General features: G+C 56.9%; 45 protein-coding genes and 1 riboswitch (2 of these 46 cut by a window edge). Of the genes, 22 read left to right on the forward strand and 23 right to left on the reverse strand.

The features are described from left to right. On the reverse strand, positions 1–455 hold the 5' portion of the coding sequence (gene mlrA / locus IM291_RS08360) for an HTH-type transcriptional regulator MlrA (protein WP_028013838.1). 286 nt of this gene lie to the left of the window's left edge; only the first 455 of its 741 coding nucleotides appear in the window; the start codon lies at positions 453–455; its stop codon lies beyond the left edge, outside the window. Between the two features lie 218 nt (positions 456–673). Here mlrA and IM291_RS08365 point away from each other — a divergent pair, with 218 nt between their 5' ends. The 3 genes from IM291_RS08365 to IM291_RS08375 are packed head-to-tail and all read left to right on the forward strand — an operon-like array spanning position 674 to position 3,589. Next, positions 674–2,359 carry a sensor histidine kinase gene (locus IM291_RS08365; protein WP_041909056.1) on the forward strand — a complete coding sequence of 562 codons (1,686 nt, stop codon included), beginning with the start codon at positions 674–676 and terminating at the stop codon, positions 2,357–2,359. Next, positions 2,353–3,072: a two-component system response regulator BtsR gene (gene btsR / locus IM291_RS08370; RefSeq protein WP_063943461.1), complete on the forward strand. Its 720-nt coding sequence runs from the start codon at positions 2,353–2,355 to the stop codon at positions 3,070–3,072. Before IM291_RS08365 ends, btsR begins: the two co-directional genes overlap by 7 nt. Positions 3,073–3,118: 46 nt before the next feature. Then, the gene (locus IM291_RS08375; protein ID WP_045259745.1) at positions 3,119–3,589 is read left to right on the forward strand and encodes a DUF1456 family protein; all 471 of its coding nucleotides are present in this window, start codon (positions 3,119–3,121) and stop codon (positions 3,587–3,589) included. Between the two features lie 31 nt (positions 3,590–3,620). Here the strand turns inward: IM291_RS08375 and metG are convergent, their stop codons facing one another. Beyond that, a complete protein-coding gene (metG, locus tag IM291_RS08380; protein WP_049137331.1) occupies positions 3,621–5,654 on the reverse strand; it encodes a methionine--tRNA ligase in 2,034 nt (677 codons plus the stop codon). Between the two features lie 137 nt (positions 5,655–5,791). Between metG and apbC the strand changes: the two genes are divergently transcribed. Then, positions 5,792–6,901, forward strand: a complete 1,110-nt coding sequence (apbC, locus tag IM291_RS08385) for an iron-sulfur cluster carrier protein ApbC (protein ID WP_028013834.1) — start codon at positions 5,792–5,794, stop codon at positions 6,899–6,901. A 92-nt stretch (positions 6,902–6,993) separates the two neighbouring features. Here the strand turns inward: apbC and IM291_RS08390 are convergent, their stop codons facing one another. Then, on the reverse strand, positions 6,994–7,473 hold the full coding sequence (locus IM291_RS08390) for a GNAT family N-acetyltransferase (protein WP_045259769.1): 480 nt from the start codon (positions 7,471–7,473) through the stop codon (positions 6,994–6,996). After that, positions 7,424–7,756, reverse strand: a complete 333-nt coding sequence (locus tag IM291_RS08395) for an RcnB family protein (protein WP_192986598.1) — start codon at positions 7,754–7,756, stop codon at positions 7,424–7,426. Before IM291_RS08395 ends, IM291_RS08390 begins: the two co-directional genes overlap by 50 nt. A 475-nt stretch (positions 7,757–8,231) precedes the next feature. Here IM291_RS08395 and IM291_RS08400 point away from each other — a divergent pair, with 475 nt between their 5' ends. From IM291_RS08400 to IM291_RS08415, 4 genes are all read left to right on the forward strand, one after another. Further along, complete coding sequence (locus tag IM291_RS08400) at positions 8,232–9,371, forward strand: polysaccharide export protein (RefSeq protein ID WP_192986600.1); 1,140 nt, start codon at positions 8,232–8,234, stop codon at positions 9,369–9,371. Further along, positions 9,371–9,820: a protein-tyrosine-phosphatase gene (locus IM291_RS08405; protein WP_028013831.1), complete on the forward strand. Its 450-nt coding sequence runs from the start codon at positions 9,371–9,373 to the stop codon at positions 9,818–9,820. Before IM291_RS08400 ends, IM291_RS08405 begins: the two co-directional genes overlap by 1 nt. Further along, positions 9,820–11,994 (forward strand): polysaccharide biosynthesis tyrosine autokinase, encoded by a 2,175-nt coding sequence (locus tag IM291_RS08410; protein ID WP_192986601.1) that lies wholly within the window; start codon positions 9,820–9,822, stop codon positions 11,992–11,994. Before IM291_RS08405 ends, IM291_RS08410 begins: the two co-directional genes overlap by 1 nt. A gap of 75 nt (positions 11,995–12,069) precedes the next feature. Then, entirely contained in the window at positions 12,070–12,585 is a 516-nt protein-coding gene (locus tag IM291_RS08415) for a protein disulfide oxidoreductase (protein ID WP_192986603.1), read from the forward strand. Positions 12,586–12,622: 37 nt separating this feature from the next. On the opposite strand, the gene IM291_RS08420 is transcribed toward IM291_RS08415, so the two are convergent. The 3 genes from IM291_RS08420 to IM291_RS08430 all read right to left on the reverse strand — a co-directional run bounded on the left by IM291_RS08420 (position 12,623) and on the right by IM291_RS08430 (position 16,835). Further along, positions 12,623–14,089, reverse strand: a complete 1,467-nt coding sequence (locus IM291_RS08420) for an aspartate aminotransferase family protein (protein WP_192986605.1) — start codon at positions 14,087–14,089, stop codon at positions 12,623–12,625. 18 nt (positions 14,090–14,107) lie between these two features. After that, entirely contained in the window at positions 14,108–15,484 is a 1,377-nt protein-coding gene (locus IM291_RS08425) for a diaminobutyrate--2-oxoglutarate transaminase (RefSeq protein WP_014884533.1), read from the reverse strand. A gap of 343 nt (positions 15,485–15,827) precedes the next feature. Further along, complete coding sequence (locus IM291_RS08430) at positions 15,828–16,835, reverse strand: LacI family DNA-binding transcriptional regulator (protein ID WP_069733517.1); 1,008 nt, start codon at positions 16,833–16,835, stop codon at positions 15,828–15,830. Positions 16,836–17,071: 236 nt separating this feature from the next. Between IM291_RS08430 and IM291_RS08435 the strand changes: the two genes are divergently transcribed. Together IM291_RS08435 and IM291_RS08440 are read left to right on the forward strand one after the other, a co-directional pair. Continuing rightward, positions 17,072–18,313 carry an MFS transporter gene (locus IM291_RS08435; protein ID WP_045259753.1) on the forward strand — a complete coding sequence of 414 codons (1,242 nt, stop codon included), beginning with the start codon at positions 17,072–17,074 and terminating at the stop codon, positions 18,311–18,313. Positions 18,314–18,330: 17 nt separating this feature from the next. Next, the gene (locus tag IM291_RS08440; protein ID WP_192986607.1) at positions 18,331–19,764 is read left to right on the forward strand and encodes a glycoside hydrolase family 32 protein; all 1,434 of its coding nucleotides are present in this window, start codon (positions 18,331–18,333) and stop codon (positions 19,762–19,764) included. Positions 19,765–19,812: 48 nt separating this feature from the next. On the opposite strand, the gene IM291_RS08445 is transcribed toward IM291_RS08440, so the two are convergent. Next, on the reverse strand, positions 19,813–20,283 hold the full coding sequence (locus tag IM291_RS08445; protein WP_192986609.1) for a hypothetical protein: 471 nt from the start codon (positions 20,281–20,283) through the stop codon (positions 19,813–19,815). 159 nt (positions 20,284–20,442) lie between these two features. Continuing rightward, complete coding sequence (locus IM291_RS21905; protein ID WP_226840297.1) at positions 20,443–21,513, reverse strand: YadA C-terminal domain-containing protein; 1,071 nt, start codon at positions 21,511–21,513, stop codon at positions 20,443–20,445. 642 nt (positions 21,514–22,155) lie between these two features. Beyond that, positions 22,156–22,252, forward strand: a riboswitch (TPP riboswitch). A gap of 35 nt (positions 22,253–22,287) precedes the next feature. On the opposite strand from IM291_RS21905, the gene thiM reads away from it, so the two are divergent. Genes thiM through IM291_RS08465 form a run of 3 tightly spaced genes read left to right on the forward strand, consistent with a single transcriptional unit; the run spans position 22,288 to position 24,644 of the window. Then, on the forward strand, positions 22,288–23,058 hold the full coding sequence (gene thiM / locus IM291_RS08455) for a hydroxyethylthiazole kinase (RefSeq protein ID WP_192986611.1): 771 nt from the start codon (positions 22,288–22,290) through the stop codon (positions 23,056–23,058). Further along, positions 23,055–23,855: a bifunctional hydroxymethylpyrimidine kinase/phosphomethylpyrimidine kinase gene (thiD, locus tag IM291_RS08460; protein ID WP_192986613.1), complete on the forward strand. Its 801-nt coding sequence runs from the start codon at positions 23,055–23,057 to the stop codon at positions 23,853–23,855. The genes thiM and thiD overlap by 4 nt, the downstream gene beginning before the upstream one ends. A 42-nt stretch (positions 23,856–23,897) precedes the next feature. Continuing rightward, a complete protein-coding gene (locus IM291_RS08465) occupies positions 23,898–24,644 on the forward strand; it encodes a GntR family transcriptional regulator (protein ID WP_028013821.1) in 747 nt (248 codons plus the stop codon). Here the strand turns inward: IM291_RS08465 and IM291_RS08470 are convergent. The 3 genes from IM291_RS08470 to IM291_RS08480 are packed head-to-tail and all read right to left on the reverse strand — an operon-like array spanning position 24,618 to position 27,846. After that, positions 24,618–25,571, reverse strand: a complete 954-nt coding sequence (locus IM291_RS08470) for a PfkB family carbohydrate kinase (protein ID WP_047367943.1) — start codon at positions 25,569–25,571, stop codon at positions 24,618–24,620. The genes IM291_RS08465 and IM291_RS08470 overlap by 27 nt on opposite strands. Beyond that, positions 25,568–26,572, reverse strand: a complete 1,005-nt coding sequence (locus tag IM291_RS08475; protein WP_041909084.1) for an ADP-ribosylglycohydrolase family protein — start codon at positions 26,570–26,572, stop codon at positions 25,568–25,570. The genes IM291_RS08470 and IM291_RS08475 overlap by 4 nt, the downstream gene beginning before the upstream one ends. After that, a complete protein-coding gene (locus IM291_RS08480) occupies positions 26,569–27,846 on the reverse strand; it encodes a nucleoside permease (protein ID WP_028013818.1) in 1,278 nt (425 codons plus the stop codon). The genes IM291_RS08475 and IM291_RS08480 overlap by 4 nt, the downstream gene beginning before the upstream one ends. A gap of 250 nt (positions 27,847–28,096) precedes the next feature. On the opposite strand from IM291_RS08480, the gene fbaB reads away from it, so the two are divergent. After that, the gene (fbaB, locus tag IM291_RS08485; protein ID WP_008500869.1) at positions 28,097–29,149 is read left to right on the forward strand and encodes a class I fructose-bisphosphate aldolase; all 1,053 of its coding nucleotides are present in this window, start codon (positions 28,097–28,099) and stop codon (positions 29,147–29,149) included. A gap of 68 nt (positions 29,150–29,217) precedes the next feature. Here fbaB and yegS read toward each other — a convergent pair whose 3' ends face one another. Further along, on the reverse strand, positions 29,218–30,117 hold the full coding sequence (yegS, locus tag IM291_RS08490; RefSeq protein ID WP_049000327.1) for a lipid kinase YegS: 900 nt from the start codon (positions 30,115–30,117) through the stop codon (positions 29,218–29,220). A 141-nt stretch (positions 30,118–30,258) separates the two neighbouring features. Here yegS and IM291_RS08495 point away from each other — a divergent pair, with 141 nt between their 5' ends. Continuing rightward, the gene (locus tag IM291_RS08495) at positions 30,259–30,759 is read left to right on the forward strand and encodes a DUF523 domain-containing protein (RefSeq protein ID WP_192971303.1); all 501 of its coding nucleotides are present in this window, start codon (positions 30,259–30,261) and stop codon (positions 30,757–30,759) included. A 162-nt stretch (positions 30,760–30,921) separates the two neighbouring features. Here IM291_RS08495 and yegQ read toward each other — a convergent pair whose 3' ends face one another. From yegQ to yegD, 8 genes are all read right to left on the reverse strand, one after another. Then, positions 30,922–32,283 carry a tRNA 5-hydroxyuridine modification protein YegQ gene (yegQ, locus tag IM291_RS08500; protein WP_008500866.1) on the reverse strand — a complete coding sequence of 454 codons (1,362 nt, stop codon included), beginning with the start codon at positions 32,281–32,283 and terminating at the stop codon, positions 30,922–30,924. Positions 32,284–32,451: 168 nt separating this feature from the next. Beyond that, positions 32,452–33,174, reverse strand: a complete 723-nt coding sequence (baeR, locus tag IM291_RS08505) for a two-component system response regulator BaeR (RefSeq protein WP_047367938.1) — start codon at positions 33,172–33,174, stop codon at positions 32,452–32,454. After that, positions 33,171–34,574: a two-component system sensor histidine kinase BaeS gene (gene baeS, locus IM291_RS08510; protein WP_028013813.1), complete on the reverse strand. Its 1,404-nt coding sequence runs from the start codon at positions 34,572–34,574 to the stop codon at positions 33,171–33,173. The genes baeR and baeS overlap by 4 nt, the downstream gene beginning before the upstream one ends. Further along, complete coding sequence (locus IM291_RS08515) at positions 34,571–35,986, reverse strand: MFS transporter (protein ID WP_192971304.1); 1,416 nt, start codon at positions 35,984–35,986, stop codon at positions 34,571–34,573. Before IM291_RS08515 ends, baeS begins: the two co-directional genes overlap by 4 nt. Next, on the reverse strand, positions 35,987–39,064 hold the full coding sequence (gene mdtC / locus IM291_RS08520; RefSeq protein ID WP_192971305.1) for a multidrug efflux RND transporter permease subunit MdtC: 3,078 nt from the start codon (positions 39,062–39,064) through the stop codon (positions 35,987–35,989). It lies immediately after the preceding gene. Beyond that, entirely contained in the window at positions 39,065–42,187 is a 3,123-nt protein-coding gene (locus tag IM291_RS08525; RefSeq protein ID WP_049000319.1) for an MdtB/MuxB family multidrug efflux RND transporter permease subunit, read from the reverse strand. Continuing rightward, a complete protein-coding gene (locus IM291_RS08530; protein WP_126300512.1) occupies positions 42,187–43,389 on the reverse strand; it encodes an MdtA/MuxA family multidrug efflux RND transporter periplasmic adaptor subunit in 1,203 nt (400 codons plus the stop codon). The genes IM291_RS08525 and IM291_RS08530 overlap by 1 nt, the downstream gene beginning before the upstream one ends. A 159-nt stretch (positions 43,390–43,548) precedes the next feature. Continuing rightward, positions 43,549–44,901, reverse strand: a complete 1,353-nt coding sequence (gene yegD, locus IM291_RS08535; RefSeq protein WP_041909098.1) for a molecular chaperone — start codon at positions 44,899–44,901, stop codon at positions 43,549–43,551. A 130-nt stretch (positions 44,902–45,031) separates the two neighbouring features. Here yegD and alkA point away from each other — a divergent pair, with 130 nt between their 5' ends. Next, positions 45,032–45,904 (forward strand): DNA-3-methyladenine glycosylase 2, encoded by an 873-nt coding sequence (gene alkA / locus IM291_RS08540; protein WP_192986615.1) that lies wholly within the window; start codon positions 45,032–45,034, stop codon positions 45,902–45,904. Here alkA and IM291_RS08545 read toward each other — a convergent pair. Beyond that, on the reverse strand, positions 45,869–49,198 hold the full coding sequence (locus IM291_RS08545; RefSeq protein ID WP_126300509.1) for a diguanylate cyclase: 3,330 nt from the start codon (positions 49,196–49,198) through the stop codon (positions 45,869–45,871). The genes alkA and IM291_RS08545 overlap by 36 nt on opposite strands. Positions 49,199–49,541: 343 nt before the next feature. Between IM291_RS08545 and udk the strand changes: the two genes are divergently transcribed. The 3 genes from udk (at position 49,542) to asmA (ending at position 52,729) form a co-directional block, all read left to right on the forward strand. Then, entirely contained in the window at positions 49,542–50,183 is a 642-nt protein-coding gene (udk, locus tag IM291_RS08550) for a uridine kinase (protein ID WP_008500855.1), read from the forward strand. Between the two features lie 91 nt (positions 50,184–50,274). Then, positions 50,275–50,856, forward strand: a complete 582-nt coding sequence (dcd, locus tag IM291_RS08555) for a dCTP deaminase (RefSeq protein WP_028013805.1) — start codon at positions 50,275–50,277, stop codon at positions 50,854–50,856. 22 nt (positions 50,857–50,878) lie between these two features. After that, positions 50,879–52,729: an outer membrane assembly protein AsmA gene (asmA, locus tag IM291_RS08560; protein ID WP_192986617.1), complete on the forward strand. Its 1,851-nt coding sequence runs from the start codon at positions 50,879–50,881 to the stop codon at positions 52,727–52,729. Between the two features lie 92 nt (positions 52,730–52,821). On the opposite strand, the gene IM291_RS08565 is transcribed toward asmA, so the two are convergent. Further along, positions 52,822–54,405: a TerC family protein gene (locus IM291_RS08565; protein WP_047363153.1), complete on the reverse strand. Its 1,584-nt coding sequence runs from the start codon at positions 54,403–54,405 to the stop codon at positions 52,822–52,824. Positions 54,406–55,097: 692 nt separating this feature from the next. On the opposite strand from IM291_RS08565, the gene IM291_RS08570 reads away from it, so the two are divergent. The 3 genes in view from IM291_RS08570 to wzc are tightly spaced (at most 6 nt apart) and all read left to right on the forward strand, a layout consistent with a single transcriptional unit that may run on beyond the window. Continuing rightward, entirely contained in the window at positions 55,098–56,237 is a 1,140-nt protein-coding gene (locus IM291_RS08570) for a polysaccharide export protein (RefSeq protein WP_014170829.1), read from the forward strand. Between the two features lie 6 nt (positions 56,238–56,243). After that, positions 56,244–56,687: a low molecular weight protein-tyrosine-phosphatase Wzb gene (wzb, locus tag IM291_RS08575; RefSeq protein ID WP_045629833.1), complete on the forward strand. Its 444-nt coding sequence runs from the start codon at positions 56,244–56,246 to the stop codon at positions 56,685–56,687. Positions 56,688–56,689: 2 nt separating this feature from the next. Continuing rightward, positions 56,690–57,671 carry the beginning of a tyrosine-protein kinase Wzc gene (gene wzc, locus IM291_RS08580; RefSeq protein WP_041909110.1) on the forward strand. Its footprint extends 1,181 nt past the window's final position, so 982 of the gene's 2,163 nt are visible here — the first part of the coding sequence; the start codon lies at positions 56,690–56,692; its stop codon lies off the right edge, out of view.

The raw sequence follows: 57,671 nt of genomic DNA on the forward strand, positions 1-57,671 counted from the left end.
ACGGCGATATAGTTGATCAGCACCCCGTCAAGCATGCTGAGCAGCGCCTGCAGGGTAGACTGTTGGCACTGCAGGCGCCGACGGAGCGGAATGAAAAGATGGGTGATAAGCGTTTTCGCCGGATAATCGCGACCCTGCTCTTTGATCCAGGCGCGCAGTCGCTGCAGGTTACCCGCCTGCAGGAGCCGCAGCAGCGTTTCCTGCTGCTCGCGCCAGAGGCGTTGCGTGTCCGGGTCGTCGTGGCTCAGCAGGGACTTCACTTTCCCGACCTGCACCCCGTTGTCGATCCAGCTTTTGATTTCGCGGATCCGGTCGATATCGGCATCGTTGAAAAGGCGATGACCACCGTCCGTCCTCTGTGGTTTGAGCAATCCATACCGTCGCTGCCACGCCCGTAGGGTAACGGGATTGATATCACAAAGGAGTGCCACTTCACCGATTGTGTAAAGCGCCATATTTGCCCCCTGGCTTACGCGTCCCCAGCTTAACTGTAGACCCACTTTGCCGAACCAGGAAGAATTGATTAATTTTTAAACAGATTATGCGAACCATGCACGATGTGCAGAAAAAGATGTGATAACGGACACGATTTTGCGCTTTTTTGGGGCGCTTCAAAGAAAGTTCAGCCGCATCCGTGTATGTTACGCGTTTTTTAGCGTGTGCGGTTTTGAGTATGTACGAGTTTAACCTGGTGCTGCTGTTGCTTCAGCAGATGTGCGTGTTTCTGGTCATTGCCTGGCTGATGAGCAAAACGCGTCTTTTCATTCCGCTGATGCAGGTCACCGTACGCCTGCCGCACAAGCTGCTCTGCTACGTCACCTTTTCTATTTTTTGCATCATGGGGACCTACTTCGGCCTCCACATCGAAGACTCTATTGCTAATACGCGCGCCATCGGCGCGGTGATGGGCGGGCTGCTGGGCGGACCGGTCGTCGGTGGTCTTGTCGGTTTAACCGGTGGGCTGCATCGCTATTCCATGGGCGGAATGACGGCGCTCAGCTGCATGATCTCGACGATCGTCGAAGGGCTGCTTGGTGGCCTGGTGCACAGCTATATGATTAAGCGCGGTCGCCCGGACAAGGTGTTTAGCCCGCTTACCGCCGGGGCCATTACCTTTGTGGCTGAAATGGCGCAGATGGCGATCATTCTGCTGATTGCCCGCCCGTTCGAGGATGCTCTGCACCTGGTCAGCAGTATTGCCGCCCCGATGATGGTGACCAACACCGTCGGCGCGGCGCTGTTTATGCGTATTCTGCTCGACAAGCGCGCCATGTTTGAGAAGTACACCTCGGCCTTTTCCGCCACGGCGCTGAAGGTTGCCGCCTCGACCGAAGGGATCCTGCGTCAGGGGTTTAACGAAGAGAACAGCATGAAGGTCGCGCAGGTGCTCTATAAAGAGCTGGATATCGGCGCGGTGGCCATTACCGATCGTGAAAAGCTGCTGGCGTTTACCGGCACCGGAGACGATCACCACCTGCCGGGCAAACCGATCTCGTCGACCTATACGCTGCGCGCCATTGAAACCGGCGAAGTAGTGTATGCCGACGGTAACGAAGTGCCTTACCGCTGCTCGCTGCATCCGCAGTGCAAGCTGGGCTCCACGCTCGTCATTCCGCTGCGCGGGGAAAATCAGCGGGTGATGGGCACCATCAAGCTGTATGAGGCGAAAAACCGTCTGTTCAGCTCCATCAACCGCACGCTGGGGGAGGGGATCGCCCAGCTTCTTTCCGCGCAAATTCTGGCCGGGCAGTATGAACGGCAGAAAGCCCTGCTGACGCAGTCTGAAATTAAGCTGCTGCATGCCCAGGTCAATCCGCATTTCCTGTTTAATGCCCTCAACACGCTCAAAGCGGTGATTCGCCGCGACAGCGATCAGGCCGCGCAGCTGGTGCAGTTTTTGTCGACCTTTTTCCGTAAAAACCTGAAGCGCCCGTCAGAGATCGTGACCCTCGCCGACGAAATTGAGCACGTGAATGCCTATCTGCAAATTGAGCAGGCGCGGTTTCAGTCCCGCCTGCAGGTGTCGCTCTCCGTTCCGGACGAGCTGGCGTATCAGCATCTTCCGGCCTTTACCCTGCAGCCTATTGTAGAGAACGCCATCAAGCACGGTACCTCGCAGCTGCTGGGGAGAGGGGAGATAACCATTGCCGCCAGCCGTTTTAACCACCATCTGGTGCTGGATATTGAAGATAACGCCGGGCTGTACCAGCCTTCCGCTTCGGGCGGATTAGGGATGAGCCTGGTTGATAAACGTCTGCGCGCCCATTTTGGCGACGACTGTGGCATTACCGTCGCCTGCGAGCCTGACCGTTTTACCCGTATTACCGTTCGACTGCCGCTGGAGGAAAACGCATGTTAAGAGTGCTGATCGTGGATGACGAGCCGCTGGCACGGGAAAACCTGCGCGTTCTGCTGCAGGAGCAGCCAGACATTGAGATTGTGGGGGAGTGCGCCAACGCCATTGAGGCCATCGGTGCGGTGCACAAGCTGCGCCCGGACGTGCTGTTCCTCGACATTCAGATGCCGCGCATCAGCGGGCTGGAGATGGTCGGCATGCTTGACCCGGCGCATCGCCCCTACATCGTGTTTCTGACGGCGTTCGACGAATATGCCGTTAAGGCTTTTGAGGAGCACGCGTTCGATTATTTACTCAAGCCGATTGAAGAGAAGCGGCTGGAAAAAACGCTCACCCGCTTACGCCAGGAGCGAACCGTCCAGGACGTCACGCTGCTGCCGGATAACCAACAGCCGCTGAAATTTATCCCCTGCACCGGGCACAGCCGGATTTATCTGCTGCAAATGGATGATGTGGCGTTTGTCAGCAGCCGCCTGAGCGGGGTGTTTGTCACCAGCGCGGAAGGGAACGAAGGGTTTACCGAGCTGACCCTGCGCACGCTCGAGAGCCGCACGCCGCTGATTCGCTGTCACCGTCAGTATCTGGTGAACATGGCGCACCTGAAGGAGATCCGTCTGGAAGATAACGGTCAGGCCGAGCTGGTGCTGCGCGCCGGGCAGACCGTCCCCGTCAGCCGCCGCTATCTGAAAAGTTTGAAAGAGGCGATTGGCCTGTAAAACTGGTACACTGCGCGCCATTGCATCATCGACATTCGAAGGCTCTATGCTAAGTAACGATATTCTTCGTAGCCTGCGCTACACCCTGAAAGCAAACAATAACGACATGGTGCGCATTCTTGCGCTGTCCGACATGGAATCCACGTCTGCAAATTTTGATACCTGGATGACCAAAGAGGACGAAGAGGGCTTCGTCCGCTGCCCGGACATCATTCTGTCGGGTTTTCTGAACGGGCTGATTTACGATAAACGTGGAAAAGATGACTCCGCGCCCGAGCTGGCGCTGGAGCGTCGCGTGAACAACAACACGGTGCTGAAAAAGCTGCGAATCGCCTTCTCGCTGAAAACGGACGATATCCAGGCGATCATGACCGAGCAGAAATACCGCGTGTCGATGCCGGAAATTACTGCCATGATGCGCGCGCCGGACCACAAAAATTACCGCGAGTGCGGCGACCAGTTTCTGCGTAATTTCCTGCGCGGGCTGACCCATCGGGTGCATCACCCGAAACCATAAAAAAAGCCGGAGATTATCTCCGGCTTTTTTGTTATTTCACCTGCTGACCCGGCTTCGCGCCTTCGTCTGGGCTTAACAGGAAGATATCCTTCCCGCCAGGGCCTGCTGCCATCACCATCCCCTCGGAAATGCCGAAGCGCATTTTGCGCGGCGCCAGGTTAGCGACCATCACGGTTTGACGGCCGATCAGCACCAGCGGGTCCGGGTAGGCAGAACGGATGCCGGAGAAGACGTTGCGCTTCTCGCCGCCGAGATCCAGCGTCAGGCGCAGCAGCTTGTCAGAGCCTTCCACGAATTCTGCGTTTTCAATCAGCGCCACGCGCAGGTCGACTTTAGCGAAATCATCAAAGGTGATGGTTTCCTGAATCGGATCGTCCGCCAGCGGGCCGGTTACCGGTGCTGCAGCCGCTTTCACCTCTTCTTTAGAGGCTTCGACCAGCGCTTCAACCTGCTTCATCTCGATGCGGTTATACAGCGCCTTAAAGGTGTTCACCTTGTGGCCGAGCAGCGGCTGCGCCATTGCATCCCAGGTCAGTTCGGTGTTCAGGAACGCTTCAGCGCGGGCTGCCAGCTGCGGCAGAACCGGCTTCAGGTACGTCATCAGCACGCGGAACAGGTTGATGCCCATGGAGCAGATGGCCTGCAGATCGGCATCGCGGCCTTCTTGTTTAGCGACAACCCACGGCGCCTGCTCGTCCACATAGCGGTTAGCCAGGTCAGCCAGCGCCATGATTTCACGCACTGCTTTACCGAACTCGCGCGTTTCCCAGGCTTCGCCAATGGTGGCTGCCGCGTCGGTGAAGGTTTGGTACAGGGCAGGGTCCGCCAGCTCAGCGGCCATTACGCCGTCAAAGCGCTTGGCGATAAAGCCCGCGTTACGGGACGCCAGGTTCACCACCTTGTTGACGATGTCTGCGTTCACACGCTGCACGAAATCTTCCAGGTTCAGGTCGATATCGTCGATGCGGGAAGAGAGCTTCGCGGTGTAGTAGTAGCGCAGGCTGTCCGCGTCGAAGTGGTTCAGCCAGGTGCTGGCTTTGATGAACGTCCCGCGGGACTTGGACATTTTCGCGCCGTTCACCGTGACGTAGCCGTGAACAAACAGGTTGGTTGGCTTGCGGAAGTTGCTGCCTTCCAGCATGGCCGGCCAGAACAGGCTGTGGAAGTAAACGATGTCTTTGCCGATGAAGTGGTACAGCTCGGCGGTAGAGTCTTTCTTCCAGTATTCGTCGAAGCTGACGGTGTCGCCCCGCTTGTCGCACAGGTTCTTGAAGGAGCCCATGTAGCCGATTGGCGCATCCAGCCAGACGTAGAAATATTTGCCCGGCGCATTCGGGATTTCGAAGCCAAAGTACGGCGCATCGCGGGAGATATCCCACTGCTGCAGGCCGGATTCGAACCACTCCTGCATCTTGTTCGCCACCTGCTCCTGCAGCGCGCCACTGCGGGTCCACGCCTGCAGCATTTCGCTGAAGGACGGCAGGTCGAAGAAGAAGTGCTCGGAATCACGCATCACAGGTGTGGCGCCGGATACCACGGATTTGGGCTCAATCAGTTCGGTCGGGCTGTAGGTCGCGCCGCAGACTTCGCAGTTATCGCCGTACTGATCCGGGGATTTACATTTTGGACAGGTGCCTTTGACGAAACGGTCCGGCAGGAACATGCCTTTTTCCGGATCGTACAGCTGAGAGATAGTACGGTTTTTGATGAAACCGTTCTCTTTCAGACGGGTGTAGATCAGCTCCGACAGCTCGCGGTTTTCGTCGCTGTGCGTGGAGTGATAGTTGTCATAGCTGATGTCAAAGCCAGCAAAATCGGTCTGATGCTCCTGACTCATTTCGGCAATCATCTGCTCCGGGGAAATCCCCAGCTGCTGCGCTTTCAGCATGATCGGCGTGCCGTGGGCATCGTCCGCACAGATGAAGTTAACCTCGTGGCCGCGCATTCGCTGGTAACGGACCCAGACATCAGCCTGGATATGCTCCAGCATGTGGCCGAGGTGGATTGAGCCGTTGGCGTACGGCAGGGCGCACGTTACCAGAATTTTTTTCGCGACTTGAGTCATAGTAGGCATTACTTCTTTTAACTGTGAAAAGGGTTTTCGATATTACCAAAAGGGGCATTATTAAGTAAGCACAAACCACGGCCTTTCAGGTAAACTTGTTTGTCTAAGGTCTTATTCACAAGAACAAAGGAGTCGGGATGAGTTCTCAATCCCAGGCCAAATCACCGGAAGCCTTACGAGCAATGGTCGCCGGGACGCTGGCTAACTTTCAGCATCCAACCCTGAAACATAACCTCACTACGCTGAAAGCGTTGCACCACGTCGCGTGGCTTGACGATACGCTGCACGTTGAAGTGCAGATGCCGTTCGTCTGGACCAGCGCCTTTGATGCGCTGAAAGAGCAGACCAGCGCCGAGCTGCTGCGCATTACCGGTGCGAAAGCGATTGACTGGAAGCTGAGCCACAGCATTGCCACGCTGAAGCGTGTGAAAAATCAGCCGGGCGTCAACGGGGTGAAAAACATCATCGCCGTGAGTTCAGGTAAGGGTGGGGTGGGTAAATCCTCTACCGCCGTCAACCTCGCGCTCGCGCTGGCGGCGGAAGGGGCAAAGGTCGGTATTCTGGATGCCGATATCTACGGTCCGTCTATTCCAAACATGCTGGGTGCGGAAAATCAACGTCCAACCTCGCCGGACGGCACGCATATGGCGCCGATCGTGGCGCACGGTCTGGCGACCAACTCCATCGGTTACCTGGTGACCGACGATAACGCCATGGTCTGGCGCGGCCCGATGGCCAGCAAAGCGCTGCTGCAGATGCTGCAGGAAACGATGTGGCCGGATCTGGATTATCTGGTGCTGGACATGCCGCCGGGCACCGGTGACATTCAGCTGACGCTGGCGCAGAACATCCCGGTAACGGGGGCCGTTGTGGTCACCACGCCGCAGGATATCGCGCTGATCGACGCCAAAAAAGGCATCGTGATGTTCGAGAAAGTGGAAGTGCCGGTGCTCGGCATCGTCGAGAACATGAGCATGCACATCTGCAGCAACTGCGGACACCATGAGCCTATCTTTGGTACGGGTGGGGCGGAAAAACTGGCAGCGCAGTATCACACCCAGCTGTTGGGGCAGATGCCGCTGCATATTTCCTTGCGTGAAGATCTGGACAGCGGGAAGCCGACGGTCGTCAGCCGTCCGGACAGCGAGTTCGCTGAGATGTATCGCCAGCTGGCGGGGCGCGTTGCGGCGCAGCTCTACTGGCAGGGTGAAGTGATCCCGGGTGAAATCGCCTTCCGCGCGGTGTAACCCCCAGCGCTGGATTGCCGGGTGGCGGCTTCGCCTTACCCGGCCTACGAAATACGATTTTGTAGGTCAGGTAAGCGAAGCGCCACCTGACTTTACCCAAGCCGGTAATGCATAAGATAGTACTCTCCCTCAGGAGAATTCCCCGTCGCCTCAATGTGCCAGCCGTGGCGCTGGTAAAACGTAATAGCCCGCGCATTTTTCACCAGACACTTGAGTGAGCCCGTGCTGGTAAACGTCTTCTGTACGTGCTCAAGCAACACATGTCCGACGCCCAGGCTCTGATACTGCGGGTCGACAAACAGGTTGTGCAGAAAATTATCGTTCGTCCAGACTGAGGCGAAGCCAAGACGGTGCCCATCCTGCTCCGCCACCCAAATCTCTTCGTCCAGGGTTGCCGCGTCAAAATCTTCAAGCTGCCACGCAGAACTGTCCAGCCACGGCCAGGCTTCACGCCGGGCGTGGAGGTAGAGCGTACGCAGGAAAGGGCGGTCGCTCTCCTGCCACGGACGGATTACGATCGTATCAGCGATGATAGAAAATATCTCCATTGTAGGCTTTGTAGATTTTGCCATCTGCATCGCCAATCAGGACGTAGTTTTCGCCCATGTAGGTCCAGTGGGTACCGGCATCCGGTGCCGGAAGGTTACGCAGCTGGTACTGTTTAATGGTGTACTCCGGCGTTTGATACTGCGCCGGTGCCGTATCGCCGATTTTAAACTTCGTGAAATCGGCGATGAACTCTTGTTCTTCATAGGCCTTGATGCCCGATGGCGCAGCGGCGGTTTGCGGAGCAGAAAACGCGGAGCCCGCCAGAGACAGTAATGCACCCAGAAGCAGCAATTTACGCTTAGCCATTTTTTCTCCAGTGATATTGTTTCAGAGACTTTCGTCTGCAGGGCACACAGCACAAGACAGACGGTCTATTTTAAGTATCAAAGCATGATGCGTTTGATAAAAAATGTAACAAAAGTGGAGGGGTTTGGGTAGTCGATAACGGTGATGCTCATCATTGCGGTGAATGTTGATTGTGCGGAATATTTGTTATTTTTATTATTTTATTAATCTATTCTGAAAATAAGTTTATACGTCAAAATAGCACCGTTAAGCGAATGCTTTCGTAAGGGATAACATTTAATATCGCGGCGCATAAAGTATTATTACTCTCCGTTTTCTTGCGCAATTGTGCGCTGTTTTTTAACTTTTTAAACAACAGCGAACGTGTGTTTTATAGCATCGCGGGGAAATAATAAATAACTATATTTCAATGACTTGCTTGCTTTCTTTTGCGAGTTAACTACCCAGCGCAACGATAAATCAACATTTTATATAAATGAAAAATACAACTGCTCTTTTACTGTCCTTTCTGACGCTCAGCCAGCTAACAGGATGTGTATTTTCACCAGGCCAGAACTTAAGTCTTTCCGGGAAAAAAGTCACTACCGATGAGGAAATTAACGATCCGCTGGACAAACGCGTGGAAGTTTTTCCTTTAACCCCTGGATTGATTGAAAAACTGCGCCCACCCGTTTCTAAATCTCAGGCAAATCCTACTCTGGATGAGCAGCTCAAAAACTGGGAATACCGCATTGGCTCAGGGGACATTTTGACGGTCACCGTCTGGGATCACCCTGAACTCACGACGCCCGCAGGGCAGTACCGTAGCGCGAGCGACGCGGGTAACTGGGTTAACGCCGATGGTACGCTTTTCTACCCCTACGTCGGCAAGCTGAAAGTGGCGGGCAAAACGGTTTCGCAGGTACGTGAGGAGATCACCGCGCGGCTGGATGAGGTCATTGAGAGCCCTCAGGTGGACGTCAGCGTTGCCTCCTTCCGTTCTCAAAAAGCCTATATCACCGGAGAGGTTGAGAAATCGGGCCAGCAGCCAATAACCAATATTCCATTAACGGTAATGGATGCGGTGAACGCCGCGGGCGGTCTCTCTGCGGATGCCGACTGGCGTAACGTCGTGCTCACGCATGATGGCCAGGACTCGCGCCTTTCACTCTATGCTCTCATGCAACATGGCGATTTAACCCAAAATAAGCTGCTTTATCCGGGCGATATCCTGTTTGTTCCCCGGAACGACGCGCTGAAAGTGTTTGTGATGGGCGAGGTTGTTAAACAGAGCACCCTTAAGATGGATCGTAGCGGCATGACGCTGGCCGAAGCCCTGGGGAATGCAGGCGGGCTGAACCAGAATATGGCCGATGCAACCGGGATTTTTGTTATTCGCCCGGTTTCACGAAAAGGCGAGAAAGATAAAATCGCCAACATCTATCAACTCAATGCGGAAGATGCCTCAGCCATGGTGCTGAGCACAGAATTCGAGCTGGAACCGTACGACATTGTCTATGTCACGACGGCACCGCTTTCACGCTGGAATCGTGTGATCGCCCAGCTGGTACCCACCATCAGTGGCGTACATGACCTGACCGAAACCGTCCGTTACATCAGGTCGTGGCCGCAATAATGTTCAATTCAATTCTCGTGGTTTGCACCGGCAATATTTGCCGTTCACCGATTGGTGAGCGGCTGTTGCGCCAGCAGCTACCCGACGCGCAGGTGACCTCGGCAGGTATTTTCGGGCTTGAAGGACGCCCGGCGGATGCGACTGCAAAGGCAGTCGCCTTACGTCATGGCGTTTCGCTGGAAGGTCACGTGGCGCGTAAGGTCACACGTTTTCTGTTACAAAAATCCGATTTGATTCTGGTGATGGAGCCAGAGCATCTCCGTTTTATTGCCTCAGTGGCGCCGGAGAATCGGGGGAAGTCGCTGTTGTTTGGTCAGTGGCTGGAAACAAAGGACATTCCCGACCCGTATCGCAAAAGCCGGGAAGCCTTCGAATATGTTTTCGAGCAGTTAGGAAAAGCCAGTCAGGAATGGGCTCGTCGTTTGCGTCAACAAGGAATGAAGCAGTAATGTCGTCTCATAAATCAGACAAATTTGGTGCTGCGACACCGCATGATAATGAAATTGATCTCATTCAGCTGTTGGCTGAGATGTTTGATCATCGGGTAATGATAGCGTGCATCACGCTCCTGTTCACCGTATGCGCCGGGATCTATGCGTATAGCGTCACACCGATCTATCAGGCTGATGCCCTTGTGCAGATAGAAGCGAAGCAGGACAACTCGTTGCTCAAAAGCTTAAGCCAGTTTGGTACCGATCTTTCACCTGATGTTGCGCCCGAACTCTTGCTGCTCAAGTCGCGGATGATTCTGGGAGAGACCGTTGATAAGCTGGGGCTAACGTACAGCGTCAAACGGCGCATGCTGCCCGTCATTGGGCCGCTGCTGGAACGAGGGCGTAAAGCCGGTGAACTGACAATTGGTGCGCTTACCCTTCCTCTTCTGGAAGACAAGCCACAGGAACTTTTACTGACCGTGCAGGAGCAGGGCCGGTATCACCTCGAAGGAAAAACGCTTGAGGCTGATGGCGTTGTTGGGAAAACGCTGGTTAAAGGCGGAGTAACGCTGCTTGTCACCTCGCTCAGTGCGGCACCAGGCACCCGGTTTGCCCTCAAAACCGTCACAAAGCTTGAAGCAATTAACGCCCTTCAGCGCCGACTCATTGTTTCTGAGTCGGCGAAGCAGAGCGGAATTATTAGCTTAACGCTGACGGGCGAGGACCCTGACAAGATCGCCGTGGTGCTCAATACCATTGCTGAAAATTATCTCAGCCAGAATATTGCGCGCCAGGAAGCTAAAGATACCCGCAGCCTGACGTTTTTACAGGACCAATTACCTAAAATCAGGCGCGAACTGGATGAAGCCGAAGCACGACTGAACGCCTACAGAGAGCAGCGCGATTCTGTCGATCTATCCCTTGAGGCGAAGACGGTCCTCGATCAGGTTGTTAATGTGGAAAATCAGCTTAACGAGCTGACGTTCCGCGAAGCAGAAGTTTCTCAGCTTTTCAAAAAGGATCACCCAACCTACCGCGCCTTACGGGAAAAAAAACAGACCCTGGAGCAGGAACGTACGCGCCTGAATAACCGAGTCTCATCCATGCCTTCTACGCAGCAGGAAATTTTGCGTTTAAGCCGTGACGTTGAGTCCGGGCGCACCATCTACCTGCAGCTGCTGACGCGTCAGCAGGAGCTGAATATCTCGCGCTCCAGCGCCATCGGAAACGTGCGGATCATTGACCCTGCAGTAACGCAGCCTGGACCCGTCAAACCGCAGAAAGTGATTATCATTGTGTTCGGTATGCTGGTGGGATTGATGCTCTCTGCAGGAACGGTGTTGGTGCGCTCTGCGTTTAAACGGGGCATCACCTCGTCTGAACAGCTGGAAGCGCAGGGAATGCCTCTTCTGGCTACGCTCCCGCGTTCAGTGTGGCTATGGAAAAAAACGCATTTACGCAGAAGGACGCTGTTTGCTTCCCACTGGAAGCACAGGACGTCAAACGTACCTTTCCTGCCCGTTGACCGTCCGGCGGATATATTTGTCGAGGCGGTGCGCGGGTTACGCACCAGTCTGCATTTTACCACGATGAATGCCGTTAATCGGATAGTGGTGATTTCAGGTCCTTCGCAGGACTGCGGAAAGACTTTGGTGAGCACTTCGCTGGCGTCGATTGCCGCTCAGGCAGGTCAACGGGTACTGTTTATTGATGCGGATATGCGCAAGGGATATGTTCACAATATTTTCAAACTGAACAACCAGCATGGCTTGTCCGGCGTGCTGGGGGGAAGCGTAGAGTGGCAGGATGCGATTCAACGCTTCGAAAAAGGTGGCTTTGATGTCTTGACCTGTGGGCCTCAGCCTTCGCATCCTGTCGAGCTGCTTATGAATGAGCGCTTCCAGACGGTAATGTCACGAATAGACAAAGAGTACGACATCGTGATTGTCGACACGCCACCGGTGCTGGCCGTGACGGATGCGCTACTCGTCGCCAGAGCCGCGGCAACCACGTTGCTGGTTGCCCGTTTCGGTAAAACCAGCGTCAAAGAGATCGAAAACTGTCGGAAGCGTCTGCAGCAGATGGGCGTCCAGGTTGAAGGCGCGATTCTCAATGATATTGTGAAATCCGCTGCGTTCTATTACCACTCGGGTTATAGCCATTACAACTACGGCTATACCCCGGAATAAAGTGACGCGACACTTCTTTACAGCATGACGCCGAATAGCCCGCTAAGATGACCTCCGTTAAATCGAGAGGTCATAATGGATAACCGTAAATTGAGTCGCCTGCGCCGCTGGGCGCGGGAAGGGATCATACTCATTCTGCTTACGCTGGCGGTCATGTGGGGCATGGATCAATACCGAAAGCCGTCATTACCCGCCAGCTTTAGCGCAACGCCTATGCAGAGCATCGACGGTAACATTCACGATATCGCGGCGCTCAGCAAGGAGCGCCCCCTGCTGATTTACGTCTGGGCAACCTGGTGTAGCATCTGTCGTTATACGACACCTGCGGTCGATAAGCTGGCAAAAGAGGGCGGTAACGTCGTGAGCATTGCCATGCGCTCCGGTGATGATGCAAAGCTCGCTCGCTGGGCTGAAAAGAAAAACCTGAGTATGCCGGTGATTAACGATGCAAACGGCGCCGTGTCGCAGCAGTGGCAGGTGAGCGTAACGCCGACGCTGGTGATTGTGTCAAAGGGGAAAGTAGTCAGTACCACAACGGGCTGGACGAGCTACTGGGGATTGAAAATCAGAATGTGGTGGGCAGGCGTATAAAGATAACCCCTCTTCCGACGGAAGAGGGGTTTTTGTATTACTTCGCGAGAACTTCCTGCGCGGTGCGCTCAACCAGCGACAGCAGGATTATGATATCCTCCAGCGTCACGGTTGGGTTCAGCAGAGTCAGCTTCAGGCAGGTGATGCCGTTATGCTCGGTCACACCGACGTTTGCACGGCCGGATTCCAGCAGCGCATCACCAATTTTCTGGTTCAGCAGGGCGATGCCCGCGTCGTCCATCTGCACCTGGCCACGGAAGCGGAACAGCACGCTTGCCAGCTGTGGCTGCATAACCAGTTCCAGAGCAGGCTGCTCTTTCACGTAGGCCGCAACCTGCTGCGCCAGCGTTACGCCGTGATCGATGATCGCCGCGTATTGCTCCTGACCCAGCGCTTCCAGGCTCATCCACAGCTTCAGCGCGTCGAAACGACGGGTGGTCTGCAGAGATTTGGACACCAGATTAGGCACGCCCGCTTCTTCGTCGAACTCAGAGTTCAGGTAGGCCGCCTGATAGCGCATCAGCTCATAGTGACGCGCTTCTTTCAGCAGGAACGCGCCGCAGCTGATGGTCTGGAAGAACTGCTTGTGGAAGTCCAGGGTGACGGAATCCACCAGCTCGATGCCGTCCAGGTAGTGACGATACTGATCGGACATCAGCAGCGCGCCGCCCCAGGCCGCGTCAACGTGTACCCAGATATTCTGCTTCGCCGCCAGTTCAGCAATGGCACGCAGCGGATCGATAGCACCGGCATCGGTAGTACCTGCCGTCGCGACGATGGCCAGAATCTGCTCCCCGTTCGCGTTGCACTGCTCGATTTTCGCCGCCAGATCGCTCAGATCCATGCGGGAGAACTCGTCGGTTTTCACCTGCACTACGGACTGATAGCCCAGGCCCATCAGCGCCATGTTTTTCTGCACGGAGAAGTGCGCGTTCTCGGAGCACAGCACGCGAATTTTGCGCAGATCGCCCACCAGACCGTCCTGCTGAACGGAGTGGCCCTGACGCGCGAAGAATGCGTCACGCGCCAGCATCAGACCCATCAGGTTGCTCTGGGTACCGCCGCTGGTGAACACACCCGCGTCGCCAGCCTGATAACCCACGCGGGTACGCAGCCACTCGATCAGTTTGATCTCAATAATGGTTGCGGACGGGCTTTGATCCCAGGAGTCCATACTCTGGTTAGTGGCGTTGATCAGCACTTCCGCCGCCTGGCTTACCACCAGGCTTGGGCAGTGCAGGTGCGCCACACACTGCGGGTGATGAACGGACAAGCTGTCTTTCAGGAAGAATTCCACGGCGCGTTCAATCGCCGCTTCGTTGCCCAGCCCTTTCGGGTTGAAATCCAGCTTAATACGGTCGCGCAGCTCCGCGACCGTTTTGCCCTGGTACATCTCAGGCTGCTTCAGCCACTGCATCACAGCCTGAGTGCTTTGTTCAATCGCCTGCTGGTAAGCTTCAATGCTCTGCGCAGAGGAGAACAAAATTGGGTTTGAATCTGACATCGTAATCAACTACTCCGGTTACGCCGGGCGAACGCCCGCAGCAAGCAGTGCCTGCTCGAATTTATCCAGGAAGATTTTCAGCTCTTCGTCGCTGATCAGCAGGGAAGGCAGCAGGCGCAGAACGATACCGTTACGACCACCACGCTCCAGAATCAGACCGGCTTCAAAGCACTTCTTCTGAATCAGTGCAGACAGCTCGCCGTCGCCAGGGAAGCAGCCCATATGGTCAGCAGCTTCGTGTGGCTTAACGATCTCGATACCGATCATCATGCCCAGACCGCGCACGTGACCGATGACCGGATAACGTTTTGCCATCTCTTTCAGCTGGCCTTTCAGCCATTCGCCCTGTGCAGCCACTTTGCCCGCGATGTTCTGGTCTTTCAGGATCTTCAGCGTTGTCAGGCCGGTTGCCATTGCCAGCTGGTTGCCGCGGAAAGTACCGGTGTGGTGGCCTGGCGCCCATGCGTCGAACTGCTTTTTGATACCGAGCACGGCCAGCGGCAGACCGCCACCAACCGCTTTAGACATCACGATGATGTCTGGCTCGATGCCCGCATGTTCGAAGGCGAAGAATTTACCGGTACGGGCAAAGCCAGCCTGAACTTCGTCGAGGATCAGCAGAATGCCGTGTTCCTGAGTCACTTTACGAATGCGCTGTAACCACTCAGCCGGAGCCGGGTTCACGCCGCCTTCGCCCTGAACGGCTTCCAGGATCACCGCGGCAGGTTTACGCACGCCGCTTTCAACGTCGTTGATCAGGTTGTCGAAGTAGTAAGTCAGCGCTTTCACGCCCGCTTCACCACCGATACCCAGCGGGCAGCGGTACTCGTGCGGGTAAGGCATGAACTGCACTTCTGGCATCATACCGTCAACCGCTTCTTTCGGAGACAGGTTGCCGGTCACGGACAGTGCGCCGTGGGTCATGCCGTGGTAACCACCAGAGAAGCTGATGATACCGCTACGGCCGGTCACTTTTTTCGCCAGCTTCAGCGCCGCTTCAACGGCGTCGGCACCGGATGGACCGGTGAACTGCAGGCAGTACTCTTTGCCCTGACCAGGCAGCAGAGAGAGCAGATATTCAGAAAACGCGTCTTTCAGAGGCGTAGTCAGATCCAGAGTGTGTAACGGCAAGCCGCTGGTAATGACATTTTGGATGCTTTTCAGCACATCAGGATGGTTATGGCCAAGCGCAAGGGTCCCTGCGCCTGCTAAACAGTCAAGGTATTCTTTATTATCTGCATCGGTGATCCACACGCCTTCTGCTTTAGTAATCGCTAAAGGCAGTTTGCGCGGATAACTCCTGACGTTAGATTCAAACTCGGCCTGACGGGCCAGATAGGTTTCGTTGCTTTTGTGGGCATCTACGGTGTCAATACGGACTTTATCCGTCATCATATCACTCCTACAACCGCCGCTTCGCTATGAGCCACGATTGAATAAAAAGTTAAAAAACAGATGGGGCCTGAAAAAAACGCCGCCAATATAGAGCCTTTTGTCACGGGGCTCAATGGTTAATTTGTTTACTGTTTTGTGACATGGAACACAGGAGAGGCAATATCACCATTTTTAAAAAGAAAATTGCACTTTATTGCCAATAAAAACAATTGCTTATTCGGCATTTGTTTGGGTTGTTAAATGACAGGAAAGAGTGTGACAAATCGTGCCATTGGCTGACAAAAGAAGGGGGTATGCTGCCTTCATAACCCCTTATTCTTCCATCAACGACAAAAAGCGGGAGTCACATGGCGCGTGCAATGGAATCACGCATTAAAAATGGACTTTCAACGCGCGTCGTTTCCCGGTGTTGTTCACCGTTAATAATGTGCAGGGCGCTCAGGCGACCAATTTCGTAGTGGGGCAACTGAACCGTTGAAAGAGGCGGCAAAAACAGCTCGCCAATGCCCACCATATTGTCATAGCCGATAACCGCGACATCCTCAGGGATGCGAAGCCCTTGCGCCAGCAGCGTCTGGTACACCATAAACGCGATACGATCGTTACCGCAGATAACGGAATCAAACCGCGGGATGCCGTTCTGGATGCGCGCCAGCAATGCGGACGGAATATCACGATAATGCTCATCCCCGTGCGCCATATACTCATGTTCCAGGCTGTCCGGGTCGATTCCGGCTTCACGGCAGGCGCGTTCAAGCCCCTGACGGCGGCGGGTTGTGGCCAGATGGCCCACAGGTAAATGCAGACACAGGGGCTGCCGATAGCCTTCTGCGAGTAATGCCCTGACGGCGGCGTATTGCCCCTGTTCATCATCCGGAATATAGCTGGCGACCTTTTCACCGACACTCTCGCAGTTGGCCAGCACGCAGGGGAGGGTGAGCAGCTTGGCAGGAAGAGGAACCTGACGTAACCCCATCGTGGTGTAGATAATCCCGTCTGGCCGGTGGGAGAGCAGAAGATCGACAATGGCATCCGGATTGTCGTCAGCAAACATATTCATGACGAAGCTATTCCAGCCGTGCATCCTGGCCGTCTCTTCAATGGACAGCGTAATCTCCACCGAAAAAGGTGTCGTGACCGTATCGAGCGCCAGCACGCCTATGGTTTTAGGCGAAGCATTCGCGCCGCGTATTTTTTTGGCGGACAGATCGGGAACGTAGCTGGTTTGCTCGATAGCCCACTGTACGCGCGCCAGCGTTTCCGGTTTAAGGCGCTCCGGGCTGTTAAGCGCGCGGGAAACCGTCATCAGCGATACGTTAGCCAGCTTTGCGACGTCCTTCAGGGAAGCCATTTTCTTACTCCGTTAATGCTCTGTGAGAGGGTATACAACTAAGTCGCTGATGTAAAAGGAAGGCTGATGACCAGGTTAAGTCATGCTTACCTCAGTTATGAATTTATGATCGCGATCTCACTTCCTTAATGTTAACGTTAACTTTCGTGATTAACATCTTAAATCTTCATCAGGCAGCATGAGAGAGCATGGATGTTAACGTTACCATTGGGTCATTACTCCAACACGAGAATGCCATGATGAAAACGCATCACTCTCACAGCTATCCCTTACTGAGCGCATTACTGTTTTTCTTTTTTGTCACCTGGTCATCTTCCGGCTCGTTGCTCTCTATCTGGCTCCACCAGGAAGTGGGGTTAAAAGCGGGGGATACGGGCGTTATCTATGCCGTGCTTTCCGTCTCCGCGCTGTTTGCTCAAATCTGCTATGGATTTATTCAGGACAAACTCGGCCTGCGCAAAAACCTGCTCTGGTTTCTGACCAGTCTGCTTATCCTTTCCGGTCCGGCCTTTTTGCTGTTTGGCTATCTGCTGCAAATTAACGTGTTGCTGGGCAGTATTTTCGGCGGGATTTTTATTGGCCTGACGTTTAACGGTGGGATTGGGGTGCTGGAATCCTATACCGAACGCGTGGCCCGTCAGAGCCAGTTTGAGTTTGGCAAGGCGAGAATGTGGGGATCGCTTGGCTGGGCGGCGGCAACCTTTTTTGCGGGGCTCCTGTTTAACATCAATCCGAAGCTGAATTTCGCTGTCGCGAGCTGCGCCGGGCTGGTGTTTTTTGTTTTGCTCGCGCGCCTGCGGGTCTCTTCCGCACCGCACGCCATGCAGGAAGCGGTGTCCGGTGGCAAGGTGACGCTGGAAGACGCATTGCGCCTGCTGACGCTGCCGCGTTTCTGGGCGCTGGTGTTTTTCGTTATCGGCACCTGCATTTACGGCGTTTACGATCAGCAGTTCCCGGTCTATTTCTCATCACAGTTCCCGACGTTGCAGGAAGGGAACGCCATGTACGGCTATCTCAACTCCTTCCAGGTTTTCCTTGAGGCGGCGGGCATGTTTTGCGCCCCGTGGCTGGTGAACCGCCTCGGCGCGAAAAACGGGCTGATATTCGCGGGAATGGTGATGGCAATGCGTATGGTGGCATCCGGTCTGGTTGAGGGGCCGGTGCTCATCTCCATTACCAAGCTGCTGCACGCGGTAGAACTGCCCGTATTGCTGGTCTCGGTATTTAAATACAACAGCTTACATTTTGATAAGCGGCTCTCTTCCACGCTCTATCTGGTGGGCTTTGCCTGTACAAGCTCGGTGATTGCGTCTGTGCTGTCGCCGCTGGCGGGTTACAGCTATGAGAAATACGGCTTTGCCCAATCCTATCTCATTATGGGGCTGTTAGTTTTCAGCACCACGCTCATCTCCATCTTCCTGTTGCGCTCGGGTAAGTCTTCTTCTGACCCGCTCATGCCGCAACCCTCCACTATCTGACTGAAAAGAGTAAACAAATGATGTATTCCATTGCCAAAGCTGAACAATCATTACAGGCCAAACGCGGCGATCTTAACCTGCGCTGGTATCCGCGTTACCACCTCGCCGCGCGTGCCGGCTGGATGAACGACCCGAATGGTCTGGTGTGGTTTGACGGCTGGTATCACGCGTTTTACCAGCATCATCCGTACTCGACCCAGTGGGGGCCGATGCACTGGGGCCATGCGCGCAGCAAGGATTTAGTTCGCTGGGAACACCTCCCGGTGGCGCTGGCACCGGAAGGGCCAGAAGATAAGGACGGCTGTTTTTCCGGCTCGGCGGTGGTGGATGGCGATACGCTGGCGCTGATTTATACCGGCCACAAATTCCACGGCGATCCGGATGACGAGGCTAACCTTTACCAGGTGCAGTGCCTGGCAACCAGCCTTGATGGCGTCCATTTTACGCGGCAAGGAACGATCGTTGACACGCCGCCTGGGCTGCATCACTTTCGCGATCCAAAAGTGTGGCGGGAAGGGGAGCGCTGGTACATGATTGTCGGCGCGCGGGATGGCGAGACGGGCCAGGTGCGCGTTTACCGTTCTGACGACCTGCGCGAATGGCAGGATATGGGCGTGCTTGCGGTGGCTGAAAAAGAGATGGGTTACATGTGGGAATGCCCGGACTTTTTCACCCTCAACGGCAAACGCGTGCTGATGTTTTCACCTCAGGGGCTGGCTGCGGAGGGATTCAAAAATCGCAATCTTTTCCAGAGCGGTTACCTGCTGGGGGAGTGGCAGCCCGGCCAACCTTTCGCGCGTGAAGGTGAGTTTGTGGAAATGGATAGCGGGCATGATTTCTATGCGCCGCAAAGCTTCCTGACGCCTGACGGCCGCCGCATCGTTATCGGCTGGCTGGACATGTGGGAATCTCCCCTTCCGGAACAGCAGGACGGGTGGGCTGGCATGCTCTCCTTACCGCGCGAGCTGACGCTAAGCGCGGATAACCGCCTGCGGATGCGGCCAGCCAGAGAAGTGGAAAGCTTGCGGGGAGCGTGGTTCCCCTGGCCGGTGAGCACGCTCAACAATCAGCAGATCGTTCAGGTGGAAAGCTGCGATGCGATGGAGGTCATTCTGCAGTGGGACTGTGCTAACAGCAGCGCGGAGCAGTACGGCATTCGTCTTGGCGACGGATTCCGTCTCTACGTTGATGCGCAGATGCAGCGCCTGGTGCTGGAGCGTTCTTATCCGCAGTATGGCCTGTGCGGTACCCGAAGCGTCGCGCTGAACCTGAACGACACGCTAAGCCTGCGCCTGTTCGTTGACAGTTCGTCAGTGGAAGTGTTTGTCAATGAAGGGGAGGCGTGCCTGAGCAGCCGCATTTATCCTGATGAAGGGGCGCGCGAACTGGCAATGTTTGCCTGGACGGGAACCGCATCGCTTATTGATGCTGGGGCGTGGCAGCTAGAGTAATACGTTAAGGCCTGCAAATTAAAAAGGCGACAGGTGTCGCCTCTGTTTCTATTTAATCTTTGTTGCGTAGCCTTCGAACTTTCCTTCTTTACTCACCGCTAATTTGCCTTTAGCAGGATAGTAAATGAAGGTGTATAGCCCTTGTGAATAAACTTTTGCCTGAGGCTCATTTTCATCCAGCGCGCCCAATACGCCATCGACATCCAGGATCTCGCCTTTAATTGTGATCCTCATTCCTTCCCATTTAAAGGCGTGTACCGCTTTGGCCGCCTGAGCATGTTGTTTCACGTCTTTTTTAGCCCAGATACCCGTACCCGCTGCGGCATCACGCGCGTTCGCCCATGCTGCATTTTTTGCGGCTTCATTATAAGCATTCTGGCGATTTTGCTCAGCCAGGTAGCAGGTATCTTTGCTAATGCCCTGGCGCTCACATTCGGCCATGCGCTGAGCAGGTGAAGTACACGCAGAAAGCAGGATGGCAGCACCAGCTATTAATACCGCTAAGAGTGACTTTATCATTACGATGATACCTTTGGTGAAATATATTCTATAGAAGAAGGTTTAATAGCCGCAAATATAATAAGCCTGATACATAATACCTAACCATGCGCCAACGATAATAAGCATCAGGTACACTATTACAGAGATAACAATGTATTTTGCCATACTGGTTATTTATTAAAAGCCAATCCCTACGCCGACTGAAGCCCCCATATTATTTGCTGTGTCATCAGAGAAGCTCACTTTACCAACCATATGTTCGTTAAAGTTAACCGACGCCCCAACCGCTAACGCGCTTTCACCGTTGTAAGTCGCACCGCCAGCCGAGAACATCACGCGCTGATTTGTTTGCACCTGAGGTAAACCGGCCATCGCCATCGCGCCGCTGATACCCGCGTTTGCTTCTTTCTTGTTATTATCGACTTCCTCACGCAGCGATCTAAATTGCTGGTTAGCGTTGTTATTCAGAGCCTGTAATGTCTGTTTGGTCGCCTGCAGCTCCTGAGCCTCGGCCGTAACCGCCTGACTATTAGTAGCGACTTTAGCCTGTGTTGCCGTGTCTACCTGCGTGCGTGTCACAGTGGTAATCACGCCATTTTTTCCATCTTTGCCGTCTTTACCATTCGCTCCGTCACGTCCGTTAGTTCCGGCAACGCCCTGTGCGCCGGTATCGCCTTTCTCACCCTTAGCGCCGTCTTTTCCATCAACCCCGTTAGTTGGTTTCGGTGCATTCTCAAGAGCTAACAGGCGGCCATCTTGTATACCGTTAGTAGCTTCAACAGTTGCAAGGCGGCTATCCTGGACAGCGTTAACAGTTTCAATATTAGTAATTGCAGTTCCGTTAGTCAGCACGCCCTGTAACGCCGCATCACCTTTTTTATTAGCGGTGTCAGCAAGAGCGCCTGCTAATTTAGCTTCATGATCGACACCAGAGACAGAAGTCTGAAGAGAGGAAATATTATTGGCGTTAGTGCTGATATTACCATTACTTGCGTCAATCTCGTTTTGCATCCGCTCACGATCGCCTTGTAAGTTATAGATCTGCCCGTCTTGTTTTACATTTTCAGCTTTCATATTATCCAAATTATAAGCGGTTTTGTCAGTGCCCTGAACCTGAATAAAAGTACCTGAATTGAATACGTTATCGTTAAGGTTTATGTTTACATCAGCTGCTTGAGTTACGTTCATAGAGCCAGTGAAAATAACACCAAATACAAAAGCAGTAACGGCATTTTTAACAACTTTCATTTGTAAAACACTCATCATTTAAAAAGTAAAAATGGGCAAGGCTGGCTATCCTGGCGTGTTGATGTAACGTCTGGTTACGCCCGATTAAAATAACGGAGTTACGTTAAATTTTGAATAAATCACTTAATTCGTAACGTGCAGTAACTATCCATTAATGCGATCTTTTGGATATTGATCTAAATCATAAATGGCATGAATATCCAAAGTGAATTTTTAAGAGGTGAAGGGAAATATCTCAATGTTTACATTAACTTATAAGATGAGGGGCCAAACGCGAGTTTCGCGGTAACCCCTTGATTGAGAGGCTAAATGTTTAGCGGGGTTAAACGGTTTGTGGATTACTTTATATTTCATTCGAAATAAGTTTTAATGATTAATGAAACGTAAAAGAGACTGACTGAAAGCGGAAAAAATTATGTTGTTCGAGCTATTTCTTACACGCTGAAAAAGTGGATGTTTTTTGGACGTAATGGAAATGTAATAACGAATGGCGTTGATTTAAAGAAGTGGCATAATAGTTCTGTAATTATCGCTGCTAGCCTTTTCTTTCGCACCAACCCTGCGTGAAGAAGCGATCCCCACAAGGGCGCTTGCGTCAGCCAGCAACTTCCCCTAATCTGGAAAAAAGTAAGTCAATTCTTACCAAATGACTCGGGGTGCCCTTCTTTGTGAAGGCTGAGAAATACCCGTATTACCTGATCTGGATAATGCCAGCGTAGGGAAGTCAGATGCCTTCGCGGTCATCGCTTCTTCACGCAAGGCAGGAGCGAACCCATGCAGCCTGACCTGCTCGATTTACACGTTTTACACCACTTCCGCACCCGTTCTCCGCTGACCCACTGCATGACCAATGACGTCGTACAGACCTTTACGGCCAACGTTTTGCTGGCCCTTGGCGCATCCCCGGCGATGGTGATTGAGGCCGAAGAGGCCGAACAGTTTGCCGCGATAGCCGATGCGCTGTTAATCAACGTCGGCACGCTGACCGCACCGCGCGCCCAGTCGATGCGTCGGGCGATTGAAAGCGCGGTGGCGGCAGGTAAACCCTGGACGCTGGACCCGGTTGCGGTGGGTGCCCTGACGTTCCGAACCCGTTTTTGCCATCAAATTTTGGCACTGAACCCGACCACCATTCGCGGCAACGCCTCTGAAATCCTGGCTCTGGCCGGAATGAGCGCGGGCGGGCGCGGTGTTGATACCACCGACACCGCCGCCAGCGCGTTGCCTGCCGCTCAGGCGTTGGCCCGCCAGACCCATGCCATTGTGGTGATCACCGGCGAGGTGGACTACATCACTGACGGAGAGCGGACCCGAACGGTAACGGGCGGAGACCCGTTAATGACGCGCGTAGTGGGCACCGGGTGCGCGCTTTCTGCCGTTGTGGCGGCGAGCTGCTCGCTGCCGGGGGACCGGCTGGATAACATTGCTGCCGCCTGCGGATGGATGAAGCGGGCCGGAACGGTCGCCGTTGCGCAGTCGCGTGGCCCGGGCAGTTTTGCCAGCGCCTTCCTGGATGCGCTCTATACGCTGGAGGAACAGGCATGAAGCGGATTAACGCCCTGACCATTGCCGGTACCGACCCCAGCGGCGGCGCGGGCATCCAGGCCGATTTGAAAACCTTCTCGGCCCTTGGCGCGTATGGCTGCTCGGTGATTACCGCGCTGGTAGCGCAAAACACGCGCGGCGTGCAGTCGGTCTACCGTATCGAGCCGGATTTTGTTGCCGCGCAGCTGGATTCGGTGTTCAGCGACGTGCGGATTGATACCACCAAGATCGGCATGCTGGCCGAGACGGATATTGTGGAGGCGGTGGCCGAGCGGCTTAAACGCTATCAGGTGCAAAACGTGGTGCTGGATACCGTCATGCTGGCAAAAAGCGGCGATCCGCTGCTCTCCGCCTCCGCCGTTGAGACGCTGCGCAATAAGCTGCTGCCGCAGGTGGCGATCATCACGCCCAATCTGCCGGAAGCCGCCGCGCTGTTAGGCACGTCGCACGCGCAAACTGAACGCGAAATGAAAGAGCAGGGGTATGCGCTGCTGGCGATGGGCTGCGGGGCGGTGCTGATGAAAGGCGGTCATCTGGATGACGCTGAAAGCCCGGACTGGCTCTTTACCCGCGACGGCGAGCAACGTTTTACGGCTCCGCGCGTACAGACCAAAAACACCCACGGCACGGGGTGCACTCTCTCCGCCGCTCTGGCGGCGCTGCGCCCGCGGCATGACGGCTGGGCTGATACGGTGCGAGAAGCGAAAATCTGGCTGTCGGCGGCGCTGGCAAAAGCCGATACTCTGGAAGTCGGTCACGGTATTGGGCCGGTTCATCATTTTCATGCGTGGTGGTAACCCAGTATACTGGCAGGAAACACCACGCCTGAGAAAACAGAGATGGAACAAGCGCATACCCGGTTAATCGCTCAACTGACTGAACGGATCGCCGCGCCTGACAACACGCCGCTGTACCTGAAATTTGCCGAAACGGTAAAAAACGCGGTGCGCAGCGGCGTGCTGGAGCACGGGAACATTTTGCCCGGCGAGCGCGATCTGAGCCAGTTAACCGGCGTGTCGCGGATCACCGTGCGCAAAGCGATGCAGGCGCTGGAAGCCGAGGGCGTTGTCACGCGTGCCCGGGGTTACGGCACGCAAATTAACAACATCTTCGAATACTCGCTCAAGGAAGCGCGCGGGTTTTCTCAGCAGGTGGTACTACGCGGTAAAACGCCTAATACGCTGTGGGTCAATAAACGCGTGGTGAAATGCCCGGAAGAGGTGGCGGGACACCTGTCGCTGGAGCCGAACAGCGACGTCTTTTTGCTGAAGCGTATTCGCTATGTGGATGACGATGCGGTGTCGATTGAAGAGTCCTGGGTGCCGGTTGGGCTCATTCCCGAACCGGATGCGATAGGGATTTCGCTGTACGACTACTTCCGCAGTCAGAATATCTTCCCGCAGCGCACCCGTTCACGGGTCAGCGCCCGCATGCCGGACAGCGAGTTTCAGGCGCACATTAAGATGGACGAAAAAATACCGGTGCTGGTGATCAAGCAGGTTGCGCTTGACCAGCAGCACCGGCCGATTGAGTACAGCATCAGCTACTGTCGCAGCGACCTATACGTCTTTGTGTGCGAGGAGTAATTCCTCACGAGTGGGCGCGCAGTCGCCGCCGCGATGGCTCACCACCCAGGACGCCACGGCATTCCCCAGCAGAACGGCGTCTGCCAGCGACCATCCCGCCGCCAGCCCGGCAAGCGTGCCGCCCGCGTGGCTGTCGCCAGCGCCAATGGTGTCCACTACCGTGGCGGGAAACGCCGGAACAACGCCCGATGCGTCGCCGTCATACCAGGCAGCACCGTCTTTATCATGCCGCACAATCAGCGCGGCGCCGAAGCGCTGCTGCCACTCCTCGCCCAGGTTTTCAGCCTCAACGCCCAGCCTTTCAGCAGCGAGCTCCGCTTCCTGACGATTAAGCGACACGATCGGCCTGCAGGCCATAATCCGCGCCATCAGCGCGTCGGGGATATCCGCGATGCGTGGGCCGAAATCGATAAGCGCCGTCACGTCCTCCAGCCCTTCAAGCCAGCCCGTCAGCAGCTCGCCGCACGGCGAGGCCAACTGGTAGCCGGAGAGATAAACCAGGCTATTTTGCGGGACGTTTAGCTCGTCAAGCCAGCGCTGCTGCCACTGGTTCTCGACGCCGCTAAAGGACATGAAGGTGCGCTCGCCGTCAGGCTCCACCAGCGCCAGACACCAGCCGTTGTCGCCGGTTTCAGCCTCCACGGCGCTGTGCAGATCCTGCTTCGCCATTGCGTTACGAATAATATCCGCCCACACGCCGTGGCCGACGGGGAGGGCGTTTTGAGCCACAATGCCGAGCCGTTTCAGGGCGATGGCGATATTCAGCGCGCAGCCGCCGATATTCACCCCCTGCTGTTTAAGCTCGATATCACACCCGCGCCAGGGCAGGGCGTAGGCGTCGGCGATGACGTCAATCACCGCCGCGCCCAGCACCGTCACCGGGCGCGTGGCGTGCAGGGTGTCGAGACGTTGGGCAAAAGAATTCATACGCCCTCCCTTTGCTCCCTGAAGTGCAGCAGTTTTTCACAGTAGTGACCGAAATCGAGCTGATTAACGGCGTCGAGTTCGGCTTTGAGCGCCGGGTCAATGGCCTGCACGCCGTGGAGCGCGCCGCAGATGGCCGTCGCCATCGCGCCAATGGTGTCGGTATCGCCACCCAGATTGGCGCATAAAATGGCGCAGCGGTTCGGGTCGGTTCCCGCCAGCTCCACCATTGCGATGGCTGCCGGAACGGACTCAATGGTGCTGGTACCCGCGCCAGTGAGCTGATAAATCTGCTCGCTGGCGGAGTCGATGCCGTTGGCGTCCCGCACGGTCTTAAGCGCCAGCTCAATGCGTGCCGCGAGCGACGCGCTGAAGGTGGTGGTTTTCGCCTCCTGCGCATAGCGGGCGATCCCCGGCAGGGCATCGACGATGTTCTGCCAGCGTTCCCCGTCGATGGCGCGGGAAACCGCCCAGGCAATCACCACCGCGCCGGCAATGGCGAGATCCGATTTGTGCGTCGGGCTGGAGGCCTGCGCAACCTGGTCCACAAAGTGCTCCAGCCGCGTCGCCGGGAGCAGGCAGCCCAGCGGGGAGGCGCGCATTGCCGCCCCGTTGGTCACGCCGTTGTTATCCAGCTCGCTGACCGGCTTCCCGTCACGAATCGCGTTAAGCGCGATTTTCGAGGTCGGGCCGAGCACGTTCTTGTTGAACGCGTCGAAGTCGAGCGCCCAGTTCAGGATATGCTTGCCGATAACGTCCGCGTTAATCTCCCCGTCGCACTCGATAATCGCATCGGCCAGGCACAGCGCCATCGAGGTGTCATCGGTGAACTCTGCCTGTTTGAAATAGCAGGCCGCGTTATTCTCTGCCGGGCCGGGTAAAAAGCGGTCGATCCAGCCGAAGTGCGCCTTGACGCGCTTTCTCGGCCACAGCTCCGACGGCATGCCCATCGCATCCCCTAACGCCTGGCCGTAAAGGGCCCCGAGAATACGGTCTTGTTTCATTTAACTTCCCCTTGTGTCAGCGCGGTATCGCCATCAACCACCTCAATTGCGGTGATCTCTTTATCCGATTCGCGGAAAAACAGCATAAACAGCACGGCAATCACGGCAATCATGACTGCACCAAATGTCCACATTCCGGCCCAGTTGAAGGTCAGCCCATTCACCGGCTCTTTGTAAGCGAACATTTTTTCCATCATCACGCCGCCCAGGCGGTAACCCAGCAGGCTACCAAACCCCTGACAGCACAGCGTAATCAGGCCTTGCGCGGCGGTGCGCATGTGCACCGGCGCTTTTTTATCCACGTAGATGTACGCGGTCACGTAGTAGAAGTCATAGCTCACGCCGTGCAGCAGGATGCCGAGGAACAGCAGGGCGTAGGTGAAGTACTGTTCAGCGCCACCGTAAACAAAGAAGCCGTAGCGGATGGCGGCGGTAATCAGGCCCAGCAGTAAGACCTTCTTAATACCAAAGCGTTTGGTAAAGAACGGCAGGGCGAGCATAAAGAAGATTTCAGAGAACTGGCCGAGCGTCATCCAGCCGGTGGCGTTTTTCATCCCCACTTCGGTGAGATAGCCGTTGGCGAAGATGTAGTAGAAGGCCAGCGGCATGGCGAACAGGAACGAGCAGAAGAAGAATACCAGGAAGTTTTTGTCGCGCAGCAGGACCAGCGCATCCAGCCCCAGCATGACTTTGAAATCCAGCTTGCCGGTACTTTTCGGCGGCGTGTTCGGCAGGAACAGGGCAAAGACGCCGAGCAGGGCGGAGCTGGCTGCGGTCATCAGCAGCGGAATATTGGTATCGGAAATATCGCTGTAGCCGAGCATCTGTGGCAGGAACCCGCACGCCAGCCCCGAGGCGATCCAGCCGATGGTGCCCATCACGCGGATACGCGGGAAATCAGCCTCAACGTCGTCCACGTTCGCGAAGGCAATGCTATTGGTCAGCGCGATGGTCGGCATATAGGTCAGGGAATAGACCAGCAGCAGCGGGAAGAAGGTGCTGAACTGGGTTTGCTGCGCGGCGAAGTACATCAGGATCGCGCCGGCGAACATTAGCACCGACAGCACTTTCTGCGCGGCGAAGAAGCGGTCCGTCAGCGAGCCGACCAGGATAGGAGAGAGGATCGCGGCAATCGCGGTACAGGCGTAAGACCAGCCAATTTCCCCGGCGGTAAACCCGCTTTTGCTCAGCCACAGCCACAATGGCACAAACCACGCGCCCCAGATAAACCATTCAACAAACATCATGAATGACAGTTGGACTTTCGTTTTCATTATTTAATCCTGCATGTCAGATAAGGTACGCCTTTAACATACCACTCAATAATACCTTTTAAATACCTTTGTGGCGATTGTTTGATCAATGTAACAGTTTTGTTGTACACGAATCGAGCCAGCAGATTGTGCTGAAAAAAAATGCATATGGTGGAAAATCTGTTAAGTCGGTACCAAGCTTAGTCTGCCCATAAAAGATGGGACTGGATAAACACACACCGACACGACGTCGGATTTACGGGAGTATCACATGACTGATATTGCGCAGTTGCTTGGCAAAGACGCCGACAGCCTTTTACAGCATCGTTGTATGACCATTCCAGCCGACCAGCTTTACCTGCCTGGTCACGACTACGTTGACCGCGTGATGGTGGATAACAACCGTCCGCCTGCGGTCCTGCGAAATATGCAGACCCTCTACAACACCGGGCGACTCGGCGGTACCGGGTATCTCTCTATTCTGCCGGTGGACCAGGGCGTTGAGCACTCGGCGGGTGCCTCTTTCGCGGCGAACCCGCTTTACTTCGATCCGAAGAACATTGTTGAGCTGGCGATTGAAGCGGGCTGTAACTGTGTAGCCTCCACCTACGGCGTGCTGGCTTCGGTTTCGCGTCGCTATGCCCACCGCATTCCGTTCCTCGTGAAGCTGAATCACAACGAAACTCTCAGCTACCCCACCGAGTATGACCAGACCCTCTACGCCAGCGTCGAGCAGGCGTTCAACATGGGGGCGGTGGCCGTCGGGGCGACGATTTACTTCGGCTCTGAACAGTCCCGTCGTCAGATTGAAGAGATCTCCGCAGCGTTTGAGCGCGCGCACGAGCTGGGTATGGTGACCGTGCTGTGGGCGTACCTGCGTAACTCGGCGTTCAAAAAAGACGGGGTGGATTATCACGTCTCCGCCGACCTGACCGGCCAGGCGAACCATCTGGCCGCCACCATCGGCGCGGACATCGTGAAGCAGAAAATGGCCGAGAATAACGGTGGCTATAAAGCGGTGAACTTTGGCTACACCGACGATCGCGTCTACAGCAAGCTGACCAGCGATAACCCGATCGACCTGGTGCGCTACCAGCTGGCGAACTGCTACATGGGTCGTGCAGGGCTGATTAACTCCGGCGGCGCGGCGGGCGGCGATACTGACCTGTCCGATGCGGTGCGTACGGCGGTTATCAACAAACGCGCGGGTGGCATGGGGCTGATCCTTGGCCGTAAGGCGTTCAAGAAATCAATGGCCGACGGCGTGAAGCTGATCAATGCGGTTCAGGACGTCTATCTGGACAGTAAAGTCACAATTGCCTGACGTCTCCATCTCCCTCTCCCTGTGGGAGAGGGTTGGGGTGAGGGCATCATCGCGCACCGTGTGAAACATCAGCGCAAAAGCACACAGTCCGGCGGCAGCCTGCACTGCAGCGCGCCGGGTAATACCTCAATGCGGAACTGCGTCCCGCTAAGCGGCTCTCCATCGAGGTTAAACGTCATCCCGTGCGGAGCATTCACCTCGAACCACGCCGATTTACCGTCAATGATATTCGGGCTCTCTTCCGGCTGCGTCAGCGTGGTAAACAGCGCGGGCAGCAGACCGTCGCCGGTGAAAATGCGCAGCTGTAGCTGACCATCGTTAATCAGCGCCTCCGGGCAGAGCTGCTGTCCGCCGCCTGCCTGACGTCCGTTGCCAATCCCAATCACCAGCGCGTCACCCTGCCACTGAAAATCCTCACCGCGAATTTCGCATCGGTCCGGCTTGAGGGTGTCCATGCGCATCAAACCGTGGATCAGGTATGACACACCGCCCAGCGCCGCCTTCAGTTTTTCCGGCGTTTCGCTGGTAATGCGCGTGCCGAATCCACCCGTCGCCATATTGATAAAGCAGGTTTTGTCATTCACCTGGGCGATATCCACGGCGGTGGCTTTGCCGAGGATCGCCAGCTGAAGCGCCTTCTCTAAATCTTCCGGGATCCCGGCGCTGGTGGCAAAATCATTGGCGGTGCCGAGCGGTAATATGCCCATCACCGGGCGATCTGCCGGTGGCAGGTCGATAAGCGCAGAGGCGATCTCATTGATGGTGCCGTCGCCGCCGCCGGAAATGATGGTGCTGATACCTAACGCTAAGCCTTCGTTGATATAGCGTGCCGCGTCGCCTTTTTCCCATGTCACGCGCACGTGGATACGTGCGCCGTCGTCACGCAAACCCATAATCGCCTGACGCAACGGATCGTTGCCTGCACTTTTGCCATTGAGAATCAATAAACTGTCTGGATAGGTTGCCATCCTCGCTGCTCCCTTTTTTAGCGTTAGTAAGAGTGTATAGCAGAGAGGAAAAAAGCGGGTAAGAACAGGATGAAAGGAACAAAATATGCCCGAAAGCGCGTTACACTCCAGCGATGATATTAACGTAATCACAGGAAAGTGATGATGAATAAAATTTTGGTAAGCGCGTGCCTGATGGGCTTCAGGGTCCGTTATAACGGAAGTGAAAAAGCGAGAATGAAAGCGCAACTCGCTCGCTGGCAACAGGGACAACGTCTGGTTATCCACTGCCCTGAATTGGCTGCCGGGCTGCCTGTACCGCGTCCTCCGGCAGAGATTATGTCCGCTGATGGCAAAGACGTAATGCGCGGCCAAGCCAGAATTATTGAAAATACCGGGCAGGACGTTACTGAGCAGTATCAGCTTGCAGCCTGGCTTGCGCTACGCGCTGCTCAGGAGTCGGGGTGTAGCGCTGCATTGTTAACCGATGGCAGCCCAACGTGCGGCAGTGAGTTTATTTATGACGGATCGTTTCGCGGTATACAGAAAGCGGGGATGGGGGTTGCTGCGTCGTTGCTCGCTGAGAATGGGATCGCCGTGTTCTCAGAGAAGCAAATCGACGAACTCATTGCCTGGATTGAGGAGAGAGAAGGCAAAAAATAAGCCCGCGTAAGGGAGATTACGCAGGCTAAGGAGGTGGTTCCTGGTACAGCTAGCATTTATGGGTTATGTTTTTCAGCGCGTGGGATAATACCCGTATTGAACGAAGCGGTATGTGATCCGATTCTAAGAATTATCCCAGCGCGAAAAAATTTCCCTGAATGACTATTTGCCGTGTGGATTACGTGTGCTTTCACCGTTGAAGTTACGCATCAGCAGCGCGAACTTCAGCTCCACCTCTTCCGGAACCGGCAGCCAGACGGTATGCCCGTCGCCCGGCGCAACCTCAATCGCTTCGCCTTTGCCGTTTTCCAGATGCTCCAGCGTGAAGTTCATGTTGCCCTGCGGGGTCATCAGCTCCAGGCTGTCGCCTTTGGTGAACTTGTTTTTCACCGCCACGGCCGCCAGCGCGCCTTTGCGCTCGCCGGTGAAGTCGCCGACAAACTGCTGGCGCTCGGAAACGGAGTAGCCGTGCTCGTAGTTCTGGTAGTCGTCGTGGGTATGGCGGCGCAGGAAGCCTTCGGTATAGCCGCGGTGCGCCAGGCCTTCCAGCGTTTCCAGCAGGCTAGTATCGAACGGTTTACCGGCCGCCGCATCGTCGATGGCTTTACGGTACACTTGTGCGGTACGCGCGCAGTAGTAATAGGATTTGGTGCGGCCTTCAATCTTCAGGGAGTGCACGCCCATCTGGGTCAGGCGCTCAACGTGGGCGATGGCGCGCAGATCTTTCGAGTTCATGATGTAGGTGCCGTGCTCGTCTTCAAAGGCGGTCATGTACTCGCCCGGACGTTTGGCTTCTTCAATCATAAACACGCTGTCGGTTGGCGCGCCGATGCCCAGCGTAGGCTCAACGTTGGTCACCGGAATAGGCTCGTGCTTGTGGACGATGTTGCCGATGTCGTCCTCTTTGCCTTCCTGGACGTTATATTCCCAGCGGCAGGCGTTGGTGCAGGTACCCTGGTTCGGGTCGCGCTTGTTGATATAGCCGGAGAGCAGGCAGCGGCCGGAGTAGGCCATGCACAGCGCGCCGTGAACGAAGATTTCGATTTCCATATCCGGCACCTGGGTGCGGATCTCTTCGATCTCTTCCAGCGAAAGCTCGCGAGACAGGATGACGCGGGTCAGCCCCATCTGCTTCCAGAATTTCACCGTCGCCCAGTTGACGGCGTTAGCCTGTACGGAGAGGTGAATATCCATTTCCGGGAAGTTCTCCCGAACCAGCATGATTAAACCCGGGTCCGACATGATCAGCGCGTCCGGCCCCATATCCACCACCGGCTTCAGGTCGCGGATGAACGTTTTCAGCTTGGCGTTGTGCGGCGCGATGTTGACCACCACGTAGAATTTTTTACCCAGAGCATGCGCCTCGTTGATGCCGAGCTGCAGGTTCTCGTGGTTGAATTCGTTATTACGCACGCGCAGCGAGTAGCGCGGCTGGCCCGCATACACGGCGTCGGCGCCATAGGCGAAAGCGTAACGCATATTTTGCAGCGTTCCCGCCGGGGAAAGGAGTTCCGGTTTAAACATGTTTGTTCTCGTTCTGATGACAGGTCAGATCCGCATGCACCAGGTGCAGCGGTAAGGGGAGATCCCCCACTTTAAGGGCGGGCATTGTAGCGCTGCGGGGCAGGGAGGTAAAGTTATTGTGCCGGGTGGCGGCTTCGCTTTACCCGGCCTGGATTAACCAGCGGCTAACTAGGCAATCCTGCACGCATCCGCTTCCCAGCGATACCCCACGCCGTACACCGCGCGAATAAATGACTGCTCGGCGTCCAGCGCCTCCAGCTTGCGGCGCAGGTTTTTGATGTGGCTGTCGATGGTGCGATCGGTCACCACGCGGTAATCGTCGTACAGGTGGTTCAGCAGCTGTTCGCGTGAGAAGACTTTTCCCGGCTCGTGGGAGAGGGTTTTCAGCAGGCGGAACTCCGCAGGGGTGAGGTCCAGCAGCTTGCTGCGCCAGCTCGCCTGGAAGCGGCTCTCATCCACAATCAGCGGGCTTTCGGCGTCCAGCATCTGAAGCTCGCGCTTCGGCCTGCAGCGGCGCAGAATGGTTTTCACGCGGGCCACCACCTCACGCGGGCTGTAGGGCTTGCAGATGTAGTCGTCCGCGCCGATTTCGAGCCCCAGCAGACGGTCAATCTCTTCGATTTTGGCGGTAACCATGACGATCGGCACGTCGGAGAAGCGACGAATTTCCCGGCACAGGGTCAGGCCATCAACGCCAGGCAGCATTAAATCCAGCAGGATAAGATCCGGCGGGGTCTGGCGCACGTACGGCAGCACCTGGTCGCCGTGGCTGATCAGTGACGGGGCATAGCTGGCCGCGCGTAAATAGTCGATCAGCAGCTGTCCCAGCTTGGGTTCGTCTTCGACGATCAAAATGCGCGGCGTGTTTTCGTCAATCGGTAACTCGGTCATACTTCTCTCGATAAATCCCGTTCCAGAGGTAACTCTACTGTAATGCTAACCCCGCCAAAAGGCGAATGGGCGGCGCGAATGGTGCCATTATGCGCCTCGACGATGTTAACGCAAATCGCCAGCCCCAGGCCGGAACCGCCGCTGGCGCGGTTGCGGGAGCCTTCGGTGCGGTAAAAGCGCTCGAACAATTTTTCCAGCTGTGCGTCCTGCACGCCGGGGGCGGAATCCGCGAAGGTGAGGGCGAAGCGCCCGTTGTCCTGCCTGCCGGAGATATGCAGCCCGCCACCGCTGTCGGTGTAGCGTAGGCTGTTCTCCAGCAGGTTGTTGAACAGCTGCATCAGCCGGTCTTTGTCGCCAAACACCACCGCGCTGTCCGGCAGGGAGAGGTCGATTTTTAGGTTGCGACTGGCAAAGCGCTCGCGGAAGGCACCGCTCGCCACCTCCAGTACGTTAATCACATCGACAGGCGCCTTCTGGTAGGCCAGTGCGCCTTCGTCGGACATGGAGAGCTGGTGGAGATCGTCCACCAGCTTGGTGAGCGTGCCCACCTCCGCCTGCAGGGAGGCCACCGATTCGGGCGTAAACTGGCGCACGCCGTCCTGAATGGCTTCCAGCTCGCCGCGCAGCACCGCCAGCGGGGTACGCAGCTCGTGGGAAATATCGGCCATAAAGTCGCGGCGCATCTGCTGGTTTTTCTCCAGCGTGCTGGCGAGTTGGTTAAAGTCCTGCGCCAGCTTGCCCAGTTCGTCCTGGCTGCGGGTGTCGACGCGGGTGGTGAAATCCCCGGCGGCCAGCTTGTGCGTGCCTTCCACCAGCCGTTTCACCGGCGCGAGCAGACCGCGCGCCAGCGGGAAGGTGGCGAGCGCGGCGAGCAGGGTGGAGAGAGCGACGATCAGCCAGCTGGTCCGGCGCTGCTGGCGGTCAAAGTTGATGTCGGTGTTGCGCGTCAGGCGCTCCACCGGTGAGGCGATAACCCAGCCGACGGTCGCGTTATTCACCTTAATTGCCCGGCGGGTGCCGTCCGGCGGTATCGGGGCGCGCGGCCCAACCAGCGTGCGCATATCTTGATCGATTACCCAGAACTGGGTGCGCCAGCCGTGCGGCGGCATCCCCGGGCCAGGCCGATCGTCGCCGGCATCGTGCTCCAGCGAGCGCAGGATCTGGAAAATAAAGCGGTCATTGTTGCGCAGAAAACGCCAGTTGCCGTGCTGGGCGTACTGTTCACTCAGCGCATCGCTTAAGCCCTGTAAACGCTGTTCATTGCCATGCTTGATGTAATCAATAAAACCGCGCTCAAAGCTGATCCGCACCGCCCAGTGCATAGTGATCAGCAGGACGATACAGGTGGCGAAGATCGCCACGAAGAGCTTGCCGGTAATACCCGGACGCCAGAATTTCATGAGCCACTCCTTTTGCCGCGCCTAATCACGACGTTCTTGCTGGTATCATCCGGCACTCTGGCGAAGATGAAAGCGGGCAGGGCGATAATGACCGCCATGCTGAGATAGGTATATAAAAAGACCTGATGCGCCACCGGCGTGTCGACGCTGAGGTGATGCTGGCCGTACATGCCGAGCAGTAAACCCGCGATGGTCACGCCGACGCTCATGGAGAGCTGCATGATCATCGACAGCAGGCTGTTGCCGCTGCTCGCCAGATCGTCCGGCAGGTCTTTCAGCGTCAGGGTATTCATCGATGAGAAGCGCATGGAGTTGACAATCCCCTGGCAGAACAGCACCAGCGGCAGGACGTAGTACCAGCCCATCAGCGCCACGGCCATAAACAGCAGGCTGACCAGCGACAGCCCCAGCGTGGCGGCCACCAGCACGTGACGGTAGCCAAAGCGGTTCACCACCTGCACCACGATGCGCTTCATCCCCATGCTGCCGAGCACCATCGGGATCATCATCAGGCCCGCGTGGAACGGCGAAAACCCCATGCCAATTTGCAGAAACACGGGCGTCATAAACGGCAGCATGCCGCTGCCGATACGTCCGGCGAAGCTGCCGAACAGGCCAAGGCGGTAGGTGGGATTTTTAAATAAGTTCAGGCTGAACAGCGCCTGGTCATTCCCGCGAGCATGCCACAGATACCACAGAATGGCGGTGATGCCGATAACCACCAGCACCCCGAGCGTCAGGGCGGAGATCCCCAGCCCCTTTTGCCCGTCGAGCGCCAGGGTGAGCGTGGCCATGCCCGCCGCCAGCAGAATAAAGCCGAAGAAATCAAAGCGTCGGGTCTGCATTTTGTAGTTCGGCATCAGCGTCAGGGTGGCGATGGCGCCGATGATGCCCACCGGCAGATTGATCAAGAAGATCCAGTGCCAGGAGGCATACTCCACCAGCATCCCGCCCAGCGCCGGGCCCAGCAGCGGCCCTACCTGGCCGGGCAGCGTGACGAAGGTCATCGCCGCCATGTACTGCTCGCGTGGCACAATCTTCATCACCGTTAACCGCCCGACGGGCACCATCATCGCCCCGCCGACGCCCTGCAGCACGCGCGCCGTCACCAGTTGGTCTAGGGTGCTGGCCTGGGCGCAAAACAGCGAGCCAGCGGTAAACAGCACGATGGCGGTAAAGAAGATATTCCGCACGCCCACTTTGTCCGCCAGCCAGCCGCTGGCAGGCAGCATCACGGCCACCGTCAGCACGTAGGAGACAATCACCATGTGCATATGCAGCGGGCTCTCTCCCAGGCTTTTCGCCATGGAGGGGAGGGCGGTGTTGACGATGGTCGTATCCAGCGACTGCATAAAGAAGCCGAAGGCGACTATCCACAATTGCCAGCGAACGTTGCTGGGAAGCTCAGTCATTTACCCGTTTACCGTTTCTCTGTTTTTACGCGAAAAGCGCAGCCGCAGGCGGTCGAAGAACAGATAGACCACCGGCGTGGTGTACAGCGTCAGCAGCTGGCTCATCACCAGGCCGCCGACAATGGTGATCCCCAGCGGCTGGCGCAGCTCTGAGCCGTCGCCGCCCGAGATAACCAGCGGCAGCGCGCCAAACAGCGCCGCCAGGGTGGTCATCATGATCGGACGAAAACGCAGCAGGCAGGCCTGGAAAATGGCCTCTTCCGGCGAGAGGTTGCCGTTGCGCTGGGCGTCCAGCGCAAAGTCCACCATCATGATGGCGTTTTTTTTCACGATGCCGATCAGCAGCATGATCCCGATAAGCGCGATCAGGCTGAATGGCGCGCCAAACAGCTCCAGCGCAAGAAGCGCCCCCACGCCCGCCGACGGCAGCGTCGAGAGGATGGTCAGTGGGTGAACGTAGCTCTCATACAGGACGCCAAGCACAATATAGACCGTGGCGATGGCCGCCAGAATCAAAATCACCTGTGAGTTCATCGTCTCCTGAAACACCTGCGCGGTCCCGGCAAAGCTGCCGCGCACGGTGGACGGTACGCCGAGCTGCGTCATCGCGCGGTTGATCGCGTCGCTGGCCTCGGAAAGCGACGAACCGGCGGGCAGGTTAAAGGAGATGGTCGACGCCGCCGACAGCCCCTGATGGTTCACCGACAGCGGCGCGTTGGCTGGCCGCCAGCTGGCAAAGTACGAGAGCGGAATCGCCTTGCCGTCGCTGTTAATCACAAACATTTTGTCCAGCGCGCTGATGTCCTGGGTGTAGCGCGGGTCAACTTCCATCACCACCTTATACTGGTTCATCGGCTGATAGATGGTGGAGATCTCGCGCTGGCCGAAGGCGTTATTTAGCAGGCTGTTGGCGGCTTCAACGTTGATGCCCAGCCGCGACATGGTTTCGCGGTCATAGGTGAGCGCCATCTCCGCGCCGTTGTCCTGCTGATCGGAGTTCACGTCCGCCAGCTCCGGCAGGGCGGCCAGCGCCTTACGGATCTTCGGCTCCCACTCGCGCAGGGCGGCTAAATCATCCGAGAGCAACGTGTACTGGTAGCTGGCGTTCGCCTGCCGCCCGCCGACGCGGATATCCTGAACGGCCATCAAAAACAGGTTTGCGCCCGGCTCTTTGGCGAGCTTCACCCGCAGGCGGTCAATCACCTGCTGCGCCGTTTCGTTGCGCTCGCCGCGCGGCTTAAGGGTAATGAACATCATCCCGCTGTTAACGCGGGAGCCGCCGGTAAAGCCAGTGACGTTGTCTACAGCCGGATCCTCACGAATGATCTTCATAAAGTCCTGCAGCTTGCCGCGCATTGCCTGGAATGAAATGCTCTGGTCCGCCTGAATCCCGCCCATCAGCACGCCGGTGTCCTGCTCCGGGAAGAAGGTTTTAGGGATGGTGATGTACATCCAGACGTTGAGCCCAATGGTGGCGATCAGCACCAGGCCGACCAGCCGCGTATGGTTCAGCACCCACTTCAGCGATTTGCCGTAGCCTTCCTGCATCGCCATCAGAAAACGACCAAAGCCTTTGCGACGCGGCTGCGAGTGAGGCTTGCTGCGCTTGAGCATCCAGCCGCACATCATCGGCGTCAGCGTCAGGGAAATCACCAGCGAAATCCCGATGGCGACCGAGAGCGTGACGGCAAACTCCCGCAGCAGCCTGCCCGGCAGCCCGCCCATCAGCAGCAGTGGCAGGAATACCGCCACCAGCGACAGGCTCATGGAAAGTACCGTAAAGCCCACCTCGCGCGTGCCCTGCAGCGCGGCCTGCAGCGGTTTCACGCCCGCTTCAAGGTGGCGGGAAATGTTCTCCAGCACCACGATGGCGTCATCCACCACGAAGCCCGTTGCAATCGTCAGGGCCATCAGCGACAGGTTGTTAAGGCTAAAGCCACACAGGTACATGGCGGCAAAGGTCCCAATCAGCGACACCGGCACGGCCACCGCCGGGATCAGCGTCGCGCGGCCGGAGCGCAGGAACAGGAACACCACCAGGATCACCAGCGCGACGGAGATAATCAGCGTTTGCTCCACCTCTTCAAGCGAGGCGCGGATGGTCGGGGAGCGATCCTGGGCAATCTGCAGATCGATTGCTGCCGGGATGGTCTCCTGTAGCTCCGGGAGGCGGGCGCGAATGCTGTTCACCGTCTCAATAATGTTCGCCTCCGGCAGCTTGCGGATCATCAGCAGGATGGCCGGTTTAGCGTTGGTCATCCCGGCGTTGCGCACGTCCTGCACCGAGTCGGTGACGCTGGCGACGTCGCTCAGGCGTACCGCCGCGCCGTTGTTGTAGTGAATAATCAGCGGCTGGTATTCCGCGGCGGTTTTTAGCTCGTCGTTGGTCTGGATCTGCCAGCGGTGGCTGCCGTCCTCAATCGCCCCCTGCGGTTTACGCACGTTGGCGCTGCTGATGGCGGAGCGCACGTCGTCCAGCGACACGCCCTGGTTGAACAGCGCCTGCGGGTTCAGGCCCACGCGCACGGCGGGCAGAGAACTGCCGCCAACGCTCACGTCACCCACGCCGTTGATTTGTGAGATCGTCTGCGCCAGCTGGGTCGACGCAAAGTCGTAGAGCTGCCCCTGAGAATAGGTGTCAGAGGTCAGCGTCAGGATCATGATTGGCGCGTCGGACGGATTGGCCTTGCGGTAGGTCGGACGGCTCGGCATCCCGCTCGGCAGAAGGCTTTGCGCGGCGTTGATGGCCGCCTGCACGTCACGGGCGGCACCGTTAATATCCCGGTCGAAGCTGAACTCCAGAATGATGCGCGTGCTGCCCAGCGAGCTGCTGGAGGTCATCTCGTTGACCCCCGCAATCCGCCCAAGAGAACGCTCCAGCGGCGTGGCAACGGACGAGGCCATGGTCTCCGGTGACGCACCCGGCAGCGAGGCGCTGACCATGATCACCGGGAAATCCACCTGCGGCAGGGGGGCAACTGGCAGCAGCCGGAAGCCCAGTACGCCGCACAGGGTAATGGCGACGGAGAGTAAAATCGTCGCCACCGGACGGTAAATGTAGAGGGCGAAAAACTTCACTTACGCCTCCTCTTCACGTTTCGGGAAACGGCTTTTGGTCCACAGCGCCAGGCGGTCAAACAGCAGATAGATCACCGGCGTGGTGAAGAGCGTCAGCACCTGACTCACCAGCAGGCCCCCGACCATACCGATACCCAGCGGGCGGCGCAGCTCCGCGCCGACGCCGGTGCTGAGCATCAGCGGCAGCGCCCCCAACAGGGCGGCCAGCGTGGTCATCAGGATCGGGCGGAAACGCAGCAGGCAGGCCTGGAAGATGGCATCGCGCGGCGACATGCCCTGCTCGCGCTCGGCGGCCAGCGCAAAGTCGATCATCATAATGGCGTTTTTCTTCACGATCCCGATAAGCAGGATGATGCCGATGATGGCAATAACGTCCAGCTCGCTGCCCGCCAGCATCAATGCCAGCAGCGCCCCCACGCCCGCCGTTGGCAGGGTAGAGAGGATGGTGATCGGGTGGATAAAACTTTCGTACAGCACGCCAAGCACGATGTACATCGCCACGACCGCCGCGACGATCAGCCAGACGGTGTTGCCCAGCGCGGCCTGGAACGCCAGCGTGCTGCCCTGGAACTGGGTCTGAATGTCGGACGGGAAGCTGAGCGCTTTTTCAGCAGCCTGGATGGCTTCCACCGCCTCGCCCAGCGAGTAACCGTCCGGCACGTTGAAGGAAATGGTGGTGGACGGGAACTGATCCAGGTGGTTAATCGACAGCGGGGTATAGCGCTCCTCCACCGTGGCGATGGCGCTCAGCGGCACAATGCCGCCGTCTTTGCTGGTCAGGCGCACCGAGTCCAGCGCGGCCAGGCCGGGGGTGTGCTCGGTGTTGTGCTCCAGCACCACGCGGTACTGGTTCGCCTGGGTGTAGATGGTGGAGATCAGGCGCTGACCGAAGGCGTTATACAGGGCGTTGTCCACGTCCGACATGGTGATGCCCAGACGGCTGGCGGTGTCGCGGTTAACGTTGACGTAGGCCGCCAGCCCCTTGTCCTGCCAGTCGCTGCTGACGTCGGCGAGCTGCGGCAGGGTGTTAAGTTTTTCAACCAGCTGCGGCACCCAGGTGCTGAGGGCGTCAAGCGACGTAGCCTGGAGCGTGAACTGATACTGCGTGCGGCTGACCTGGGTATCAATGGTCAGATCCTGAATCGGCTGCAGGTAAAGCTCAACGCCCGGCACGCGGGCCACGGCGCTTTGCAGGCGCTCGATGACGGCGTTCACGCGGTCGTCGCGCTCATCCAGCGGCTTGAGGTTGATCTGCAGACGCGCGCTGTTGAGCGACGGATTGGTGCCATCCACCCCCACGTAGGACGTCAGGCTCTCAACCGCCGGGTCTTTCATGATGATTTCAGACACCTGCTGCTGGCGCTGCGCCATGTTCGCGAAGGAGACCGACTGCGGAGCCTGAAGCGTGCCCTGAATAATGCCGTTATCCTGGATGGGGAAGAAACCTTTCGGAATAAAAATCCACAGCATTACGCTGAGCGCCAGCGTGCCCAGCGCCACGCCAAGCGTTGCCCACGGATGGTTCAGCACTTTCGCCAGCACGCGACCGTAGGCGGCAATAATTTGCTCGAACATCCGCTCGGAGGCGCGGGAGAAGCGGTTTTGCTTGCGCAGAGACTCGTGGCTCAGCATGCGGGCGCACATCATCGGCGTCAGGGTCAGCGACACCACGGCAGAGATCAGAATGGCGACCGCCAGCGTCACGGCAAACTCGCGGAACAGCCGCCCGACGATGTCGCCCATAAACAGTAGCGGGATCAGCACCGCAATCAGGGAGAAGGTCAACGAGATAATGGTAAAGCCGATTTCCCCTGCGCCCTTCAGCGCGGCGGCCAGCGGCTTTTCACCTTTCTCGATATAGCGCGAGATGTTCTCGATAACGACGATGGCGTCATCCACCACGAACCCGGTGGCGATGGTGAGCGCCATCAGCGTCAGGTTGTTAATCGAAAAGTCGAGGAACACCATCACCGCAAAGGTCCCGACCAGCGAGAGCGGCACGGCGACGGCGGGGATAATGGTTGCCGGAACGTTGCGCAGGAACAGGTAAATGATCATTACCACCAGCGCAATCGCCAGCATCAGCTCGAACTGGGTATCGGTGACCGACGCGCGAATGTTGGTGGTGCGGTCGGAAAGGACTTTTACGCTGACCGATTTCGGCAGGCTTTCAATCAGCTGCGGCAGCATGGTGCGGATGCTGTCGGCGGTTTCGATGATGTTGGCGCCCGGCTGGCGCTGCACGTTCATCACGATCGCCTGCTGCTTGTTCGCCCACGCGCCGAGCCAGCTGTTTTCCGCGCCTTGTTCCACGGTGGCGACGTCGCCCAGGCGGATCGGCGCGCCGTTCTGGTAGGCCACAATCAGCTGACGGTATTCGTCGGCGGACTGCATCTGGTCGTTTGCCGAGAGGGTGACCGCACGGGTCGGGCCGTCAAGCGAGCCTTTCGCCGAGTTGACGTTGGCACTGCTGATGGCGGTGCGGATGGTTTCGCTGGTCAGCCCCAGCGCGGCAATCGCCTGTGCGTTAAGCTTCACGCGCACGGCCGGGCGCTGGCCGCCCGCCAGCGTGACGAGGCCGACGCCGGAGACCTGAGAAATCTTCTGCGCCACGCGGGTTTCGACCATGTCTTCGACCTGGGTCATCGGCATGGCGGAGGAGGTGACGGCCAGCGTCATGATCGGCGGATCCGCCGGGTTCACCTTGCTGTAGACCGGCGGGTTAGGCAGGTCCGACGGCAGCAGGTTGGTGGCGGCGTTGATGGCGGCCTGCACTTCCTGCTCGGCGACGTCCAGCGACAGCGTTAGCTGGAACTGCAGCGTCACGACGGATGCCCCGCCGGAACTCTGGGAGGACATCTGTTTTAATCCGGACATCTGGCCAAACTGGCGCTCCAGCGGGGCGGTAATGGCGGACGTCACCACGTCCGGGCTGGCGCCAGGATAGAGAGTGACAACCTGAATCGTTGGGTAATCCACCTCCGGCAGCGCCGACACGGGCAGGAAGCGGTAGCCAATGATCCCGGCCAGCAGGATCGCCACCATCAACAGCGTGGTGGCGACAGGGCGGAGGATAAACAGGCGTGACGGCCCACCTGTAGAGCTCGGGGGCATAACCTGCATCAGGAGGTCGCTCCCTGTTTTGCAGGTTCAACCACCTCAACTTTCGCGCCTTCGGTGAGGCGGTCGATGCCGTCGGTGACCACGCGGTCGCCGACGGAGAGCCCGGCGCTGATGACCACCGTCTGGCTGTCCTGAATCCCGGTTTTCACCAGATGCTTGCTCACTTTATTGTCGCTGTTCAGCACCCAGACAAAGCTTCCTTCGTTACCCATCTGCAGCGCTGCGGTGGGGATCACTACCGCGTTCTCTTCGGTAGCGACCAGCATTCGCGCGTTGACGAACTGGTTCGGGAAGAGGGCATCGTCCTGGTTGTTAAAGCGCGCCTTCAGCTTGATGGTGCCGGTGGTGGTATCGATCTGGTTGTCCAGACTGAGCAGGGAACCCTCGCTCAGCTTCTGCTTGTTGGTGCGGTCCCAGGCTTCCACCACCAGGCCTTTGCCGGCTTTTTGCGCCTGCATGACGGTTGCGATATCGCTTTCCGGCAGGGTAAAGACTAAATCAATAGGGTGGGTCTGGGTGATCACCACGATGCCCGTGGTGTCGCCGCTCGAGATCTGGTTACCGATATCGACCTGCTTCAGGCCCACGCGTCCGTCAATCGGCGCGGTGATGCGGCTCCAGTCGAGTTGCAGCTGCGCGCTGGCGACGGCGGCCTCGTCGGCTTTGATGGTGCCCTGCGTTTCGCTGACCAGCGACTGCTGGGTGTCCAGCTCCTGACGAGAAACGAGGTTGGTTTTCACCAGCTGCTGGTAGCGCGCCAGATCGCGACGGGCGTTGGCGAGGGTGGCTTTGTCTTTCGCGAGCTGCCCCTGCGCCTGAGCAAGAGCGACTTTAAACTGGCTCGGGTCGATTTCCGCCAGCAGATCGCCCGCTTTGACCTGCTGACCTTCCTGGAAGTGGATCGCGATGAGCTGACCGTCAACGCGGCTGCGCACCGTGGCGGTGTTGGCGGCGGTAATGGTTCCGAGCCCCGTCAGATAACGCGGAACGGCTTTGCTCACCGCCGTTGCCGCCTGAACCGGTGCCAGCGCGCCGCCGCGCATGCCGTGACGGCCGCCGCCAGCCGGGCGCTGGGCCTGGCTGCTGGCGCCAGCGGGAGCGGCGGAGTTCGCAGATTGACTGTGCCAGTACCAGGCGGCGGCAAGGACCACCACAATGATGCCAGCGGCGATTGCCCAGCGGGATTTGTTACTGCCTTTCATCGTTATACGTTCTCATCCTGAATACTTCGGGGAATGATACTAGTTTAGTCAGCTAACACAGCGGAAAAATGGAGGAAATATGGAAGACTGTCAGGAATGGTCTGAGTGTGGCGATCGTTTTAGCCGGGTAAGGCGAAGCCGCCACCCGGCACAACCGCATTAGCTAAACATCACCTGCGCCCAGCGCGCCAGCCCTGCGGTAACGGAGCCAAAGTCATCCCCACCGGCAATCGGAATGCCCGGCAGTTGTTCCGCCAGCGCTTTCTTGATCAGCGGCGAACGGGCGCTACCGCCGGTCAGGTAGATCACATCCGGCTTCTCTTTGCCGTTCTCCAGCGCCAGCTGGACCTGCTCCAGAATGCGCTGCAGCGGCTGAGCAAGCGCCGTTTCCAGCCCCTCCTGTGAAATCGCAGTGGCCAGATCCTCGCTGATAAACGGCAAGGAGACCGCGTGTTCAGGACGGTCGGAAAGGGCGATTTTGCACTCCTCCGCAGTTCGCACCACGCGGTAGCTCAGGCGCTGACGCCACACTTTATACAGCAGGGCGACCTTCTCGGCATCCTGCGCGTCGCGCACCAGATCGTTGAGGAAGCGCCCGTTCGCGGTGCTGTAAAAATCACTCTGCGCCGGAACGTCGTTGATGGCAATCGCGTTCCACCACGGCAGGATCGGCAGGGCGATGCCTTTTTCCGTTTGCCCGCCCATGCCCAGCAGCGGCATCAGGCTCTTAAAGGCCAGGGCGATATCCAGATCGTTGCCGCCTACGCGGCAGCCGCTGTGCCCGAGCAGGCTGTTTTCGCGGTCACGACGGTGATGCCACTGCGGTCCCATCAGCAGCAGCGAGCAGTCCGTTGTACCGCCCCCGATGTCGACGACCAGCACGCGCTTCTCTTCCGTCAGCGTGGCTTCAAAATCCAGCCCCGCCGCAACCGGCTCGTACTGAAACACCACGTCGCGGAATCCCGCCCGGTGCGCCGCACGCTCAAGTATCCCCTGTGCCTGCTGGTTGGCTTCGTCACCGCCCAACCCCTGGAAGTTGATCGGGCGGCCAATCACCGCCTGGGTGATAGTATCCGGCACCTGCGACTGCGCCTGATTGCGGATATGCAGCATCATGGCGCAGACCAGATCTTCAAACATCGCCACCTGCTGCGGCTTCAGGCCGCTCGCGCCGAGGAAGGACTTTGGCGATTTAACGAAGTAGACCTCTTCCGGGTCTTCAATGTAATGCCCGAGAGAGGAGAGACCAAACTGCACGCTTGAAGGGGTAACGTCGATGTCTTCCTCGCGGTTAAAGCTGACCGCCCGACGCAGCAGCGCCTGGGTCTCCGCCGCGGTAGCCGGAACCTGATGGTGGCGGAACAGCCACTCGCTCACCGCCTCACGCGTCGGCGCGCAGAGCATTGACGGCAGCAGCGTGCTCTCTTTTTCCATTTTCAGAAGCTGCGGTTGGCCGTTTTGCATGATCGCAACCGAGCAGTTTGCCGTACCGTAGTCAAATCCAATAAACACGATTAATCCCCATGCCGGTGAGAAGGGGCGAGACTTTAACGAAATGTCTGCATCGCGACAACAGGAATATGAAAGCAAGGCAAAACAAGGTCTTTCCGTTTATGCTGATAAAAATAAAAAAGGAGCAGCGATGTATACCCTGACGTGGCAACCCCCTTACGACTGGCAGTGGATGTTTGGCTTTCTCGGCGCGCGTGCGGTGACGGGCATTGAAACCGTCACGAGCGACTACTACGAGCGCAGCTTTGCCTGCGACGGCCATCAGGGGATATTTCGCGTGACGCCGGATATCGCTACCCATACGCTGATTGTGACGCTCAGCCCGGGGTTGGTTCCGGTTGCGCAGACGTGTCTTGAACGCATCGCGCGCCTGTTCGATCTCGCCTGTAACCCGCAGCACATCGCAGATACGCTGGGTGATCTCGGCGCTGCCCGCCCCGGCTTGCGTCTGCCGGGGGCGATGGATGCGTACGAGCAGGGCGTACGGGCCATTCTCGGGCAGTTGGTCAGCGTGGCGATGGCGGCGAAACTGGCTTCCCGCGTTGTCGCCCTGTGCGGTGAGCCGGTGAAGGATGCTCCGGGTTATGTCTGCTTTCCCTCCCCGCAAGCGCTGGCCGCTGCCGATCCGCTGGCGCTCAAGGCGCTCGGGATGCCGGTAAAACGCGCGAAGGCGCTGATTCATCTGGCGCAGTCGGTTGTTGACGGTACGTTTCCGCTGACGCCGCCTGAGGACGTTGAGGCGGGCATGAAGGCGCTACAGCAGCGGCCGGGCATCGGGCGCTGGACGGCAAATTACCTGGCCCTGAGAGGCTGGCAGGCGAAAGATGTGTTCCTGCCGGATGATTATCTGATTAAGCAACGCTTCGCCGGGATGACCCCCGCGCAGATCCGTCGTTACGCCGAGCGCTGGCAGCCGTGGCGCTCCTACGCGCTGCTGCACATCTGGTATACCGACGGCTGGACGCCGTCAGTTGATGGCGAAATAACTGGTGTTGAGCAGTAGATCCAGCGGCTGCGGCTCGGCGATGGTGTCGCCATAGATAAAATCAATGCCGATGCCGGAAAGCGTATCCATCATGATGGGCTGGTTGCAAGGGCCCGCGATGGTTTTCATCCCCAGACGCTGGGCGTGGCCCTGAACGATGGTCACCATCATCTCATCCATCAGATTGCCATATACGTTGCTCACCACCTCGGCGTCGAGCATCAGATAATCGGCCATGTTCGGGCTCAGGTGGCTGAAGACGTTCATGTCGCGCCCTATCTGGCTGAAGATCACCCGGCAGCCCGCCTGGCGAAGCTTTTGCAGCCCTCGCTGCAGGTTCTCATCCGGATTACACACCACGTCGCTCGCGATAACCAGATGCAGTAGACGGCCCGGCATGGGGCTGTTATCGAGCAGGTCGAGGAGCTCATCGACCAACGTTACGCTGGCTAAACCGGCGGCAGAAAGCGGCAGTGCTACCCCCATCCCTTTACGGGCGACCTGTGCGGCAGAGGTGCGGAAAAACTCACCAAAGATACGTCTGTCGAGGGCGTGCAGCAGTTCGGGCTCCGCCAGACCAGAACGGAAGGCGTGCTCCTCCTGGACTTCACCCTGGCTGGTCCACAGGCGTAGCGAAATCAGCCAGAAGTTACAGCTTTCCGGTATGCGCGGGGAGGCGACGCTGCGGGCTATCATCATCAGATGATTGTCTTTGATCATATGCCATTGTTCGTCCAGCGACATCATGCTGCGCGCGCTCCGATCCCGCTCCTGCTGCGGTTCGTACACCGTCACGATGCCGCGGCCGCTGTTTTTCGAGGCATAACAGGCAATATCCGCCTGCGACATCACTTCTGACGCCTGGTTATTATGCTCATCAATCAGCGTGATCCCTGCGCTGGCGCCAATCCGGTGCAGGCGACCTTCCCACATAAAGTGATAGTCATTGATGGTATGGATCAAACGCCCGGTGATATAGCGCGCGCTCTCAATATTGCAGTCCGGCAGCAGCAGCCCAAACTCGTCGCCGCCCAGGCGCGCCAGCACGTCGCTGGAGCGAAGCATGGTTAGCATCATGGAAGAGAGTTCCCGCAGCAGGGCATCTCCCGCCGCATGGCCTGCGCTATCATTGACGGCTTTGAAGCGGTCCAGATCGATAAAGACCAGCGCATGACGCTGACGCGTCTCGCGAACGGTTTGCAGAAGCCGTTTGAGATGGTTTTCGAAGCTGACCCGATTAGCCAGGTGGGTGAGGGCATCGTGCGACGCGCTGTAGCTTAGCTGACGCAGCATTTTGCGCGACTCGGTGACGTCCTGAATAACGATCACCGAGCCAATACTGTGCCCATCAAGGGTACTGAGTGGCGTAATGCTGTAGTGAATATCAAACGATCCGCCGGTGCGGCAGTTCAGCACTACGTCCTGGTCGATATCGGAGCGTGACATATCGCCGCTGTGAATATTCTCCATCAGCGGGCCCCGTTCCCCAAAGGTGATGTGTAACACCTTCAGGATCGGCTGGCCGATGGCCTCGGTCTGCAGCCAGCCGCTCATCTTCTCGGCGACCGGGTTCATAAAGGTGACGTTCATGTTGATATCGGTACAGAGCACCGCTTCGCCGATGGAGTCGAGCGTGATGTGCAGGCGCTCTTTTTCCTGAAACAGCGCTTCGTTAAGCTCCTTCACCTCGGTCATGTCCATATTGATGCCGAGCAAACGTTCGACTTCACCCTCTTTATTCAGCACCCGGTTGGCCAGGGAGCGTATATGGCGCACGCCTTCCTTCACGCGGATACGGAATTCAAGCTTAAACGGCAGACGAGAAACCAGTGAATCCCGCAGCACCTGCTCCGCATGGGCGCGATCCTCCGGCAATATTCTTTCGTGCCAGAGCTGCCAGGTGGGCTTGATGTGCGGCGGAATTTCATACAGCTCAAACATCCGCTTATCCCAGCTGATGATGTCTGGCTCCAGATCCCACTCCCAGATGCCGATGCCGCCCGCTTCGTTGGCCAGCGTAATGCGTTCCATCAGCCGTTTATTGACCCACTCGGTCTGCTTCAGATCGTTAATGTCTTCAATCTGGGCGATGAAATAGAGCGGCGAGCCATCGGCATGGCGCACGACGGAGACGGCCAGAAGCGCCCAGACGACCTCTCCGTTGCGCGTGTAATAGCGCTTTTCAAGGGTGTAGGTGTTGATCTCGCCGTTGACCAGCTGCTCCAGCTGTTCCAGGTCGGTATGCAAATCTTCCGGCCAGGTGAGCTGCTGGAAGGTGAGCGACTGTAGCTCGGTCTGGCTGTAACCGAGGAAATTGCACAGCGCCTTGTTAGCCTGAAGCCACTGGCCCTCCATGCTGACTAACGCCATACCGATGGCGGAATACTCCATTGCATTACGAAAGCGCTCTTCGCTCTCGGTGATGTGTTTGCGTTCGGCACGGAAGGCATACATCACCATGGTCATCACGTTAGCGGGGAGGAGGAGCATCAGGAACGGCAGCCACGGCGCGTTCATCATCGGCCCGGCATGTTGGGTGGTCAGCGCCGAAGGGTTATGGGCAATCATCAGTGAAACGACCATCACGGTAACCAGAAACACCATGAACGCTTCCATCCGCGGCAAGCGCACGGCGCTCCACATCAGCAGGACAATCACGCAGGTAAAGGGCCACGGCAGCCAGGTGATGGATGCCCAGCTGAGGGCCAGCGTTACGGCCATGGTAACCAGGGTTTCCAGCAGCAATCTCGGATCACGGTGGCGGAGCAGGTAATGGGATTTAAACAGCAGCCCCAGCGGCACCAGCGCCAGCGCGCCAATGGATTCAGATAGCACCCAGACGATGAAATTACGCAGCGGCTCAGGGCCGGGGATCAGAAGCGTCATCAGAATACCGCCCACCAGCGGCGGCACCAGCGCGCTGCCTATTGCCAGGCGGATCCAGTCGTTTAAATTTTGCAGCGGGTTGTACCACGGAAGCAGCTTGCGCAGTAACACGGCACCGATGATGGCCTCAATAACGTTTATTGCGGTGTAGGTGGGGTTTATCGACGCCCAGGAGAACAGCATCCACGAGGCCAGAATATTGCCAAATGAACAGGCCAGGGCTATCCCGGGCCACATTTTTCCTGCATGGCGGTAAAACGCCACCATCATAATGGCGGTAGGAAACCAGAGTGGCGCCAGCAGGGTACCGAAGCGGGTAAGCTCCAGCGAAAATAAGGTAAAGATAAAGGTGACCAGGCCCAGACAGACAAGTCGTAATAAAGGATGTGGGGTGGTAACCAAAACCCGCTGGTATTGTTTATTCATTACCGCTTTATCCAGAGACGCCATGCCGTCAGGAGAGAAGTGCGCACGAGTGAATTTGATAATTTGGTTTATGCTAGTACAAACAATTTACAATTCATATGGCGACTGCTCATAATTTGACATCATAGACTTATTAAATAGTTACTCGCTAAAAAATTCCTGTTAAACGCTGAAAAAACGGTCATTAAAATTTCTCTCAGGGAGCAATGCGCCACTTTTCAGCCTGTCTCGCAGAACCTGCGCATTCGACTGGTATCACGCCCGCGAAATCCCTATAATTGCCGCGTTTGACGCTCCGGCGTCGTCCTTCCTTAACATCCAGGTTATTCAGGTCGCTAAATTTATGACTGATAAGTCTCATCAGTGCGTCATTATAGGCATCGCCGGCGCATCGGCTTCAGGTAAAAGTCTAATTGCCAGTACGCTTTATCGCGAACTGCGTGAACAGGTAGGTGATGAGCATATCGGCGTCATTCCCGAAGACAGCTACTATAAAGATCAATCCCATCTGTCGATGGAAGAACGTGTAAAAACCAACTACGACCACCCGAATGCGATGGATCACAGTTTACTGTTCCAGCATTTAGAAGCGCTTAAGAGCGGCCAGGCGATCGAACTGCCCGTTTACAGTTACGTAGAACACACCCGTACCCAGGAAACGATCCGCATCGAGCCGAAGAAGGTCATTATCCTTGAAGGCATCCTGCTCCTGACCGACGCCCGCCTGCGTGAATCCATGAACTTCTCCATCTTCGTCGATACCCCGCTGGATATCTGCCTGATGCGCCGCATCAAGCGTGACGTTAACGAGCGCGGCCGTTCGATGGACTCCGTCATGGCGCAATACCAGAAAACGGTCCGTCCGATGTTCCTGCAGTTTATTGAACCATCCAAACAATACGCCGATATCATCGTGCCTCGCGGGGGCAAAAACCGCATTGCTATTGATATCTTAAAAGCGAAAATCAGCCAGTTTTTTGAATAAGCCGCGCGAATTGTGTACCGTTCAGAGATAACCTGGTTTTACCCTGAGCGTTCAACGGCTCAGGGTACGATGCATGAAAGGAGAAAGCACCATGCGTCTTTGCGATCGTGATATTGAAGCCTGGCTGGATGAAGGCCGCTTGTCTATTACCCCACGTCCCCCCGTGGAGCGTATCAATGGGGTGACCGTTGATGTACGGTTGGGGAATAAATTCCGCACCTTTAGCGGCCATACTGCGCCGTTCATCGACCTCAGCGGGCCGAAGGATGAAGTCAGCGCCGCGCTCGATCGCGTCATGAGTGATGAAATCATCATTGACGAAGGCGAAGCTTTTTATCTGCACCCGGGTGAACTGGCGCTGGCGGTGACGTATGAATCCGTGACCCTGCCTGCGGATCTCGTCGGCTGGCTTGATGGCCGTTCTTCTCTGGCCCGCCTGGGGCTGATGGTTCACGTGACCGCGCACCGTATCGACCCAGGCTGGTCCGGCCGTATCGTGCTGGAGTTCTTCAATGCCGGTAAACTGCCGCTGGCGCTGCGCCCCGGAATGATGATCGGTGCATTAAGCTTTGAACCGCTGACAGGCCCGGCAGACAGGCCTTATAACCGCCGCCAGGACGCAAAATACCGCGACCAGCAGGGTGCGGTTGCCAGCCGTATTGATAAAGACTGATCGTTAGTCCATTGAGGATGCCATGAGAAGAGTTCTGACAACGCTGATGATTTTGCTGGTAGTGCTGGTTGCTGGCCTTTCGGCGTTGGTTCTGCTGGTCAACCCGAATGATTTCCGCGCTTACATGGTGCGGCAGGTCGAGGCACGCAGTGGTTACCAACTGAAGCTTGACGGGCCGCTGCGCTGGCACGTCTGGCCGCAGCTCAGCATTCTCTCTGGCCGCATGTCGTTAACCGCGCCGGGCGCGGCACAGCCGCTGGTCTCTGCGGACAACATGCGTCTCGATGTGGCGCTGATCCCGCTCATCTCCCATCAGCTGCAGGTTAAGCAGGTGATGCTGAAGGGCGCGGTCATTCAGCTTACCCCGCAGACCGAAGCCGTGCGTGACGCGAATGCGCCGGTTGCGCCGCGCGAGAATACCTTACCGGATGAACCGTCCGATACGGGCTGGTCCTTTGATATAGGCAAACTGAAAGTGGCCGATAGCGTGCTGGTGTTCCAGCATGAGGATCAGGAGCAGGTCACCGTTCGCAACATCAACCTGCAGATGGAACAGGATGAACACCATCTTGCGTCGCTGGAATTTAGCGGACGGATAAACCGCGACCAGCGCGATCTGTCCCTCTCGTTGAATGCAAACGTGAATGCGTCGGACTACCCGCATCAGCTGACGGCCGACATCCAGCAGCTTAGCTGGCAGCTGACGGGGGCGGATCTCCCGACCCAGGGGATCGCCGGGCAGGGGACGCTGCAGGCAGTATGGCGCGAAGAGCAAAAACAGCTGGCGCTGGATAACCTTAACCTGCAGGCCAACGACAGCAGCCTGAAAGGGCAGGCGAGCGTCACGCTCGACGATAAGCCGAAGTGGGTGCTGAACCTGCAGTTTGACAAGCTCAACCTGGAGAACATCCTGCCACCGGTGCCGGCAAGCGCAACGGACAGCGATGCCGTGCAGACGGGGCAAAGCCAGTCACCGGTGTCGCGTCCGGTTATCTCGTCCAACCTTGAACAGCCTGACTATAACGTGCTGCGCGGCTTCACGGCGGATATTCTGCTGAAAGCCAACAGCGTGCGCTGGCGCGGTATTGATTTTACCGACGTGAGCGGCCAAATGTTCAACCACAACGGGTTGCTGGTAATTTCAGAACTGAGCGGCAAAATGGGGGCGGGTCACCTGTCACTTCCGGGTACGCTGGACGTGCGTAAGGACGTTGCCAGCGCTGAATTCCAGCCGCGTCTCGACAACGTGGAGATTGGCAGCATCCTCAAAGCCTTTAACTATCCGATATCCCTGACGGGTCAGCTGACGCTGGCGGGCGATTTCTCAGGCACCAAAATTGATGCCAACGCCTTCCGCCGTGAGTGGCAGGGCGAGGCGCATGTTGACCTGAAAGATTCGCGAATGGAAGGGCTCAACTTCCAGCAGCTGGTTCAGCAGGCGGTGGAGCGCAGCAGCGATGTTAAAGCCCAGGAAAACTACGACAGCGCAACTCGCCTCGACAGCTTCACCACTGACCTGACGCTGGATAACGGGGTGCTGACGCTGGCCGGGATGCAGGGAACTTCATCTATGCTGTCGTTAACCGGAGAAGGCTCGCTGGATCTGGTCAAAGAGACGGCGGACACGCGCTTTAACGTCCGGGTGCTTTCCGGCTGGCAGGGCGAAAGCAAGCTGATTGACTTCCTCAAAGAGACGCCGGTTCCGCTTAGCGTATACGGCAAATGGCAGGCGCTGAACTACAGCCTTCAGGTAGATCAGATCCTGCGTAAGCATCTGCAGGATGAAGCGAAGCGCCGGCTCAACAGCTGGGCGGATCGTAATAAAGATTCCCAGAACGGCAAGGATGTGAAGAAGCTTCTGGATAAGCTTTGACGGCGGTGCGGCCTGATGCCCTCACCCAGACCCTCTCCCACGGGAGAGGGAGCAAACACTAAAACGGCAACGGGGTTGCCGTTTTGGTTTACCTAGACCTCAAAATCCAGCTCTTCCTCATCCCGCAGTGGAATAAGCTGCACTTTCTGCACGCGATGGTTTTCAATCTGCAGGGTTTTAAGCAGATAGTCGCCCACCTGAACCTCTTCTCCCGGCTGCGGGATGCGCTGCAAATACTCCATCAGCAGACCGGCAATGGTGTGGTATTCCCGTTTTTCATCCAGCGGTAGCGGCACGTACTGCACAAGGTCTTCCAGCGGCATGTGGCCGTTGGCCGTCCACGAGCCGTCAGCGTTTTTCTGAATGTCGTGGCGGGCATCAATCTCATCCACCTCGTTTGGCAGATTACCGGCGATGGTTTCCATTACGTCGCTGAGCGTGACCAGCCCTTCCACCGAACCAAATTCATCCACCACAAACGCGAAGTGGGTGCGCGCGTTGCGGAACTGCTCAAGCGCGGAGAGCAGCGGAAGCGCTTCCGGGAAGACCAGCGGCTGGCGTACCAGCGCGCGCAGGTTGAGCGGCTCGCCGTGCAGCTGCTGCTGGAGCAGGTCAATCACGTGTACCACCCCCAGCAGCTCCTCTTCCTCTTCACCGCCGGTGACCACCACCCGGGTGTGCTGGTTTTTATCCAGCAGGGCGCGGATCTGCTCTTCCGGTGCCGTGAGGTCAATATGCTCAATGTCATGCCGGGAGGTCATGATGCTGCTGACCGTGCGCTGATTCAGGTTGAGCACGCGCTCGATCATCAGCCGCTCCTGCGGGTTAAAGATTTGCCCGTCGCTGTGATCGGCCAGCAGGGCAGAGGATTCGGCGTCCAGCTCGGCATCCTCTTTCCTGCCGCTCAACAGGCGCATCACGGTGTCGGCCGTGCGCTGGCGCAGGGTCTGATTCGCGGAGAGAAACCGGCGGCGGTTAAATATCGCCAGCTGGTTGAGCGCTTCAATCATGACGGAGAAGCCAATGGCGGCGTACAGGTAGCCTTTCGGAATGTGGAAGCCGAAACCGTCGGCAACCAGGCTAAAGCCAATCATCAGCAGGAAGCTGAGACAGAGGATCACGATTGTCGGGTGGCTGTTCACAAAGCGGGTCAGTGCTTTGCTCGCCATCACCATCAGCGTGATGGCGATAATTACCGCGGCCATCATGACGGCGAGATGGTCCACCATCCCGACGGCGGTAATCACCGAATCCAGGGAGAAGACTGCATCGAGCACCACAATTTGCGCCACCACCGGCCAGAATCTCGCCCCGCGTCGCTGGGTCGGGTTCTCGCTGTCCTTGCCTTCGAGCCGCTCGTTAAGCTCCACCGTGGCTTTGAACAGCAGGAACAGCCCGCCGAAGAGCATGATCAGGTCGCGTGCGCTAAAGCTCAGGCCGCGAACAGAGAACAGAGGCTGAGTGAGCGTGACCATCCAGGAGATAGAGGCCAGCAGCAGTAAACGCATCACCATCGCCAGCAGCAGACCCGTCACGCGCGCGCGGTCGCGCTGGGAAGGGGGCAGTTTTTCAGCGAGGATGGCGATAAACACCAGATTATCAATACCGAGCACTAATTCGATGACGACCAACGTCACCAGCCCGGCCCAGATTGATGGATCGGCAATCCATTCCATAGTAATAGCAATACCTTCTGTTATATGACGAATGTCACACTTCGATCATGGATAAAGCTGGGGGAAAATGCAATGTCGGGCTGAGATTTCTCTTAATACGATGCGTAAAAAAGAGAGCAGTCTCAGATGAGTGTAAATAAGCAAAATACGTATATTTTATTATTTTGAGTGCTTTTTAGGATATATCGCAGATAATGGTTTTTACTCTCTTTTTGTCAATATAAAGAAAATCCTAAAAGGTCAAAACTTTGCTCTTAATATTAATCTTAAAAACAGATATTAGGACAGTTGTCTCCTTGCCTGCTATTAGGTTAGCTGCAACAATTCTCCCAGCATCAAATGTTAAATCTTGTTGTTGCTATTATTGTTTTGGTCTTCGGAATGGTCATTCATTATCCGTTGTGTATTTCAAGCGGCTGATATATTTCCAGAAGACCTTACTCAAGAGGGTGTCTATCCATAACACATTGTTTAGTCAGTGGATTGGTAACTGAAAGCCAAGGGCGGTAGCGTGCCTGAAAGCGTGTGAATCAGCCTCGATTATTCTGTCAATAGCCAATAGATGAATAAGCTTTTTTTAGGACTGATGCCAGTTATATTCCTTTTTGATTAACTGCATGCTGAAACCCAATACGTCTCAGGCTTATTTAAATTGCACAGGATAATTACTCTGCCAAAGTGATAAATAATCAATGATGAAATCCAAAATGAAATTGATGCCATTATTGGTGTCTGTGACCTTGATGAGTGGTTGCACGGTCTTTCCCGGCAGCAATATGTCAACAATGGGTAAGGATGTGATCAAGCAACAGGATGCCGATTTTGATCTCGACAAAATGGTGAATGTTTATCCACTAACGCCACGTCTGGTCGAACAATTACGTCCACGTCCGAATGTTGCCCAGCCGAATATGTCTCTGGACCAGGAAATTGCCTCCTATCAGTATCGCGTGGGGCCGGGCGACGTGATCAACGTGACCGTCTGGGACCACCCTGAACTGACCACGCCAGCGGGCCAGTACCGTAGCTCAAGCGACACCGGGAACTGGGTACAGTCAGATGGCACCATGTTCTATCCGTACATTGGTAAAGTACATGTCGCCGGAAAAACGCTTGCCGAGATCCGTAGTGATATTACCGGCCGCTTAGCGCAGTACATCGCCGACCCGCAGGTGGACGTTAATATCGCCGCATTCCGCTCGCAAAAAGCCTATATCTCCGGTCAGGTGAACAAATCCGGCCAGCAGGCCATCACCAACGTTCCGCTCACCGTTCTGGACGCCATTAACGCCGCGGGCGGCTTAACCGACGGCGCCGACTGGCGCAACGTGGTGCTGACCCACAACGGCAAAGAGCAGCGCATTTCGCTGCAGGCGCTGATGCAAAATGGCGACCTGACCCAGAACCGCCTGCTCTATCCGGGCGATATTCTCTACGTACCGCGCAACGACGATCTGAAAGTCTTCGTGATGGGTGAAGTGAAGAAACAGAGCACCCTCAAAATGGACTTCAGCGGCATGACCCTGACCGAAGCGCTGGGCAATGCTGAAGGTATCGATCTGACCACCTCTAACGCGACCGGTATCTTCGTCATCCGTCCGCTGAAGGGTGAAGGCAGCGCGAAGGGCAAGATTGCCAACATCTACCAGCTGGATATGTCCGATGCGACGTCTCTGGTGATGGCGACGGAGTTCCGTCTCCAGCCATACGATGTGGTTTACGTCACCACCGCGCCGGTTGCCCGCTGGAACCGTCTGATCAACCAGTTGCTGCCAACCATCAGTGGCGTTCGCTACATGACGGATACGGCGCGCGACATTCATACCTGGTAATCCGCGATGTTTAACAAAATTCTGGTGGTATGCGTGGGGAACATTTGCCGTTCCCCCACGGCTGAACGGCTGTTGAAACAGTACCAGCCCGAGTTAACGGTCGAGTCCGCAGGGCTGGGCGCGCTGGTGGGCAAAGGTGCCGACGAGCGCGCCACGAGCGTGGCCCGCGATCACAACCTCTCTCTTGACGGGCATATCGCCCGCCAGGTCACCGGCCGCATGTGCCGGGAGTATGACCTGATTCTGGCAATGGAAAAACGCCATATTCATGCGCTGTGCGATATCGCTCCGGAGATGCGCGGCAAGGTGATGCTGTTTGGTCACTGGGACAACGAACGCGAAATCCCCGATCCGTATCGCAAGAGCCATGAAGCCTTCGAGGCGGTTTACACCTTACTTGACCAGTCTGCCCAACAGTGGGCGCAGGCACTGAAAGCTCAGCAGGGATAACAATGACAGAAAAAACAAGACCTTCTGCCGCCCCGACTTCGGGCAGTGATGAAATTGATATTGGTCGCCTGGTCGGCACGGTTATCGAGGCAAAGTGGTGGGTGCTTGGCATTACTGCCGTGTTTGCCGCAGCGGCCGTCGTGTATACACTGTTCGCCACACCTATCTACAGCGCCGACGCGCTGGTGCAGATCGAGCAGAATACCGGCAACTCGCTGGTGCAGGATATCGGCTCCGCGCTGGCGAACAAACCGCCAGCATCCGACGCTGAAATTCAGCTGATCCAGTCGCGTCTGGTGCTGGGTAAAACGGTTCACGACCTCGGACTCGACATCTCCGTCACCAAAAATACGTTCCCGATCTTCGGTGCCGGCTGGGACCGTCTGATGGGGCGCAGCAATGACACCGTAAAGGTCACTGACTTTGTGCTGCCGAAAGGGGCGGGGGATCAAACCTTTACCCTGACGGTGCTGGGCCCGAAACAGTATCAGCTGACCAGCGATGCGGGCTTTAGCGCACGCGGCGAAGTGGGGCAGATGCTGAACAAAGACGGCGTTAGCATGATGGTTAGCGCGATCCACGCCCAGGAGGGCGGTGAATTCACCGTCACCAAATTCTCCACGCTGGGAATGATCAACAATCTGCAGAACAACCTGACCGTCACCGAAAACGGTAAGGACACCGGCGTGCTGAGCATGACCTTTACCGGTGAAGATAAGGATCAAATTCGCGACATCCTGAACAGCATTACCCGCAACTACCTTGAGCAGAACGTCGAGCGCAAGTCGGCGGAAGCGGCGAAAAGCCTGGCGTTCCTCGCTAAACAGCTCCCGGAAGTGCGTGCCCGTCTGGATGATGCTGAGAACAAGCTGAACGCCTACCGTCAGGATAAAGACTCCGTCGACCTGCCGCTGGAGGCGAAATCGGTTCTCGACTCGATGGTGAATATTGATGCGCAGCTCAACGAGCTGACCTTCAAAGAGG

The sequence above is a fragment of the Enterobacter cloacae complex sp. P27C genome (genome assembly GCF_014895705.1).
Classification (GTDB): Bacteria; Pseudomonadota; Gammaproteobacteria; order Enterobacterales; family Enterobacteriaceae; genus Enterobacter; species Enterobacter bugandensis.

What these genes read in the sequence shown, in the direction of transcription:
- IM291_RS08365 (WP_041909056.1), top strand. Translation starts at nt 674, where the DNA reads ATGTACGAGTTTAACCTGGTGCTGCTGTTGCTTCAGCAGATGTGCGTG.
- btsR (WP_063943461.1), top strand. Translation starts at nt 2,353, where the DNA reads ATGTTAAGAGTGCTGATCGTGGATGACGAGCCGCTGGCACGGGAAAAC.
- IM291_RS08375 (WP_045259745.1), top strand. Translation starts at nt 3,119, where the DNA reads ATGCTAAGTAACGATATTCTTCGTAGCCTGCGCTACACCCTGAAAGCA.
- metG (WP_049137331.1), bottom strand. Translation starts at nt 5,654, where the DNA reads ATGACTCAAGTCGCGAAAAAAATTCTGGTAACGTGCGCCCTGCCGTAC.
- apbC (WP_028013834.1), top strand. Translation starts at nt 5,792, where the DNA reads ATGAGTTCTCAATCCCAGGCCAAATCACCGGAAGCCTTACGAGCAATG.
- IM291_RS08390 (WP_045259769.1), bottom strand. Translation starts at nt 7,473, where the DNA reads ATGGCAAAATCTACAAAGCCTACAATGGAGATATTTTCTATCATCGCT.
- IM291_RS08395 (WP_192986598.1), bottom strand. Translation starts at nt 7,756, where the DNA reads ATGGCTAAGCGTAAATTGCTGCTTCTGGGTGCATTACTGTCTCTGGCG.
- IM291_RS08400 (WP_192986600.1), top strand. Translation starts at nt 8,232, where the DNA reads ATGAAAAATACAACTGCTCTTTTACTGTCCTTTCTGACGCTCAGCCAG.
- IM291_RS08405 (WP_028013831.1), top strand. Translation starts at nt 9,371, where the DNA reads ATGTTCAATTCAATTCTCGTGGTTTGCACCGGCAATATTTGCCGTTCA.
- IM291_RS08410 (WP_192986601.1), top strand. Translation starts at nt 9,820, where the DNA reads ATGTCGTCTCATAAATCAGACAAATTTGGTGCTGCGACACCGCATGAT.
- IM291_RS08415 (WP_192986603.1), top strand. Translation starts at nt 12,070, where the DNA reads ATGGATAACCGTAAATTGAGTCGCCTGCGCCGCTGGGCGCGGGAAGGG.
- IM291_RS08420 (WP_192986605.1), bottom strand. Translation starts at nt 14,089, where the DNA reads ATGTCAGATTCAAACCCAATTTTGTTCTCCTCTGCGCAGAGCATTGAA.
- IM291_RS08425 (WP_014884533.1), bottom strand. Translation starts at nt 15,484, where the DNA reads ATGATGACGGATAAAGTCCGTATTGACACCGTAGATGCCCACAAAAGC.
- IM291_RS08430 (WP_069733517.1), bottom strand. Translation starts at nt 16,835, where the DNA reads ATGGCTTCCCTGAAGGACGTCGCAAAGCTGGCTAACGTATCGCTGATG.
- IM291_RS08435 (WP_045259753.1), top strand. Translation starts at nt 17,072, where the DNA reads ATGATGAAAACGCATCACTCTCACAGCTATCCCTTACTGAGCGCATTA.
- IM291_RS08440 (WP_192986607.1), top strand. Translation starts at nt 18,331, where the DNA reads ATGATGTATTCCATTGCCAAAGCTGAACAATCATTACAGGCCAAACGC.
- IM291_RS08445 (WP_192986609.1), bottom strand. Translation starts at nt 20,283, where the DNA reads ATGATAAAGTCACTCTTAGCGGTATTAATAGCTGGTGCTGCCATCCTG.
- IM291_RS21905 (WP_226840297.1), bottom strand. Translation starts at nt 21,513, where the DNA reads ATGAAAGTTGTTAAAAATGCCGTTACTGCTTTTGTATTTGGTGTTATT.
- thiM (WP_192986611.1), top strand. Translation starts at nt 22,288, where the DNA reads ATGCAGCCTGACCTGCTCGATTTACACGTTTTACACCACTTCCGCACC.
- thiD (WP_192986613.1), top strand. Translation starts at nt 23,055, where the DNA reads ATGAAGCGGATTAACGCCCTGACCATTGCCGGTACCGACCCCAGCGGC.
- IM291_RS08465 (WP_028013821.1), top strand. Translation starts at nt 23,898, where the DNA reads ATGGAACAAGCGCATACCCGGTTAATCGCTCAACTGACTGAACGGATC.
- IM291_RS08470 (WP_047367943.1), bottom strand. Translation starts at nt 25,571, where the DNA reads ATGAATTCTTTTGCCCAACGTCTCGACACCCTGCACGCCACGCGCCCG.
- IM291_RS08475 (WP_041909084.1), bottom strand. Translation starts at nt 26,572, where the DNA reads ATGAAACAAGACCGTATTCTCGGGGCCCTTTACGGCCAGGCGTTAGGG.
- IM291_RS08480 (WP_028013818.1), bottom strand. Translation starts at nt 27,846, where the DNA reads ATGAAAACGAAAGTCCAACTGTCATTCATGATGTTTGTTGAATGGTTT.
- fbaB (WP_008500869.1), top strand. Translation starts at nt 28,097, where the DNA reads ATGACTGATATTGCGCAGTTGCTTGGCAAAGACGCCGACAGCCTTTTA.
- yegS (WP_049000327.1), bottom strand. Translation starts at nt 30,117, where the DNA reads ATGGCAACCTATCCAGACAGTTTATTGATTCTCAATGGCAAAAGTGCA.
- IM291_RS08495 (WP_192971303.1), top strand. Translation starts at nt 30,259, where the DNA reads ATGATGAATAAAATTTTGGTAAGCGCGTGCCTGATGGGCTTCAGGGTC.
- yegQ (WP_008500866.1), bottom strand. Translation starts at nt 32,283, where the DNA reads ATGTTTAAACCGGAACTCCTTTCCCCGGCGGGAACGCTGCAAAATATG.
- baeR (WP_047367938.1), bottom strand. Translation starts at nt 33,174, where the DNA reads ATGACCGAGTTACCGATTGACGAAAACACGCCGCGCATTTTGATCGTC.
- baeS (WP_028013813.1), bottom strand. Translation starts at nt 34,574, where the DNA reads ATGAAATTCTGGCGTCCGGGTATTACCGGCAAGCTCTTCGTGGCGATC.
- IM291_RS08515 (WP_192971304.1), bottom strand. Translation starts at nt 35,986, where the DNA reads ATGACTGAGCTTCCCAGCAACGTTCGCTGGCAATTGTGGATAGTCGCC.
- IM291_RS08525 (WP_049000319.1), bottom strand. Translation starts at nt 42,187, where the DNA reads ATGCAGGTTATGCCCCCGAGCTCTACAGGTGGGCCGTCACGCCTGTTT.
- IM291_RS08530 (WP_126300512.1), bottom strand. Translation starts at nt 43,389, where the DNA reads ATGAAAGGCAGTAACAAATCCCGCTGGGCAATCGCCGCTGGCATCATT.
- alkA (WP_192986615.1), top strand. Translation starts at nt 45,032, where the DNA reads ATGTATACCCTGACGTGGCAACCCCCTTACGACTGGCAGTGGATGTTT.
- IM291_RS08545 (WP_126300509.1), bottom strand. Translation starts at nt 49,198, where the DNA reads ATGAATAAACAATACCAGCGGGTTTTGGTTACCACCCCACATCCTTTA.
- udk (WP_008500855.1), top strand. Translation starts at nt 49,542, where the DNA reads ATGACTGATAAGTCTCATCAGTGCGTCATTATAGGCATCGCCGGCGCA.
- dcd (WP_028013805.1), top strand. Translation starts at nt 50,275, where the DNA reads ATGCGTCTTTGCGATCGTGATATTGAAGCCTGGCTGGATGAAGGCCGC.
- asmA (WP_192986617.1), top strand. Translation starts at nt 50,879, where the DNA reads ATGAGAAGAGTTCTGACAACGCTGATGATTTTGCTGGTAGTGCTGGTT.
- IM291_RS08565 (WP_047363153.1), bottom strand. Translation starts at nt 54,405, where the DNA reads ATGGAATGGATTGCCGATCCATCAATCTGGGCCGGGCTGGTGACGTTG.
- IM291_RS08570 (WP_014170829.1), top strand. Translation starts at nt 55,098, where the DNA reads ATGATGAAATCCAAAATGAAATTGATGCCATTATTGGTGTCTGTGACC.
- wzb (WP_045629833.1), top strand. Translation starts at nt 56,244, where the DNA reads ATGTTTAACAAAATTCTGGTGGTATGCGTGGGGAACATTTGCCGTTCC.